Below are 57,210 nucleotides of genomic sequence, written 5' to 3'. Positions count from 1 at the left end.
ACTACCTTCGCGCTGATCATTCGCCGCCGGATCGTCGACATGCGGCGGACAGTGGATGCGATTTTCGATGGCGACATGTCCCAGCGAGTGCCGGTCGATGGATCGGGCACCGCCTTCGACCGGCAGGCCGAATCCTTCAACCGGATGCTGGATCGGATCGGCACGCTGATGGAGGAAATGGGGCATGTCACCAATGGCGTCGCGCATGAACTGCGCACGCCGCTTGCCCGGCTGCGCAACCGCCTCAGTCTGCTTGCTCAGGATCCGCGGGCGACCGATGTCCGCGACGGGATAGAGGCGGCGCAGGCGGAGGCGGATCGGCTGCTTGGCCTTTTTGCCGCATTATTGAGGATCGCGGAGGTGGAAAGTGGCGCTCGCCGCGCCAATTTCGCGACGGTCGATCTCACCGCATTGGTGAAGGAAGGCGTCGAGGCGCTGGAGCCGGCGATTGAAGAAACGGGTCACCCGATCACCGTTTCGGTGCTGGAGCGGGTGACTGTCGTCGGGGACGATCAGTTGCTGATGCAGATGGTCGTCAATCTGGTCGAGAATGTGTTGCAGCATACCCCGCCCGGAACCGGGATCAATATCGGGCTTCAGGGGAATGAGACCGGGGCGGTGCTCAGTGTCGCCGATAACGGCCCCGGCATCGCGGCGGAGGATAGGGCAACGGCGCTGGACCGCTTTGGCCGATTGTCGCGCGGCGGGAATGGGGGCGGGCATGGTTTTGGACTGCCACTGGTCGCTTCGATTGCGCGACTGCATGGCGGGACGCTGGAACTGGCGGACGCGAAGCCCGGCCTGCTGGTGCGCGTGTTGCTGCCGCGATGCGGCGCCTGAGTTCGAAGCAAAGGAAATACACAAAAAATATGGCGCGCTGCGTTGAACAGCGCGCCATTTCCATTTGCGATCAGGCCGGGATCAGAAGTTGACCGTGCCTTCGAGACCCCAGGTGCGCGGAGCATTGAAGTTCGCATAGTCGCCCAGCGTCGCGGCATTGGCTGCCGAGCGGCGGTAGATATGCGATTCGTTGAACAGGTTCCGGCTCCACGCCGACACGGTGAAGGTCTGGCCGTGATCGTTCATGCGGATGTCGGCCAGCGCGATGCGGCCGTTCACGATGAAGCTGGAGTCGGTCTTGGTCGCCTCGTTCTGGAAGCTGTACATGCTGTCCGCATAGTTGCCGTCGATGTGGAAGCGCAACTTGGTGTCGCCACCGATCACCGATACCGGTATCACATAGTCGAGATAGCCCGACGCTGCGTTGCGCGGCGTGAACACCACGAACACCTGGGTTAGGGGATTGCCGGCCAGCTGCGGGTTCGGCGTCGCCGGGATATTGGTGTAGGTATAGGCGTAGGATGCGCCGATCGTTAGGCCCTCGACCGGGTTAGCGGTGAAGTCAGCCTCGACGCCCCGGATCTTCGAGGTGCCCGGCGCATTGGCCGTATCTTCGGTGTGAAGGTTGAAGGTCGGGTTCGGCTGGCCGTTCGCCAGGGTCGGGCTGGTGTCGACATGGTCGAAGTCGATCTGCGTGCCCGTGCGGTCCATGATGTAGCCGGCTACGTTCAGGCGGACCTTGTTGTCCAGCATGTCCATCTTGGCGCCGACTTCATAGGACTTGACCTTTTCCGGGCCGAAGGCGCCGAAGTTGGACGAACGGTCGTTGGCGCCACCGGCGCGATAGCCGGTCGAATATTTGGCGTAGACGTGGACATCCTTGGACACGTCGAAGGCCAGCGTGGCCATTGGGTCGAAGCGATCATTGTCGAAGGAGAAGGTCCAGGGAGTCGCCACGCCCGATACCATGGTCAGCGCGCCGTTGCGCTTGTCCTTGGTGTAGCGGCCGCCCACCGTCAGGTGCAGCATGTCCATGCCGGCCGGGGTCCAGGTTGCCTGGGCAAAAGCGGCATAGCTGTGCGCTGTTGCATGGCTGTCACGCTGAATGAAGCGCGAGCCATAGGCCCAGCCCTGATTGCCCGATGAGATGGTGCCGAAAACGAGCGGGTTGTTGATGGTATAGCCAGTACCGTCGGCGTTCCACTTGTTGGAGGACGGCGTCGCCGCCGATTCCCGCGCATTTTCCTGGAAGTAATAGAGGCCGACGACATAGTCGAGATTGGGCAGGCTGCCCACGGCCTGGAACTCCTGGCTGAACTGATGCTGGGTCAAGTCGGACAGGCTGTAGCGGCTGAAGTTCGCGTTGGGAGCGAACACAGTGCGATGTGCGCCGCCCGAATTGTCCCACTGTGCGGTGGTTACGCCGCGCCATGCGGTGATCGAGCGCAGCTGAAGGTTGGACGTTACGTCATATTTGATGGTCGAAGAAACGCCATGAGTCTTGTCGACGCTCAATTGCTGCGGCACGCCGATGTCGGCAGTGCTCATGCGCTTATCGCCGCTGACGACGACGAGCGGCGAGAGCGGGTTAATGCACTTCGCAGCAGCGCAGCTAAGCACACCGTTCGACAGCGTGGCGACCGGCAGGTTGTTCGGGTTGTAGTTGACAAGCTGGCTGTAGAAGGGCGTATTTTCGTCCTTCGCCTGGTCATAGGCGACCTCGACCGACAGGCCATCGACCGGCTTCCAGAGGGCCGAGGTACGGCCGCCGTAGCGGTTGTAATAGTTCCAGCCATAATTGCCGGGCAGCGGGTTCTTGACCGTCGCGTCCTGGTGCTGGACGACGCCGTCGAACTTGAGCGCGATATTATAGAAGGCGGGCAGGTTCAGGTGAATTTCGCTGTTGTAGCTGCCGTAGTTGCCGACACCGCCAGTGAAGCGGCCGCCGAATTCGCCGGTGGGCGCCTTGGTGACGATGCTGAGTGCGCCGCCTTCGGTGTTACGGCCGAACAGCGTGCCCTGCGGGCCACGCAGCACTTCGATGCGCTCGACGTCGAACAGCGCCGCGTTCAGGCCCTGCGAACGGCCGAGATAGACGCCGTCGACATAGACGCCGACGCCCGTGTCGCGGGCAGTCTGGTTCTGGTCGAAGGGCACGATGCCGCGAATGCCGACGGTCAGCGCCGACTGACGGGCTTCGAACGTGGCAACGCGCAGCGAGGGCACGGCGCCGTCGGCAAAGTCCATCAGGCTCTGGATATGGCGATCCTTGAGGACCGCAGTATCGACCACGGAAATGGCGATCGGCGTTTCCTGAAGGCTGGTTTCGCGCTTCGTGGCGGTGACGACGATGGTGCCCAGGCCCGCATCTTCAGCAGCGGCGGTTGTGGCTTCGGCAGGCTGTTGATCGGTAGCGGCAAGGGCCAGGGCGGGCGCGGAAACCGACGCCAGCAGCAGGCCGCCGAGCGACATGCGCAGCAGGCTGGAGGAAGAGCGAATCATGACAGTACCCCTTTTTAAATCCATCGAGTGGATGCTTTGCGGGGCGGCCACTAGAACTGCATCGCAACATTTTTGTGACAATGATTGTCACAATTGCAATATAATTCCTGTCATTTTCGGTTCATTTTTCAAAAAATATAATGTAAATGGAAAATATTGAATATTTATACAAATAAATATAAATAAAAATAACAAAATAATATAATAATATTAGCGATATAAGACTAATATAAAATGATAATAACTGATATTATGTGATCGATCATGTAGATCGTCCTATATCGAATATTCCTGAATAGCCTATATGATCCGACAACATCACACCGCTTCTGTCATGCCCGAAGGGAACCGTGATCCCATGCAGCGTCATGCCCATGGTCCGGCCCGGCGCGAAAAATTCCCAGTCACGTCCGCGCTGGCGGGAGGAAAGCCCATCCGCCGTCAAAGCGATACCGCTGGCCTGCGCTGCATCATAGGCATTGTCGACCCTTGCCCCCGGCGCCCAGTTGCGCGTCGCCTGTTCGATCAGATCTGCCCGCCGCTGGGGCGTCTGCCCTGCATTGAAATCACCCGCCACGATGAGCGCATTGCGCGGATCGTGATTGTTTCGGATGAACGCACCCAGATCGACCAATTCCGCTGTAAAGGCATGGTTGGACCGTTCATCTGCCACACGGGAAGCACGCCGGCTGTTGAGATGGGTGGTCACGACATCCACCGGATCGGCCTGACCGGGCAGCCGGATGCGGGCAAGCAGCGCGCCCTTGTTCGCCAGACAATCGAACCCCGCGCAGGCAAAGGCGGGGAAAACCATCCGGCGCACATCGACGATTGGATAATCGGACAGTATCTGTAAGCCACTGCCGACATATTTCCCGACACCTTCGCCATGGAGCCATGAATCCTGCTCTGCGAAGCGCAGATCGGCGGAACTCGGGCGCAGTCCGCTGCTTGCATCCTGATCGGCGCCGTTGGCGATATAGCGATATCCTGCCGCACGGCCCATGGCCTGCGCTTCGCTGGTAAAGGCTTCCTGCAAGAGGACGACATGCGGGTTGCGCCCCTGCGTGCGCAGGGACCGAAGGGTTGCCGCCATGCGGTCGAAATCGGCGGGCCGTCCCCATGCGACCGGCCATGGCACGCCATGAATATTATAGGTCATCACGGAAAGCTGGCCGGAAAAGGGCGCGGGTGCGGCGGGCGGAGTCAGGCTGCGCGGATGGAGGGAGGGCGCGGCGGTGACCAGTGCAGCGAGTGCGGTCACCTGCAGGATTCGTCTGAAAAAACGCAATGTCCTTCTCCTACCGCAATGGGCGGAGGACGGCAGGGAAAGGGCGCCGCCGCAGTCATCGCAAAGATGAAAAAGAGTTCATGATCCTGTTCGACTGCGGTTGCCGTCCGGGATGTCGTCCTGAAGTCAGGAGCGAAATTCCACGCATGAACAAAACTGTCATCATCAAGTCATCGGCAGCACGCATAGGGGCGCTCGTAAATGGGTATGCTTCAGTCTGTGGGGGGCAGTCGTGAAGAAACTTCTTCTGTCGATTCATGATGTTGGTCCGCGCTTCGAAGCCGAAGTCGACCTGCTGCTGGACCGGCTGACCCGGCATGTTCCGGTCGATCGGCTGGCGATGCTGGTTGTACCGGACCATTGGGGTGCCCATCCGCTGCGGCCTGAAAGCGCCTTTGCGGGGCGGCTGCGGGGTTGGTCGGACGCGGGGGTCAGCATCTTCGCCCATGGCTGGTTCCACCGCGACATGACGACGCATCAGGGCGCGGCGGCGCGTTTCAAGGCGCGCCACATGACGGCGGGGGAGGGTGAGTTTCTTGGCCTCGACAGGGCCACGGCCGAGCGGCGTATGACCGACGCACGCGACCTGATCCAGTCCATCATCGGGCGTCCGGTGGCGGGGTTTGTCGCCCCCGCCTGGCTGTACGGTCCCCCGGCGCTGGAGGCTCTGGCCGAAACCGGCTTCGCGCTGGCGGAAGATCATATGAAGGTGTGGCAACCAGCGACGGGCCGGGTGCTGGCGCGTGGACCGGTGCTGACCTGGGCCAGCCGTAGCCGGGCGCGCATCGCTTCCTCGTTGCTGGCGGCCCGCCTGCTGCCGCCATTGCTGCGTCATACCGCAGTGGCGCGGGTCGCCGTCCATCCGGGCGACGCGCATGTACCCCGCCTGCTGGCGAGCATCGACCGGGCCCTGCACCGCCTGACGCGGACACATGAGGCCGGTCGCTATGGCGATCTGCTGACGGGCTGAATCATGCGCATCCTGACCTTCCTCCACAGCTTCGAACCCGGCGGGGTCGAGCGCGTTGCGTTGCGGCTGGTGCGTCACTGGCGCGAACAGGGTGTCGACGCGCCGCTGTTCATGGGACGCAGCGACGGCGCGATGCAGCGGGAACTGGGTGAGGGGCTCGACCCCTATATGCCGCTCCGCCCGCGCTTTTCGATCGCTTGGTGCGAAACGCTCTGGATGATCGCGACACTACCCGCTGCGATCCGGCGCCTGCGGCCAGATGTGCTGTTCTGTGCGGGCAACAGCTATGCTGTCGTTGCGGTGGCGATGAAACTGTTGCTCGGCCGCGCTTGCCCGCCCATCCTGGCGAAGATCAGCAATGATCTGGAACGGCGCGACATGCCCGGCCCAGGACGGATAGCCTATCGCCTCTGGCTGAGGATTCAGGGGCGTTTCATCGACCATTTCGTCGCCATGGCGCCGGGACTGGAGGCAGAGATCGCGACATTGATCCGCCCCCGCCACCCGGCGATCAGCATCATTCCCGATCCCGCGCTGTCGTTGGCGCAGATCGACCGGCTCCGTTCGCGGACCCTGCCCGAAACCACGGGAGAGGGCCGCCGCTTCGTTGCCATCGGCCGACTGGTACGGCAAAAGAATTTCGCCTTGATGCTGGAGGCCTTTGCTCTGGGCGCCGGCCCGCAGGATCGGCTGACCCTCTACGGGGATGGTCCTGATCGAGTGAGGCTGGAGAAACTGGCCGATGGGCTGGGTATTGCCGGGCGCATCCATTTCGCAGGTCATGTGCCCGATCCCGCATCCCTTATTGGCCGAAACGATATCTTCCTGCTTTCTTCCGACTATGAAGGCGTTCCTGCCGTCATTCTGGAGGTGCTGGCCACCGGGCGACCGATCATCGCGACGCGATGCAGCGCGGCAATGGGCGCCTTGTTGGGCGACGGTGCGCTGGGCCGACTGATCCCGCCCGGCGACGTCACGGCCTTTGCCCGCGCCATCGCCGTTGCCGACCGGATCGTTCAGGACGAAGCGGCCAGCCTCGCTCAGGCCCGGCGCTTCACGCTGGAGACTGCGGCTCCCTCCTATCTCACCAGTTTTGCCGTCTCGGCGTGCCTTGGCAGTTCCAGCGAAAAATCCCGCCGGGACCGACTGAGGCGCCCGGCCAGCGGCAACGTCACCTCTTCCAGACAATGAAAATGAGCATCCTATGACCGGCGAATCCTCAACCGGCCTTTTAAGCCCAACGGTCGCAAAGCTGGACGGCGCGCTTGATCCCAAGCCGTTGATCCAGTCGGGCCGCAACTGGACCCGATGGGCCGGGCCGCTTGTGTCCGTTCTGATTCTCGTGGTGGCCCTCCACCAGTTCCGCGATATCGATCCAAGCCGTCTTTGGGCGCTCATGCCGGTGTCCTTCGCCTTCTGGATCGCCTTTGCGCTCTATTATCTGGCTGGGCCGATTTCCGAATGGGTGATTTTCCGACGGCTCTGGGCAATTCCGGCGGAGGGCTTTGTTGCGCTGCTGCGCAAGCTGGTCAGCAACGAAATCCTGCTCGGCTATCTGGGCGAGGTCTATTTCTATGCCTGGGCACGGCGCAACGCCAGCATCACGACCGCTCCCTTCGGCGCGATCAAGGATGTGACCATCCTGTCGGCGCTGGTCGGCAATGGCGTGACGCTGTTGATGGTGGCGCTCGCTCTGCCGCTGCTGGGCGCGGTCGATGCGGGGTTGAACCGTTGGGAGGTCGGCGGATCGATCCTGTTCGTGCTGGCGTCGTCGCTGGTGGCGATGCTGCTACGGCGGCGGCTGTTCACCCTGCCGCGCGGGGATTTGTGGATGGTTTCGGGCATCCACCTCCTGCGCATTGTGGCAACGACCGTGCTGGCCGCGGTGATGTGGCATTTGCTGCTGCCGGACATCGCGATCAGCTGGTGGATATTGCTCGGCACGCTGCGCCAGCTCATCTCGCGCCTGCCGCTGCTGCCCAACAAGGATGTGGTGTTTGCCAGCATGGCCGCCTTCCTGATCGGACGCGACAGCGAGATCGTGTCGGCCATGGCGCTGATGGCGTCGCTGATCCTCGCTGCGCATCTGCTGGTCGGCATGGTGCTGGGCGTGACCGAACTGCTGCGCGAAAGCCGCGCCCAATGATCGCCGCGTTCCTTATCGCAGGGGCGGCAATCCCGTCCACGCCCGATCTCGGCAAGGCTGAAGGGCAATGCCGGGCCAATGAAAACGGTCCGGCCTTTCTGGTAGAGGTACTGGGCCTCAAGGATCGCGCCGGGCGGCTGAAGCTGGAGCTGTATCCGGCCAATGACGAGGATTTTCTGGCCGACGACAATATCCTGGTTGGGGCAGGCAAGACCTTCCGCCGGGTGGAGGAAGCAACGCCTGCCTCCGGCCCGGTACAGCTATGCATCCGCGCGCCGGGGCCCGGCACCTATGCGCTCAGCCTGATGCATGACCGGGACAGCAATCGCCGTTTCTCGCTGTCGATCGACGGCATCGGTTTTCCGGGCAATCCCAAGCTCGGCTGGTCCAAGCCCCATGCCGCTGCCGCCAAGGCGACGGTCGGATCGGGACCGACCCGGATCGCCATCAAAATGAACTATCGCCGGGGGCTCTTTTCCTTCGGCCCGCTGGAGAAATGACGCAATGCGCATCGTCGATGTCTGCGCCTTTTACGCGCCACGCGGCGGCGGGGTGAAAACCTATGTCGAACGTAAGCTCCAGGCCGGAGCGCAGGCGGGGCATGAGATCATCATCCTCGCCCCGTCGGACGATGACCGCGTGGTCGAGGCACAGGGGGGTGGGCGCATCGTCATGCTGCCCGCGCGCCGCTTTCCGCTGGACCGGCGCTATTCCTATTTTGACGACGAACAATCACTGCACGCCATGCTCGATCAGTTGCAGCCCGATCTGGTCGAGGCTTCCTCGCCCTGGGCCAGCGCCGGGATGGTGGCGCGCTGGCAGGGCCATGCGCCTCGCGCGCTCATCATGCATGCCGATCCGCTGTCGGCCTACGCCTATCGCTGGTTCGGATCGGTGCTGAGCCGCGCTACCATTGACCGGGGCTTCGACTGGTTCTGGCGCCATTTGCGGCGGCTGGACCAGAGCTTCGATCTGGTGGTGAGCGCCAGCGACAGCCTGTCGCAGCGCCTGTCCGCCGGACGGCTGGAGCGGGTCGCGACCCTGCCCATGGGGGTGGAACCGGGCTATTTCTCACCGCGCCATCGCAATGAGGCATTGCGCGCCCGCCTGCTGGAGCGCTGCGGCTTGGGTCCCGACGCGACGTTGCTGCTCGGCGTGGGGCGACATGCGCCCGAAAAGCGCTGGCCGCAGGTGATCGAGGCGGTGACATCGGCGGGTTATGCCAATCCGGTCGGCCTGGTGCTGGTGGGCGATGGCCGCGACCGGACGCGGGTGCGCCGCGCTGCCGCGAACAATCCGCATATCCAGCTGCTCGCGCCAATGCATGACCGGGCGATGCTGGCGGAGATGCTGGCGAGCGCCGATGCGCTGGTTCACGGTTGCGAGGCCGAAACCTTCTGCATGGTCGCGGCGGAAGCGCGGGCCAGCGGCATTCCGATCATCGTTCCCGATGAAGGCGGCGCATCGGATCAGGCGGCGCATGGCGTTGGCCTGCGCTACCGGGCGGCGCAGACGGACAGCATGGCAACGGTCATCACGGATTTCCTGAATGGCGATCCCCAGGCACAGCGCCGTCGCGCGCGGGCGATGGCGGAATCCGTCATGACCATGGACGATCATTTCGCCCAGCTCTTCGCCGTGTATCGGGAACTGGAAGGGAGGCGTCGCCATGTTGCTTAGACGGCGCCCATTCATTCGATCCGTACCCATATTGACGACACGCGAACGGGCAGTTTCCATTCACGCCGACAATGATCGAGACGCAGCGGAGGAGCATCATTGCGGCCTCCGTCATGTCCATAGCTGCGGTAATTGGTCGATCATGGCCGCCATCATGTGGTGGGCGTTGCGAACCCCGAAATAACGGCTTTCAGGCAGGCTGATCGCCGGATTTCATCAAGGCCTTGCGCGTGGCCGCCATGATTTCGTCCGATAGGATGGGGTCGGCTACCCCGCGAGCGAGGATCATGGCCCCGACCATCTGCGCCATGCGGGCAAGGGCATCCTCGCGTGATAAATCCGGCGACGATGTTTCAATGATATCGGTCAGATCATTGAAACCCTTGCGAAAAGCCGCCGCCAGCTCGCCGCCCTGCCGGGCCGCATCCGGCCCCAGCGCAAGCAGCGCGCAGCCCCTCTCCGGCGCATCGCGGTTGCGCGCGCTGAGATAATCGGCGGCTATGGCCGATGCGGCGTCATCCGGCCCGGACTTATCCGCCAGGGCGCGCCAGCGCGTCACGCCGTTCGCCAACGATCGGGCGCAGGCTTCCGCGGCGAGCGCCTGTTTCGAGGTGAACTGATTGTAGAATCCGCCGTGGGTCAGGCCGCATTCGCGCATCACCTCGTTGATGCCCACGCCTTCCACGCCGCGCGCGCGGAACAGGCGTGACGCGGCCTCGACCACCTTGTCCCGGTTGCGGGCTGCCTGTTCCCGGCTGACCTTCATGCCCACTTCGCTCCGATTGGCCTCTTGACCTTATATATGACGTCTATCATTTAACGCCAGTCTGATTTTTGCCGCGAAATGGGGACTCGCATGCTTTCCGCCGTCCTGGCCCGCTTTCTGGCGGCGCGCCATGTTCATTATGGATGGGTGGTATTGTTCGCCACCTTCCTGACCATGTTGGTGGTCGCGGGCGCCGTGGGCGCGCCGGGCGTGTTCATCGTGCCGCTGCAAAAGGAATTCGGCTGGAGTGCAGCGGATATTTCGGGCGCGCTTGCGATCCGTTTTCTGTTGTTCGGCGGCATGGGGCCCTTTGCCGCTGCCTTCATGAACCGCTTCGGCGTAAGGCGGATGATGCTGATTTCGCTATGCATCGTCATCTCCGGCCTGCTGCTTTCGCTGGGCATGAACCAGTTGTGGCAGCTTGTCTGGCTGTGGGGCGTGGTGATTGGCATCGGCACTGGCCTGACCGCCGTGGTACTTGGGGCGACGGTGGCGACGCGCTGGTTCACGGAACGGCGCGGGCTGGTCATGGGGCTGCTATCGGCCAGCACCGCGACCGGGCAACTGGCTTTCCTGCCGCTGCTCGCCAGCCTGACGGAGCATTTCGGCTGGCGCGCGGCGATGTTGCTGGTGTGCGGCGCGATCCTGCTGGCGGCGGCGGTCGCATTGTTGTTGATGCGCGACCGGCCCTCCGATCTCGACCTGCTGCCCTATGGCGAGAGTGAGGTCCATCCAGCCACGCCTCAGCCCGCCAGCCTGGGTGCGCTGCTGATGACGCCTTTGCGTATCCTGGCCGAAGCATCGCGCGTGCCAAGCTTCTGGATTCTCTTCTTCTCCTTCTACATCTGCGGAGCCAGCACCAACGGCCTTGTCCAGACCCATTTCATCTCGCTCTGCGGTGATTATGGGTTGGCGGCCGTGGGCGCGGCGTCGATGCTGGCGATGATGGGGCTGTTCGATTTTGCGGGTACGCTCGGATCGGGCTGGCTGTCGGATCGGTTCGACAATCGCTGGCTCCTGTTCTGGTATTATGCGCTCCGCGGGCTTTCGCTGCTCTATCTGCCGTTCAGCGATTTCTCGCTCTACAGCCTGTCGATCTTCGCCATATTCTACGGGCTCGACTGGGTGGCGACCGTGCCGCCGACCGTCAAGCTGACGGCGCGGCGCTTCGGGTCAGAGCGAGCAAATGTGGTCTTCGGCTGGATCTTCGCCGGACATCAGCTCGGCGCGGCGAGCGCCGCGCTGGCGGGCGGGCTTTCCCGCACGGTCTGGCAAAGCTATATGCCCGCTTTTGTTGCGGCGGGCCTGTTGTGCCTGATTGGCGCGGCATTGGTGTTGTTGATCGATCGCGGGCGAAGCCGGTCCTTCGCCCTCGCCTGACGGGTTGAGGAAGGGAAGCATGCTGCAAGGAAAAACCGCCCTCATCACCGGCGCGACGCGCGGTCTGGGTTATGAGATCGCGCGCGGTCTGGCGGGGGCGGGCGCGCATGTCCTGCTTCATGCCCGCAGCCCGGAACCGCTCGCTGCGATAGCCGCCGACATTGCTGCTTCGGGCGGAACGAGCAAACCGTTGATCTTCGACCTGGAGGACGAACAGGCCCTCAAAGCGGCGCTGGGCCAATGCGGCCCCATCGATATATTGGTCAATAATGCGGGCCATCGCGATCGCCGGCCGATCGAGCAACTGGATCGGCCCGCGGTGCGGCGGATGCTGGAGGTCAATCTGGTCGCTCCGTTCGACCTGGCCCGGGGAGTCTCTCCTGCCATGAAGGCAGGCGGGCGCATCATCAACATCACCTCCATCGCGGGTCAGATCGCGCGTTCCGGTGATGCCGCCTATACCATGTCGAAGGGCGGCCTCGATGCGCTTACCCGTGCACTGGCGGCGGAGCTGGGTGGGCGAGGCATCACCGTCAACGCCGTTGCGCCCGGTTTCTTTGCTACCGACGCCAATGCGGAAATGATCGCCGATCCTTCCATAGCGGAACATCTTGACCGGCGGACGTCGCTGGGCCGCTGGGGCCGGCCGGAGGAGATTGTTGGTCCGGTCCTGTTCCTGGCCTCGGACGCGGCTTCCTATGTCACCGGGCAGGTCCTTGCGGTGGATGGCGGCTACACCGCCCATTTCTAAAATTTTCCGCCGATTTCCGATGCCGTGCCCGAACGACAATCTCTTTGCTTATCCGAATACTTCCATTGATCCGATCAGCGCGCGGTTGTGCTTGTGCCTTGCCGACAACCGCCAGCGTCCATCGATGCGGAGCCAGACGTCATGATAATCGCCCAGCGAACGGAAATTGGGTTCTGACGCATCGCCCTGTCCCAAATGCATGTCGCTGACATAACAGCGACTCCTTGCCCGGTCGCCCTCAGCCTCGACGATCAGGTTGCCGAGCAGATGCTGAGATGTCCCGCAAGCGTCCAGATAACGGCGGATGGTGGCGATGATGGCATCGCTGCCTTCCAGTGTGCCTGTGCCCAATTCGGCTGTCGCATCCTCGGTGAGGATGGCTTCCAGCGTCGGCCAGTCGCGATCGTCCATGGCACGGGCAAAACGTGTCAGTTCCTGGCCGATCTCATAATGGGCCTGCATGGCCTCGATATTCATCCTGCTCCTCCCGGCTCTTTATTGTTTCCGTCATCCATGTTCGGCGCGTAACCGGTCAGGGCTCAAGCTCCTGTCATCAAGGCCGGTTCGCATTTTTGCATGATGTCCTAGTGTGGTGGATTTGAAATACGCCTCATGATAGCGGCCAGGTGGGGAGCGTATTTCAAATCCATAAACCACACTAGAAACATATATTTGCTAGTGACCCTGATGAATCTGAAGTTCGTTCAGCGCCTGCCCAATAGTGTGACGAACTTCAGATTCGGGTCACTAGGCACGGCGCCATTCGATGCTGACCAGATCCGTGCCGGTCTCCGCCTCCAGAAACAGCCGGTCATCCTCGAAGCGGAAATGGCGGGGTTGTTGCGATCCGATCCAGTCCGGATACCATGCGCCGTCGACATGATGCGTGACGATCCCCGCCGCTGCATCAATGGCGTAAGTGCCGAAATAGCCGCTATAGGCGCGTATAGCACGGCCAAGAACCGCATCGTCCACATCATAGATGTTGAGCGCGCCCAGCGGTGGGCGGTTCGCCATCATCAGGTGGCAGCTCATATGGCCGTCGGCGCTGTACATGATCTGCCCGATGGCGTCGCGGCCAAAGGGGAACTCGACGGTCCCATCGGCGCGATGCGTTGTCCAGAGCACCAGTTGCCAGGCGCCGACGAACCTGTCCCGATCGTCCATGCTCTTTCTCCTATCCCGACACCGTGTAGCCGCCATCGACCGGCAGCGTCTGGCCAGTGATCCAGGCAGCGGCGGAGCTGGTCAGAAACAGGATGGCGCCCGCAATATCCTCCGGCTCGCCCAGTCGCCCCAGCGGGGTGCGCGCCATGGTCGGCGCGGTCCATTGCTCCTGCTCGAAGGTGCCCGCCGTCATGTGGCTGCGGGTAAGGCCGGCTGCGACCGCATTGACGCGAACGTTGCGCGGTCCCCATTGCACAGCCAGCGTGCGCGTCAGGCCGACAAGGCCAGTCTTCGCCGCACCATAGCCCGGAACGAGCGAGATACCGAAGAAACTGCTCATCGAGGCGATACCGATGACCGATGCTCCACCCTCGATCCGGCTCTGCGAGAGCAGATCGACCGTCCGACGGGCCATGCGGAAGGCACCTATGAGCAGCATGTTGACCGAGCGCGCAAAGACATCCGGTTCATATTCGTCAAGGCCGATACTGGGCAGCGCCATCCCGGCATTGTTGACGAGGATATCGAGCCGGGGAAGGGCGGCGGCCACCGCGTCGATGCTGGCGCCGTCCTCCATATCCATGCGAAGATAGCGATAGCCGCCAAGATCCGCATCATAATCGGCGGCGCTGCCGCGCGTGCCGGTGATGGTGACCTCCGCGCCGGCATCGCGATAGGCTGCCGCCGTCGCGCCGCCGATACCGCCGGTTCCGCCCGTGACCAGTACATGGGCGCCGGCATAATCATGACGAATGTTGCTCATGGCTTTTCAACCTCCACCCAGCGTCCTTCAGCAGCGGAGCGGCGGGCCGCGTCGAGCACCGCCTGCCCGGCTGCGGCATCGCGGAAATCGCCTGCCGGATCTGGCAGTGGCGGCGCGCGCCCTTCCATCTTCGCCTTCATCTGGGCGAACAGCTTGGCATAGGGCGCGACATCGAAGCCCTGCGTGTGCCAGCGGTCCATCTCGGTCTGGATCAATGCCTCGACGCCGAAGGGTTCGGGCGCGGGGTTCACCAGTTCGGGCGGCATGGCGATCTGACGCTGGCCGTCCGCATTTTTGACCCACAGCTGTTCGGGGTCGCCAAAGGCCGCGCCCGACTGAATCCAGGCAGCGCCGCTGGTGCCCGCGACTTTGGTCACCATCACGAAGGGGCCGGGGAAATATTGCGCCGCCTCTATCACGCCGCGGCAGCCGGTTTCCGTGACGAACTGGACATTATAATAATCGTCGGAGGTCATGCCGGGGCGGCCCGACAAGGTGCGCAGGATCGCGCTGACCGCCACAATCTCTCCAACAGTGGATCGCACCTGATCAATCATATGCGTCCCGAATGCGCCCAGGAATCCGCCGCCCTGTTCCGCGTCGGTCCACCAGTCGGTCAGCGGCTCGTCACCGCTGCCGCCGGGCTGCTGATAGATGCGGCTGAACATCAGCGGATCGCCGATCATCCCCTCCTTCACCACCCGGCGGAGCAATGCCTGCGCGCTGTCGAAACGGAATTCCGCACCCAGCGCATGGACGATGCCAGCCTGCTCGGCGGCAACCAGCATTTCACGCGCCTGGGAAAGATCCCTGGCGAAGGGCTTTTCGCACATCACTGCACGTCCGGCGGCGATGGCTTGCATGACGGGGCGATAATGGGCGTGGGGTGGGGTTGCGACCGTCACCAGCCGGATTGCCGGATCATCCGCCAGTACCTGTTCCAGATCATCGGACGCCACCGGAATGTTCAGCGGCGCAGCGCGTTCGACCGTCCGCTGGCGATCACGGCCCACGATAGCGCGCACTTCGATACCGGCGTCGCGTAACGCGCGAACGTGGGTGAACAGGCCAAAGCCCGTCCCCACCACAACGGCGCCTATGGGTTGCCTTTCATTGCTCATACTTGATCCCTTGCCCTGTCGATGATGGCGCGCGTCGCTCCGGCCCAGTGCCGGATGGTCTCTGCCATGGGTTGCGATGACGTCTCTGCCGAGAAGATTTCAACGGAAACGGAAGCGGTGCAGCCGGTTGCATCCAGCGCACGGACAAAGCCGGTCAGGTCCAGATCGCCTTCGCCCGGCACCAGCCGCCTGGTCATGGTTTCATGCAGCAGGTCCTTGCCCGGTTGCGCGGGCGCGTCGTTGATCTGCACGCTCAGGATGCGCGTTCCCGGAATGGAGGCGAGCAGTTCCAGCGACGACCCGCTGCGAAAGAAATGCCAACTGTCGAGCAACAGGCCGCCATTGGACCTGCCTGCCGCCTGCACGATAGCCCAAGCCCGGTCGAGCGCTGGAATCCCGCCGAAAGGCAGGAATTCGATATGCGCTTTCAACCCTTGATCCGCCGCCATGTCGCATAGCTGGGCGAAGGCTTCAGCCGCTTCGTCCAGGGAAGGTATGACGCCCATCATCTCGACGACCGTGATCGACGGCGCGTCCATCCGCGCAGCCGTTTCGATCACCCGTTCAGGCGTCAGTGTCCGCAACAGCGCGGCCATAGGAACATCGTCGCCAACGCTCCTGTGCGAGGGTAGCCAGCAGGCGATGCAATCCATCTCCATGACGCGCAGCCCCTGATCCGCAAAACGGGTGCGGATTTCGGCGGCGTGCATACCCTCCGCCTCCAGTGCCCAGACATCGCGAGGCATCAGGGACAGGCCGCTGAATCCCGCATCCCGCGCCGGGGCAAGCCGGTCGAGCAATGGCACATGGCTGAAGGGTGGCGCGGCAAGGCCGAACTGGGTGGACAGCATCAGTGGGCCTCCATGTGGAAATTCAGTTCAAGGAGGATGCCGTTCTCCTCCATAACGAAGATCTGGGTCAGCTTGGCGGGCGGGTAATCCTTGCGGATGAAGGCCCGTCCCGTTGCGCCGATGCGCTCGATCATGTCGTCCAGATCATCGCATTCCAACGCGACATGGTGCACGGTGCCGCTGCCCCGCGCGGGGATGAAGGGGTGCATGTCGTCGCTCGGATAGCGGCCGTCCAGCGGGCCGATATGGATGATCGGGTGTCCATCCGGATCATGAATCCAGCAGCCCCTGTCGATATGGTCCGCGCCCGGTGCGATCCTTGCCTCCAGTCCCAATATGTCGCGGAAGAAGGCTGCGGTGCCCGGCACATCGGCGGTCCGGATGTTCACATGGTCAAGCGAGCGGACAGCCATGGCGTCAGTCCACAAACTGGCCGGTGTCGACCGCCTGCGCCGGATCGAGCGCTGTCGCCCCCTCCCGCTCCAGCCGTTCGAGCGGCAGCCGCCACAGCTTGACGGGTGGCGTTACCTGCGTCTGGACGAAGCGCAGACCCCATTGGCCCTTGTCATGACCGAAGCTGTTGACCCAATTGCCGCCCGCGCCGGGATCGCGTTCGGCGATGACGATGCGGACGCGGCCATCGGGCTCTGCAACGAAACGGCTGTTGTTCACCCAGCCATTGCCGTCCTCGAACGTGTCCAGATTTTCCTGCCAGATGTTGCAGATCTGGAAGTTCCAATATTCGCAGGGCGGCGGCGTGAATTCCAGCACCAGCGCCTCTTTCATGCCTTTCTGCCAGCCGCCGAAGGCGACGTGGCGGTCGGGCACGCCGCCATTGGAAAGATATTGCGCGCGGCTGTAATCGAGCCGATTGAGTTTGGCGGAAAAATTGCCCTGATTGCCCTGCCACCAGTTGCGCACCAGTTCAGCGTAACCGAGCACGCCCTGCGCCGCCCAAGCAAGATTGTTCGCCATCAGCGCGGGCGTGATCGGTTCCGGTGCGACGCCGTCCATCCGTTCGATGGTCATGGCGGGCGCAGTCTGGCTGGAACGGTCGCTCCAGACCAGACGGATGAGGATGCAGTTGGTGTCGGGGGCCAGTTTCAGCCAGTTCTTGCCCGGCCCCGGATCGTTCTGCGACAGGATGATCTCGAACGTGCCATCATCGGCGATGATGAGTTGCTGGCTGGCGAGGAAGCCGGTCGTCTTGAGGTTGGAAGGGTCGAACTGCGTCAGGCCCTCCACGCCTAGCGGTGCCCAGTCACGCGCGCCCGGATATTCGGGGGCCGGAGCGGTCAGCACCGCCATCACGAAATAGGGGATGGTGCCGCGGGTTCCGGTAATGCGGTAATCGCGCGCCTCATCGAACTGGCACATCAGATGGTCCTGATCGACCGTCTGGAAATTGATCGACTGCCGCCAGACCATGTCGCGCAGCCGGGGCCGGGTCGGCTCGGCATTTTCGATCAGCCGCTCGCAGCCCGAGCGGGTGAGGCGCGTCAGGAAGCGGTACCATTCGGCGCGGTCGAGATCGGACGGCTGGTCGCCGAACTGATCGATCATCCGGCCCGCGACCTTCAGCGTGTCGCAGAAATCGTCCCATGCCGCGCCGGAGAGCAGGCGTTCTGCTGCCTTACCATCAGCCTTCATGTCAGTTCTCCAGCTTGACAGGGAATCGGTTGTAATAAAAAGCGAAACGATCCCGAAGAGCGGCTACGTCCACGCCGAAAACCCCCTCCAGATCGTAGATTACGCGGCCCAGCGCATGGCGCGGATTTTCGTCGAGATAGCCCAGCAACGCGTGTTCGGCCTCAGGCGTCAACGGCAGGCCCGCCAGATCATAGACGCGTCGCATCATGCCTTCCTGATCGGTCATATATTCGTGGAACAATATGTCGATCGACTGCTCCGGCCCCCACGCTGAACGCTGCTCAATGCAGGCGCGCAGCAGCCGCTCGATCCGGTCGATCCAGTGCCGGGCCAGACCCGGCGGATCGGTCGGATCACGGCGGATACGGTCCGAATAGCCCAGCATGGTGGTCAACGAACGCAGCACCGCCACCGGGTCGCGGTGGGTGATGACCAGCGTTGCATCGGGAAAGGCCGCCTTCAGGGCCTCCAGATTTTCCATATGCTGTGGCGATTTCAGAATCCAGCGGTTCGGCCCCCGGAACCAGGTCAGAACCTGAAGCACCTTTTTTTCGTACAGATAGCTTGGGGTACGATCATGCGCGAAATAATGATCGATCCAGCGCGGGATGCGCGTCTGGAATTCCCAGCTATAGCAGTTGATATCCATGTAGAGCAGTTCATTGTCCTCATGGATCGATGCGGCATCCATGCCGTGCATCGCCGCCATGTGCGGCAGCATGGATTCAAAATGGCCCCAGAATTCGGCGCTGCGCAGCGCGCGTGGGTCGGGTTCTCCCGGCTCGGGCGGCGGCGCGCTGGGGACGGGTTCCTCCGATTCCCAGAGGGTGAGCGAACGCAGCCTTTCGTCGCGCGCCAGCCAGTTGACCAGATGGGTCGTGCCCGAACGCGGCAGCCCGGCGATGATGAGCGGTTTTTCGATTTCGATGTCGAGGATTTCCGGATGGCGTTTCACCAGATCTTCGATGCGTAGTCGGTTCGCCATCACACGGATGGCATGGTCGATGATCGTGATGCGTCCGCCGCGCGTCAGCCCCACATCCTCCGCCAGTGATTGCAGCACGACGGCCAGACGTTCGCGAAAACCCGTATCCTCGCCAAAGTCGCTAAGGCCTCCGGTCATGGCACGGGCGCGGGACAGGATTTCATCGACGCCCATATTCTCGTCGAAATCCGCTGGACCCTGTCGGGCGGCGATGATGGCGGGGGTGAGGCGCGGTTGCGCCAGATCGTCGATGATGATGTCTTGCGGCGCGCTCATGCGGGCTCCTCTGCAAATCTCAGCATGACCTTGGCCGATCGATCGGCATCGGATGCCATGGCCAAAGCCGTGTGGAAGTCGTTGAAATCGAATTGGTGGCTGATGAGCGGCGCCAGATCCTGCTCACCCGCCGCAATCATCGCCAGCGCCTCACCAAATTCGGCGGAGCGGTCGATGGCGATGGAACCGCTCATCAATATTTCGTTCGCCATCATACGCCACAGGTCAATGGCGACCGGCTTCTTATAGAGCGCGACGATGGCGATGCGGGCGCGATATTTGGCGATGCCGAACGCTTCGGTCAGCGCGGCTGGAGCGCCGGCTGCGTCGATGAACACATCTGTGCCGACATAGGGGGCGCCGAAGCGATCCCCGCTGCCATGAGTGCGGGCAAGCGCGTCCGTCATTCGCTCCGCCATAACGTTACAGGCCAGCGTCGCGCCCAGCGCGCGGGCGCGTTCTAGCCGGCTTTCCACCCGGTCGAATATCGCGATGTCGGTAACACCCAGATGGCGCAGCATGGCCACGGTGCAAAGGCCGATCGGCCCCGCACCCAATATCGCGACCTTATCCTGCGGCCGAACCTTCATCCGCTTCAGCGCGTGGAGGCCCACCGACAGCGGTTCCGCCAGCGCCGCCTGCGCGAAGTCGACATGATCGGGCAGGGGAAAAAGGGTTTCGCCGATGCGTGCGCCGCTTACCCGGATGAAGGGCGCCATCGCGCCGTCCGGTCCGCCACCGCCGATAAAGCCATGGTCGGGGTTGACCGCGACCCGCATTCCGACGTCGATATCCTCGACGCCGGGACCCAGGGCAACCACCGTCCCGGCAAATTCATGACCAATGGGTAATGGTTTGCTAAGTGGCTCGACACCGCCCAACCCGCCCTGAGCTATATAGCTGAGATCGCTGCCGCAAATTCCGCAGGCGGCAACCCTGACGACCACATCCCCTGCGCCAGCAAGCGGCATCTCCATCTCATCCAGCCGAACATCACCTGGACCGTGCACGCGCGCGAGTTGCATCGCCCTGCCATCCTCTCCGCTTATTTGTCCTGTTGCGTTGAAAATGCCATCTCGGGCTGCGCATCACCAGCCTTTCTTCTGTCGATATCGTGAGATTATCGTTTTCCTGTGACGCAAAATGAACCTTCATGCGCCGGGGAAGGGGGCCACATAAATGAAGAGGGCCTGAAGCTTGGTGAAGCTTCCGGCCCTCTTCATTGTCGTGATCAGGGGTTACAACATGTCTGTCAGCCGGCCGTTTGTCCTCCATCGACGGCGAAGGCGACGCCCGTAATGCGCTTGGCTTCGGCCGATGCCAGGAACAGCACGCTATCGGCAATTTCGTCGGTGGTGGCCATCGCACCGCTGTCGAGCCAGGAAGCCGAGCGCATGACCATCTGCCAGTCGATATTTTCGGGCGGCGCCTGTTTCGTCATTGGCGTGTCGACACCGCCAGGGCAGACTGCGTTCACCCGCACGCCTTCCTTGGAATATTCCAGCGCCAGGGCGCGTGTAAGCCCAATAACACCATGTTTGGATGCGCAATAGGCGGCATTGAAAGGCACGCCGACCAACCCGGCTGCCGATGCCATGTTGACGATATTACCGCGCCGTTCAATCAGATGCGGCATTGCCGCATGGCACATTTGATACACGCCGGACAGGTTCACCGATATCGTGCGGTCCCAGCGGCCACGATCGATTTCCTCAAAGCGCCCGAAATCGAGTATCCCGGCAATATTGCACAGAATATCGAGGCCGCCATGCAGGCTGACCGCCCGGTCGATAATGGCCTGGCAGGAGTTTCCATCGGCAATATCCAGCGTCGTGGCGGTCGCTGACTGCCCGATTGTCTGGGCGGCTTCCTCGACACCGGCAGCATTGCGATCGCCGATGACGATCTTCGCGCCTTCGGCTGCAAATTTTCGCGCTACTGCCAACCCGATCCCCGATGCCGCCCCGGTTATGACCGCAACCTTGCCTTCCAGACGCATCTTCGCTCTCCTTTGTTCACATTGAGCGTGGAATGCGCAAAATTTATACGCAATTCAAGGGTGAAATAATAGAATTTCCGTTAAACGCGGAACGCGTTCCGAACGTGCTGATCGGTTATGAATGCTACGGTAGAAGATGCAGACGGGGAAATGTATAATCGTTTCGGTTCGTTGACGGACTCGTCCGACCGAGTGCGCGCTACAGAGGATAGGGAAATGGTGCAATCATATGCGCAGATGGCGGTGCTCATTTCCGATGGCAGGACGGCATGACCCACATTGTTCCGGCCTTTTGTCTGGATCATCTTTCGCTCATCGACCTTGATGCCAGGACGGTGATCTATGCCGCGGCGAGCGCCGGTTTCGCTTCCGTCAGCCTCTTCGTCACGCCCATTCCGATCAGTCCGACGCCCGACCTCATAACGGATCAGTCGGCGCGAAGGGAGGTGGTCGCCGCTTTGCGCGACACGGGCCTGGATGTCGCGATCGTAGAGCCGTTCATGCTGGACGCCGCACCGGATTGGAAGCTGTTCGAACGGAGCGCGGCGCTGGCGGCCGAACTGGGCGGAACGGTCAGTCTGCTGGGCCTTGACCCAGATCATGCGCGGTTGATGGAATCGATCGGCCGCATGGTGGACATCTGCCGGAAGGCCGGAGCGCCCGCCATCATAGAGGCTTTCCCGCTCGCGGCGATCGCCTCGCCCGCGCAGGCATTGCAACTGGCGCGCGCCTTGGGGCCGGATGTGGGGCTTTGCATCGATAGCCTGCACGTCATTCGCGGCGGTGGCAGCTGGGACGATATTGCAGCTTTGCCGCCGGAACGCATCCGCCACGCCCAGCTAAGCGATGGCCCCCTGATCGCCCCCGCCGACCGGATCGATGAAGCGGTGTTCGATCGTCTGTTGCCGGGGCAGGGCGCCTTCAACCTGCGTGCCCTGCTTCCCTTGCTGCCCGATCACGCGACCGTGGCGGTGGAGGCACCCTCCCGCGCTTTGGCGCAGTTTACGCCGCATGAGCGTGCGGCGCGGTTGATGCAGGCAATGCGCGACCTTTACGCGGAAGCCTGATCGGGCGACCCGGACAAAGCCGGGTCGCCATCATAGATTAACGGCGCCAGGCCAGCGTGATGCTGTAGCGACGCGGCGGCGAATAATAGGCCTCCGTGAAGCCGAAGCTGGTCGAGGCATCATAGCCTGCGGTGATGATGCGGCGGTTCGTGATGTTGTCGACGCCCACGCGCGCCGACAGGCCGCTGTCTGCAAAGCGCAGTTCCGCGCTGGCATTGAGGATGGCGTGATCGGGCTGCCGCAACAACGGCGTGTTTTCCGCGTCGACGAAGACTTCGCTCTTATAGGCGACGTCGAGGCGGACGACACCCTCCACCTTGTCGCTGAGCGGCGCCTGATAGACCGCGCTGGCGTTGGCGGTGATGTCCGGCGCCTGCTTCAGCTTGCGATTGCTGACGTCTGTGGACACGCCATTGATGACCGAGACATAGTTCAGATATTTGGCGTCAAGCAGGCCAAGAGCGCTGGTCAGCGTGAAGCGCGGCGTCACACGGAAGTTGCCTTCCAGTTCAATGCCCTGAATACGCGAGCGCCCGGCATTTTCGTTCCGCACGACAATAAGGCCGCTGGACGGGCTGACGGTCGAGACAAGGATCTGCTGGTCCCGATATTCATTGCGGAAGACGGCGAGGTTAATCGTCGCGATCCGTCCGAAGCCGGCCTTGATGCCCGCTTCATAGGCAGTCAGATGTTCAGGATCATATGAACCGATTTCCTCCACCGATGTCGGGCGACCGTTGAACCCGCCCGACCGGAATCCCTTCGAGTAAGAGGCGTAGGTCATCAGGTTCGGCCGCACCTTGTAGGACAGCGATGCCCGGGGCGTGAAGGCGTCCCAGCTTTTTTCCAGTGTATAGCTGGGCGTCCCGGCCAGCAGCGGTTCGCCCGAATAGATGCGCGTGGCGGTCTGGGAAAACTTCTTCTTCTCCCAAGTGTAGCGTGCGCCCAGTTCCAGCGAAAGACCGTCGACCAGTTCATAATTGCCATTGGCGAACAGGGCCAGATTGTCGGTCCGCTGGCGATTGCCGAAGTCGATATTATAGTCGAGCGAAGAGGCGGGAATGGAGATGCCGGGACCAATGGGGAAGGGGTCCAGCCCAGCTGCGACCAGTGCCGGATAGAGACCGTCCGCAACGATGAGCCGGGTATTGTCGCGCGTGTTCTCGCGATAGGCGAAGGCGCCGAGCAGCAGCGTGCCCCGCCCGCCCAGATCAACCGACAGTTGCAGTTCCTGGCTGATCTGACGCGCCTTTTCGTCATGAATGTCGCCCGCATAGTTGACTGCGGCCGACGCGTCGCCGTCCCGGCCGAACAGCGCATCGACATAGCGATAGGCGGTGATCGATTTCAGCGTCGCTCCGCCCAGATCGGCGGTCAGCGTCAACGAGCTGTTGAAGGCGTCGGTCTGATCCTTGTTGAGGGCGGGCGTGCTGTCGGTGCGGTCGATGTTGCCGGGCACAGTGCAGCAAGGCGCGAGGAAGGCCGATTGCAGCGCCGAGAAGAAGGTCGGCGTAAAGGCAATCATGCTGTGCGGTGCGCTATGCTGCCGCCGGTGAAGTCCATCAGCCTGCAACACCGCGTCAATCACGTCGCCCTTGTAATGCAGCGCCATCTTGCCCGCGACGACATTGCGATTGCCCAGATTGTCGCCGGAGGGGATTTTCTGCCACCCCTCGCCAAATTCACCGAGCGCCGCGACGCCCAGCGACCAGCGGTCCGACAGCGGCGTTTCGACATAGACGCGGCCGCGCACCGTGTTGAACGATCCATAGCGCAGATCGGCTTCGATTTTCTGGTCCTGGCCGGGGATGGCCGATACGACGTTGATCGCGCCGCCCACAGTGTTCTTGCCGAACAAAGTGCCCTGCGGCCCGCGTAGCACTTCGATCCGGTCGATGCCCAGCAATTCGGTCGTGGCGCCGAAGGTGCGGGCAACATAGACGCCGTCAATATAGACGCCGACGGCCGGGTCGGAGGTGATGATGAAGTCATTCTCGCCCACGCCGCGAATGAAGGGGGCGATGCCGCCGCTATTGCCGCCCTGGCCGGGCGTGAACTGGATGTTTGGGGCGATCTGGCTGACCTGCGTCACATTGTCGAGGCCCCGGCTGTTGAGTGAGGAGGCATCGACTGCGCTGACCGCAATGGGCACGTCCTGCAAGCGCTCCTCCCGGCGGCGAGCGGTGACGACGATGTCGCTGCCGTCGGACATTGTGGCTGGCGCAGGCTCTGCTGCTGCCTGGGCCTGCGCGGGATTGGTTGACGCCAGAATGGCGAGTGACGTGATGGCAAATGGCAAACGGGACATGAATTTCCCCCCTTATTGATTTTTCAGTTCTTCGAACCGGCCGTCCGTCATCCCCACGGCGGCCGGACGAATGTCTCTAAAATTTCCAAGCTTGAACTGTGGATCGTCGGATTGCGGCGACACAAAGCCTGTCAAAATTCCATAATGATGACGCAATATAATGCTTTAAGATGACTATATTGTCAATATGCGTAGCAATTTATGGGTTTTTGCTCTATCATCTTCGGATAATATATGGCGGTGATGGGATATGGGCGAAACGCATCCGGCAATGCGAATGTGAAGCCATTTTCTCTGCCGCCGATTGGGAACTTGAAAAATTTGCCAAAGGAGAAGCTGATGCCGTCTGAAAGTGTGACCGTGGAGCGCCACGATCCGTTTGCAGTCTATGATCCTGAGACGCTGGTCGCGTCCGATCCGATAGAGATCGACGCGCCGGCCATGCTGGTATGGGAAATCCTGACGGACCTGCCGCGCTATGGCGAATGGAATCCGTTCTGCGTGTGGGCGCAATCGACGCTGGAAATGGGCGCGGCGGTCGAAATGCGTCTGGTCGACTATGCCAATCCCGGCGCGCTGGCGCCCAATTGCGAATATGTCTGCGCGTTCGAGCCGGGGCGATTATTGTCTTGGGAACTTCTCGACAATGAAGTCTGGCCCTATCCCGCACGGCGGGACCAGATGATCGAAGAATTGGGGCCCGAGAAATGTCGATACCAGTCCACCGATGCCTTTTTCGGTCCCAATGGCATTCATGTCATGCGCTTTTGCGGCCCATGGGTGACGCGCGCCTTCAACGATACGGCCAAGGCGCTGAAGGCACGAGCGGAGGCGATGCACAAGGGCGCCTGATCGAGCGAGAATAAGAAGGTGGAAATGCGTCGCAATCGGATTGCGGCGCATTTTCTTTTCTGCCCTTTGGATCGGGGACCAAAGCGGTGCAATTACGCAAAGCATCAATATAACCGCCATGAATATATCTTAATGCGTCAGTTTTATTGATGTCAGGTATCGGAAATTCGAAATGGTAGCATGACTGTCCAGCGTCTAATCAGGCGTTGCAAGCCCCTTTGGCGCGGTAGAGGAGAGTGATGTGAAGGCCATGATATGCGGCACGTTCGCGCCGGTGGAAGCGCTTGCATATGGCGATTTCCCTGCCCCCCAAGCTGGCCCGGGTGAACTGCTGATCGATGTCGCGGCAGCGGGCGTCAATTATCCTGATGTTTTGATCGTTCAGGGCAAATATCAGACGAAACCGCCGCTTCCCTTCGTGCCCGGTAGCGAGGCGGCCGGCCATATTGCCGCCATTGGGGAAGGCGTGGAGGGTTTCGCAGTCGGGGATCGGGTCATCGCCTTTACCGGCAGCGGCGCCTTTGCCGAGCAGGTGCGGGTGCCCGCGTCTCAGGTCTGGCCGGTGCCCGAAGGTGTTGATCTGGAGGTCGCGGCGGGAATCGCGATCACCTATGGCACCTCCTATCATGCGCTGAAGGACCGCGCTGCGTTGCAGGTGGGCGAAACGCTGCTTGTGCTGGGTGCCGGCGGTGGCGTGGGCCTGACCGCCGTCGAACTGGGCAAGCATATGGGCGCGCGCGTGATCGCAGCGGCATCCAGCACGGAAAAGCTGGCGCTCGCCAAGGCACAGGGGGCCGACGAACTGATCGACTATGCGCGGGAGGACCTGCGTGAACGGATCAAGGAACTGACCGGCGGCAAAGGCGTGGATGTCGTCTATGACCCGGTCGGCGGCGCGAGCAGCATCGTCGGCGTCCGTTCGCTCGCCTGGGGCGGGCGGCATCTGGTCATCGGCTTTGCAGGGGGTGAAATCCCTGCCATTCCCGCCAATCTTCTGCTGCTCAAGAGCGCGGCGGCGGTCGGCGTACTCTGGGGCAATTCGGTGCGCGCCGATCCGGTGAGGCAGGGCGCCAATATGCGCCAGATCCTCGACTGGCTGGCGCAGGGCGCGCTCCGGCCCGTGATTGACGCCCGCTTCGCCCTGTCCGACGCGGTGGCGGCGCTCCAGCATCTCGAAAAACGCCAGGTGAAGGGCAAGGTGCTCCTGACCCGTGGCCCCGCATCCTGAACAGGAAAGACAAGCATGTCCCATATAGTCAGCTATCATGTCCACGGCGCCATCGCCGAAGCGGTCGTCGACAATCCGCCGGTCAACGCAACCTCCGCGAGTGTGCGGCAGGGTTTGGCCGAAGCGATCCGCAAGGCGGAGGCCGATCCTGAAGTTCGGGCGCTGGTCATCCGCTGCGCGGGCAAGACCTTTATCGCGGGAGCCGACATCAAGGAATTCGGCAAGCCGATGGCGGAGCCGCAACTGCCTGCGCTCCTCGCCATGATGGACCGCGCCACCAAGCCGATCGTCGCGGCGCTCCACGGCACTGTGCTGGGTGGCGGGTTCGAGGTGGCGCTGGCGGCCCATTATCGCGTCGCTCTACCGGAAACCCGTTTCGGTTTTCCGGAGGTCAAGCTGGGCATCGTGCCCGGCGCCGGTGGGACGCAGCGCACGCCCCGGCTCGCGGGGCTGGAAACGACCATCAAACTGACCACCGAAGGCGGGCAGATCGATGTAGCCAAGGCGTTGGCCAGTGGTCTGATCGACGCCATAGCGGAGGATGGCGACCTTGGCCTCGCCGCGCTCGCCTATGCTGAAAAGCTGGTAGTGGAGGGGCAGGGACCGCGTAGCGCCGGAACGTTGCCGATGCCCGCTGATGACCCCGCGCTGTTCGAGGAGGCGCGCAAGGCGTTGTCGCGCAAGATGCGCGGCCAGAGCGCGCCGCTGAAGATTTTGGACGCGATCCGGCTCGGCTATGAGATGGATTTCGACGCCGCGCTGCTCCAGGAATTTGCCCTGTGCCGCGAGAGCATCGCAGGACCGCAGTCGAAAGCGCTGCGCCATATGTTCGCCGCCGAACGGGAAGTCGCGCGCATCCCGGGCCTTCCGGCCGACACACCGACACGCCTGATCGAGCGGGTGGGCGTCATCGGTCTGGGCGCTATGGGACGTGGCATCGTCATGGCCATCGTCAGCGCGGGCTTGCCCGTAATCGCGGTTGGACTCGATCAGGAGCATGTCGACGCGGCGATGAAGGCGATCGGCAAGATGTGGTCCTCCTCCGTCGCCAAGGGCAGCATGACGCAGGAGGCGATGGACAAGCGGCTGGCCCTGATCACCACCAGTGACGACATGCACGATCTGGCCGCGACCCAACTCGTCGTTGAGGCGGTGACCGAGGATATGGCGGTCAAGAAGGCCGTGTTCGCGACGCTGGGGCAGGTGACGCAGCCAGATACGATATTGGCGTCGAACACCAGCTTCCTCAACATCGATATGCTGGCGGAGGCGTCGGGACGGCCGGAAGATGTGTGCGGCATGCACTTCTTCAATCCCGCCCATGTCATGCGCCTGCTGGAAAATGTCCGCGCCGCGAAGACCGACCGTGACGTGGTGGCGACGATCATGGCGCTGGGCAAGCGCATCGGCAAGCTGCCGGTGCTGTCGGGCGTTTGCGATGGCTTCATCGTCAACCGGATGCTGTCCAAGCGGTCGCGCGAGGCCTTCTTCCTGGTGGAGGAGGGGGCCAGTCCCGCCGCGGTGGACAGGGTCCTGCTGTCCTATGGTTTCCCGATGGGACCGTTCGCGCTGGGCGATCTGGCGGGCCTCGACGTGCAGGCGGCCGCGCGCAAGGCCCGGGCCGCCACCGCGACGGAGCGGGAATTGCGCGCCGATTTCGTGGAGCAGATGGTCGCCGAGGGGCGGTTGGGGCAGAAGAGCGGATCGGGCTGGTACAGCTATGATGAAAACCGCAAGTCCGGTCCCAATCCGCAGACCGACGCAATGATCGCCGCCCACGCCGAGCGGCATGGACTGAAGCTGCGCGAGATCGGTGAGGAGGAAATCCTGCAGCGATTGCTCTACGCCATGGTCAATGAGGGGGCGAAGCTGCTGAGTGAAGGCATCGCGGCGCGCGCGGATGAAATCGATGTGGCCATGGTGAACGGGCTGGGCTGGCCGAGCCATAGCGGCGGGCCGATGTTCTGGGCCGACCAGATCGGGCTGGACAAGGTGCTGGCCGCCATCGAGCGGTTCCGTGCCGAACAGGGCGATGCCTATTGGACGCCCGCGCCGCTGCTGGTCCAATATGCAGGCGAGGGCAGGGGGTTCACCGCATGAGCTATGAACCCAATGCGAAGACCGCCGACCTGCTGGCGCGGCTGCGCGCCTTCATGGATGCGCATATCTATCCCAATGAGAAGCGCTATTATGAGGAGGTCGCGACCGGCGACCGCTGGGCGCATGTCACTTTGATCGATGAACTCAAGCCGCTGGCGAAGGAAGCGGGCCTCTGGAACCTGTTCCTGCCCGACAGCACTCATGGCGCGGGGCTCAGCAACCTTGAATATGCGCCGCTCTGCGAGGAGATGGGGCGGGTTCACTGGTGTCCCGCCGTGTTCAACTGCGCCGCGCCGGACACCGGCAATATGGAGACGCTGGAACGCTTCGGCACGCAGGAGCACAAGGACCGCTGGCTAAGGCCCCTGCTGGCAGGCGAGATGCGGTCGGCCTTCGCCATGACCGAACCGGCGGTCGCCTCTTCGGATGCAACGAACATCGAAAGCTCGATCGTCCGGGATGGTGACGATTATGTCATTAATGGCCGGAAATGGTGGATTTCCGGCATGGGTGAGGCGGATTGCATGCTCATGATCTTCATGGGCAAGACCGATCCAGCCGCGCCCAAGCACAAGCAGCAGTCGATGATCCTGGTGCCGCGCGACACGCCGGGCATCACCGTGCTGCGGCCGATGACCGTCCTTGGCTATGACGACGCACCGCATGGCCATATGGAAATAGTGTTCGAAAATGTGCGGGTGCCGGCGAGCAACATGTTGCTGGGCGAAGGGCGCGGGTTCGAGATCGCGCAGGCCCGGCTGGGACCGGGGCGCATCCATCACTGCATGCGCATGATCGGCATGGCCGAACGCGCGCTGGAGGCAATGTGCCGCCGGGTCAAGTCGCGCGTCGCTTTCGGCAAGCCGCTGGCCGAACAGGGCGTCATCATCGAACGGATCGCCAACAGCCGCATCATGATCGATCAGGCGCGGCTGTTGACGCTGCATGCCGCGCATCGCATGGATACGGTTGGCAACAAGGTAGCCAAGGCGGAAATCGCGATGATCAAGGTCGCCGCACCCAACATGGCCTGTCAGGTCATCGACTGGGCAATGCAGGCCCATGGTGCGGCGGGCATCAGCCAGGATTTCTTCCTCGCGAACTATTATGCCCATGCCCGCAAGATCCGCTTCGCCGATGGACCCGACGAGGTGCATCGGCACCAGCTCGGCCGTCTGGAACTGGCGAAATATGACTGAGGCGCGGGATGTTCACGCGCTCGACATGACGCGCCTGACGCCTTGGTTGCGGGACCATGTGCCGGGCGCGGATGGTGCTATCACGGCGGAAAAATTCGCGGGCGGGCAGTCCAACCCGACCTATCTGCTGTCGGTCGACGGCGATCCGCGCTTCGTGCTGCGCCGCAAGCCCGATGGTATGCTCCTCCCGTCCGCCCATGCGGTCGAGCGGGAATATCGCGTGACCGACGCGCTCAAGGATATGGCGGTCCCCGTCGCCCGCCCGCTGGCGCTGTGCGAGGATAGCGGCATCGTCGGCACGCCCTTCTTCGTGATGGACTATGCGCGGGGACGCAATTTCTGGTACGCCCGCCTGCCCGAACAGACGGCGGCTGAACGCGGCGCGGTCTATGATGAGATGAACCGGGTGCTGGCGGTGCTCCACGCCATTGATCCGGCCGATGTGGGCCTGTCCGACTATGGCCGGCCGGGCAATTATTTCGCCCGCCAGGTGGCGCGCTGGACGAAGCAGTATCGCGCCACGGAAACCCGGACGATCGATGCGATGGAGCGCTTGATCGAGTGGCTTCCTGCCCATGATCCGGGGCTGGACGCATGCCGGATCGTCCATGGCGATTATCGCAACGACAATCTGATTTTCGCAATGGATGAACCGCGCATTGTCGCCGTGCTGGACTGGGAATTGTCGACATTGGGCCATCCGCTGGCTGACCTGGCCCAGCATGTCATGGCCTGGCGCGTGCCTGGCGAGGGCTATCGGGGGCTTTCCGATGCCGATCTCCCCGCGCTCGGCATTCCGGCGGAGGCTGATTATGTGCGCCGCTATGGCGAACGCAGCGGTGTGGGCGAGATTGATCCTGCCCATTGGCGCTATGCACTGATCTTCGCGATGTTCCGCAATGCGGGCATTCGACAGGGCGTTTATCGCCGCGCGCTCGACGGCAATGCGTCGAGCGAAGCGGCGGCGATCCATGGCGCGCGGGCAGGCGAGATTGCCGGCCTGGCCTGGAGGATCGCATGTGGAGAGGAGGATGCGCGGCTGTGAAAGAGCAAATCATTGATGTGGGCGGCTATCGGCTGCGCGCGGTCGAACAGGGGGACGGGCCTGTCGTTCTGATGATACACGGCTTCCCCGGCCTTGCCTGGTCCTGGCGGCATCAGATGGCGCCGCTGGCTGCGGCGGGCTACCGCGCCGTAGCCATCGACAGTCTGGGCTATGGCGGCAGCGATCGTCCATCCGACCCGGCGTCCTATACCGCCGAACGGATACAGGACTATTTACTGGCGGTGCTCGACCATTATGGCGCCGACCGGGCGGTGGTCGTCGGACAGGATTTCGGGGCGCAATATGCCTGGAACATGGCGGTACGCGCACCCGAACGGGTAGCCGCGCTGATCGCCACCATCCCTTATGACTATGACATGGCTGGACGCGCGATGCTGGGCAGCGCGCCGCTCCTGCCCGAAAATGCACCCGCGCGGCCGGACGCTTCTTCGCCGGATCACCTGCCAAGCGAGCGTTTCGCGGCGATGGCGCGCGACCATTTCGTTCACTTCCATTATTTTCAGCATGTGGGACCCGCTGAGCGCGAATTGGCGGACCGTGCGCCGGAATTCCTGGCCCGGCTGTTCCACGAACTGTCGGCGGAGGGCGATCTCTGGCGTTGGAAAACCGTGCCTTCGGAGGGGAGCGGCTATCTTGATGTGCTGCCGCCCGCACCGCCCTTGCCCTGGCCGTGGCTCAGTGAGGCGGAGTTCGACCATTTCGTGGCGGGCTACGACCATGCGGACCCGATGCTACGCTTCATCGGCGGGCTCAACAGCTATCGCACGGCCGACGCCAATTGGCGCATCGGCAAGGATTGGGCCGATTGCGATGTTGAGACGCCCACCCTGTTCCTTTATGGCGAAAACGACCCGTCCTTTGGTTTCTTCCCTGATTGGGAAGAGCGTTTGAAGGTGCGCGTGCCGGGCCTCAGGAAGATTGTCGCCGTTCCTGGCGCTGGCCATTTCTTGCAGCAGGAAAAGCCCGACGCCTTCAACGCGGCGCTGCTCGATTTTCTGGCGGGGATGCGGGAGTGATGGACAGGCTGCGCTTCGCCGGGCATCTGGGTCTGAGCGCGCCGGACCGGCCATTGCTCGCGCATATCGGTCGCTCGGTCGATCCGCTCGACCAGATCGATGCGCTGGCGGACCATGGTTTCGTAGGCGTACAGGACCTGTTCCTGAAGCTGCGGCCACCATCGCAACAGGCGGCGATGGCGGAGCGCATGGCGCGACGCGAGTTGGTTCTGTCAAGTTTCGGCGGCGATCCAATGCATTGGAACAGCCCGCTCTGGAGTGCGGAGGACGACGCCGGGCGCTCCGCGGTGGATGCGAGCGTCAGGGCCAGCTGCGACCTTGCGATGCTGTTCAGTGGAACGGGTGCCGTCTGCGTTGCAGGCGAGGACAGTGAGCGACCTCGGCGGCAACAATTTGCGGCGATGACCGAGAATCTGAAGCGCCATGCCGAAGCAGCCGCGCGCGCCGGGCTGGTGCTGCTGGTCGAACCGATTGCCCGGAGCCGGATCGAGGGACTGCTTCTCGATCGACTGGAGGATGGGCTGGACATGGTGCGCGCCATCGCCATGCCATCGGTGCGGCTGCTGTTCGACATCGGCCATGTCGCCATGATGGGCCATGACGTTCTGTCCGCGCTGGCCCTGTGCGAAGACGCGACCGGGCTCATCCAGTTGGCGGATGTTCCCGGCCGGGTCGATCCGGGTCTGGGGCAACTGGATTTGCCTGCGATCCTGCGCCAGATCATGACGCAGGGCTATGGCGGGCCTGTCGAGCTGGAATTTGAACCAGTGGACCAGACGGCAGAGGGGGAGGCGCGAATGCTTTCACGCCTTGCCCGGATGATCGGGTCCTGACCCCCCGCCCTCGCTGTCAGATCTTCGCGATCACTTCGTCCGCGAAGCGTGCCAGATCGTCGAGCTTCTGCTGGAGAGGCTGACTGTCCTCCTCAACGGCATAGAGGTTGCGGAACGCGACGGGCATGTCGGTAACGCCCAGATCCTCGTGCCGCTTCACCACATCGGCGTCGATGCGGCCCATGGCGGTTGCGAAGATACGGAACGGCTTGTCTAATGTGCCCGCCTCCGCGCGATATTGCGCAATCTTCGCAACGACATTAGCCAGGTCGTCGGTGCCGCCGTCTCCGCCCGCATACATGAAGCCATCATTATGCGCCGCTCGCTTGAAGGCCGCGTCGGAATATCCGCCGATCAGGATCGGTAGGGGCTTGTCGGGAACGGGGTTCAGCTTGACCGGTGGCAGGTCGTAAAATTCGCCGTGAAATTCGAAATAGCCGCCCGCGCACAGTCCACGCACGATAGCGATGCATTCGTCGAACCGCTTGCCGCGCTTGGCAAAGGAAACGCCCATGGCTTCATAATCTTCGGGCCAGACGCTGAGGCCGACGCCCAGGTTGAAGCGGTTTCCGGTCAACGCCGCTATCGAAGCAGCCAGCTTGGCGGCATAGAGCGGCGGCCGTACCGGCAGCTTGACGACATTGGTCGTCATCTCAAGCGTCTTGGTCGCCGTGCCGATCGCCGTGGCAAGAATGAAGCTTTCGATGAAGGGCTTGTTTTCCAGAAATTCCCGCCCGCCATCTTCGGTGTAACTGTAGCTGGTGTCGGACGCTTTGGGATAGATCAGGCTGTCGGGAATGGTGAAACCGGCATAGCCGTGTGCCTCCGCCGCCTGGGCCAGCGGAATATAGTTGGCAATGGCCGTCATGCTCTCCGCATAGTGAAACCGCATTTGCTACTCCTTGTCTGTCAGGGGAACGGGGGGAGGCGACTGCGCCATCCCCCCCGTTTCGGCTTCAGCGTCCCATGGCTGCGACCGCTTCTGCGGCCCCACGGATCGCACCCTCAATATAGGTGACACCGGTGCCGTCGCCGATCTCCGCCACATCATGTCCCGCCGCCCGCAAGGCATTGGCCAGCGTCGAATCACCGTGCGCGCCCATGGCGACGACGACATGATCGGCCGCGATATCCTGCGTTTCGCCCGTCTCGCTGGTGAAGCTGACCGCCTTTTTGCCGATGCGGATGTCGCTGGCGCCCGGGAACATCGCGACACCATGTTCACGCAGTTCGGCCAGCAAGCGCATCCGCCGCACCAGCAGCAGGCCGCCGCCGAACTTTGGCGCTTCGCCGACGATGGTGACTTCGCGGCCGCGCTCCATCAGAAACTCAGCCAGTTCGCAGCCGACCAGTTCGCCGCCGATGATGACGACCCGCTTGCCCAGCGGCATCCAACTGTGCGTCGCCTTGCGCACAAGTTCCAGATTGGCGGTGGCGCCGGTCGCCGCGCCGACCTTGGTCGCGATGCGCGTCGCCCAGCTCGTCTTGCGGCGGATCGAGGCGCTGTCCTCGCCCAGCATCATGCCGCGCAGATCGTCGCCCGACAGCACGAAGTCCTGATCATTGCCGGGAATGGGCGGCATGTCGCGCACGGCGCCGACCGCGACAATCACCTTGTCGGGTTTCAGGCTGGCGATGAGTTCAGGCGTCGCTTCGGTCTTCAGCCGTACGTCGACGGAAGATTTGTCGATCTCCCGCCGCAGCCAGTTCAGCAGCCGCTCATTGGGCTCATAGGCGAGGGCAGCAAAGCGCAGCGTGCCACCCAGCCGGTCCGATTTCTCGATCAGAGTGACCCGCGCACCGGCCTGGTTCAGCCGCCGCGCCGCTTCCATGCCGCCGGGGCCACCACCGACGATGACGACATGGCCGGGGACGGCCGTGGGCGACCAGTCCAGATCCTCATAGCCCGTTTCCGACCGGACGGCGCAACGCACCTGCTCGCGCAGATAGGCGGTCGACACGCAGGTATAGCAATAGATGCAGGGACGGATGTCGTCTGTCCGCCCTTCCGCCAGCTTGACCGGCAGATCCGGGTCGGCCAGCAGCTTGCGGCCCATCGCCAGGAAGTCGAACTCCCCGTCGGCCAGGCCCTTGTTACCCCGATCGATCTCGACCCGGCCGGACGCGATCACCGGAATGTTCACGGTGTTGCGGATGGCGGCGGCATATTCCAGATGGATGCCCGGCTCATGCGGGATGTTGGAGGCTGAATGCAGTTTTCCCTGGCCGACATCATGATAGGCGGTGACGGTGATACCGTCGGCCCCGGCCGCTTCCACCATCGGAGCCAGTTCCTTGGCATGGTCAATGGTGATGCCGTTCTTCTTGCCCATTTCCCGCGAGTCCATCTTGACCCACATCGGGAAATCCGGGCCGACGACATCGCGCACCGCACGTACCACCTCCAGCAGCAGCCGCGCACGGCCTTTCAGGTCGCCGCCATATTCGTCGGTGCGGGTATTGGTGGCGGGCGACATGAAGGAGGAGAGGAGATAGCCATGGCCGCCATGGATTTCGATGCCGTCAAAGCCCGCAGCCTTAGAGCGCGCCGCGGCCGCCCCGAACTGCTGCACCACAAGAGCGATGTCTTCCTTCGTCAGCACCTTGATTTCCGGAAGGGCGGCGCCAGCAAAGGCGGCCAGTTCTTCCGGCAGGAAATAGGTCGGGAAATCGCCTGAGAAGGCGGGGGGGATGGCCGGGGCCCAGAGGGGGTGCCTCTCCTGGGCTGAATGAGTCGCCACCAGGCCGCCATGATGAAGCTGCGTTGCGATCAGGCCGCCAGCGGCATGCACCGCGTCGACCAGGCGCTTCAGACCGGGCAGGAAGCGGTCGTCGGAAATCGCGGTCTGGTTGGGTTGCACCGCGCCGACCGGCCAGGCAACGCCCGTCACCCCCATGACGATCATGCCCGCACCACCCTTGGCCTGAGCGACATGATAGTTCAGAAGTCGATCACCTACCGTCCCGTCTTCCTCGGCCAGGCTGACGCCCATGGCGGTGACGAAAATTCGGTTGGGGACGGTCAGCGTGCCGATCCGCCCGGGGCTTGACAAGGTAACGGCCCCCGAGGTCGTCCGGGGAGCAGAGGCCACAGACATTTCGTCTCTCCTATATAGCGATGCGTACCATTTTCCTTTATCTATCACGCCAACGGACGCTAGTCCTGTCAAATAATTTTGCATCGCGTAGTTTTTACGTGGAAGGAGAGGTATGTCACAGCCATGGCTTGACCGGATGGCGCTGCACGATCTGGTGATGCGCTATTGCCGGGGATGCGACCGACGCGACTTCGCGCTCGTTCGCTCGCTTTATCATGATGATGCGGTGGACGATCATGGCGCGATGTTCAGCGGAGGGCCCGATGCGTTCGTCGCCTGGTTGCCCGAGGCGACCGCGCATTGGGACCTGACGCGCCACAGCATCAGCAACAGCCTGTTCGTGATCGACGGCGATCGGGCGGAAGGCGAACATTATGTGGAGGCATGGCACCGCACGCGCGGACCGGACGCCAGGCTGTATATCGTCCTGGGCCGTTACCTTGACCGCTATGAACGGCGCGAGGGGGTGTGGAAATTCATTTATCGCAGTCTGGTGTTCGACCATGGATCGATCGTGCCTGTTGATGAAGGCGCCATGGAAGTCATGAGCAAGGATGCCCCCAACGGCCGCATGGATCGCGCCGATCCGTCCTTTTCCTATCCCTTGCTGGCAGGACTGGGCGCGTGAGGGGCGCGGTCTGGGACGGGACGTCGCTGTTCGTCAGCGATCGCCTGACACTTCGCCCGATAGCGGCGGGGGAAGTGCGCGTTCGTGTGCTCCGTTCAGGTATTTGTCATAGCGATATTGCGATGATGACGCCGCATCTTCCTGTCCTGCCGGTGGTGCTGGGGCATGAGGCAGCAGGCGAGATCGCGGAACTGGGCGCGGGTGTCGAAGGCTGGGCGGTGGGTGACCGGGTGACCGTCGGCACGCAGACGCCCTGTGGCGAATGCCGCGAATGCCGGCGGGGCGAACCGCATAATTGCGATATAAATTGGGGCTTCGTCCCCAGCCACCCCTTCACGCTGGATGGCAAGCCTGTGGCGTCCTTCGCCAATGTCTCCTCCTTCGCCGGGGAGATCGTGGTGAAGGCATCGCAGCTTTTCGCCATTGACGACTTGCCGCCTGAACAGGCTGCGCTGATCGGCTGCGCTGTGTCCACTGGCGTGTGCGCGTCACGGGTTCTCGGGCGGGTGCGTGCCGGCGACAATGTGGCGGTGTTCGGTGTCGGCGGGATCGGCGTCAACGCCATACAGGGCGCGGCGCGAAACGGTGCGCATGTGATCGCGGTCGATGCCAATCCGGCCAAGGAAGCCGTGGCGCGGCAATTCGGCGCAGCGGCATTCGTGCTGGCCAATCCGTCGCTGGACAGCGCTACCGCCGCCGCGATGTTGGCGGAGGGACATGGCCCGATAGACGTCGTCGTGGAATGCAGCGGTGCTGTCGGTGCGATAGAAACCGCGCTGCGTTGCACGAAACGGGGCGGCCGGGTGGTCCTAATCGGCATGTCCCGACCGGGGTCACAGGCCTCGCTGCCACTCGACAGCTTCGTCACGGGCGGAGAGGTGATCGCCACGATGAACGGTGGCGCATTGCCGGGCCGGGACTATCCGGAACTCATCGCGCAGGCGCAGGACGGGCGGTTGAACCTGGCGGATCAGGTCAGTGGCGTCTGGTCGTTGGACCAGATTGGAGAAGCGATCGCCGCGCTCAAAAGCGGCGAAGTCACCCGCGCGCTGGTCGACCACGAACGCTGAAGATCAAAAAGGCTGAGTGTGGGGCGCTGACTTTGCAGGGACGATCCCTGCAAAGCCAGCGCCGTTCATCTGTCCTTGAACTCCGGCGCGCGTTTGCCGAGGAAGGACGCGATCGCCTCATGATGATCGTCGGTATAGTGGGCCAATGCCTGATAAGCTGCAGCGAGTTCCAGCAGGGACGGCAACTTCATATGCGCGCCCTCCCGCATCAGGCGTTTGGCCATGCGCGTCGCGTGGCCTGGATTGGCCGCGATCCTGCCCGCCAGTTCCCGCGCGCGATCGAGCAATCCGTCGGCGGGCAGGACCTCCGCCACCAGGCCATAATCCAGTGCGGTCGCGGCATCGATGGAATCGCCGGTCAGCGTCATCAGGCTGGCGCGCTGTGGCCCGATCAGGCGCGGTAACAGCCAGCCGCCCCCCCCGCCCGGAATGATGCCCAGTTTCACATAGCTTTCCGCGACGATGGCCGTGTCGGCCATGATGCGAATATCGCACATGCAGGCGATATCGAGGCCAAGGCCGATGGCCGGCCCGTTGATCGCGGCGATGATCGGCACTTCCAGTTCGCTGATCGCGGGTCCGATCATCTGCACGTTGGTGCGATAATTGTTGCGGATCTCATAGGGAGAGCCGCTGAACATGGCGGCCCGCTCCTGCATATCCTTGACGTTGCCGCCCGCGCAGAAAGCCTTGCCAGCGCCGGTCAGAATGATGGCCCGGACAGATGTGTCGCGGACCATGCGCGCGCAGAAATCAACAATCTCCTCACTATCGGAGACTTTGGAAATGGCGTTGCGTTCTTCGGGACGGTTGAAACGGGCGATGACCACCGGGCCATCGCGTTCGACCTGTAGGAAAGGGTCCAAGTCAGGCTCTCCTTAAGCTGCCAGTCCCCGCATTCGCAACAGGGCGTCGACCTCCGGCGTGCGTCCGGCAAAGGCCTGGAAATTCTCCGACGCCGGACGGCTTGCGCCCGCGGCGAGGATTTCCCGGCGGAAGGCGGTCGCGCCGCCGCCGGGAATGTTGCCATGGGCGAAGATTTCGAAGGCATCGGCGGACAACAGTTCCGCCCAGAGATAGGAATAATAGCCCGCCGCATAGCCGCCCGCGAAAATATGGCTGAAGGCATGGGCAAAGCGGTTCCAGGCCGGTGGATGGACCACGGCGACGGCCGCGCGCACCTGATCCAGCATGGCATTGACCTGCGCGCCCTTGGCCGGGTCATAATCGCGATGGAGCAGCAGGTCGAAGGTCGCAAACTCGATCTGGCGCAGGATCGCCAGTCCCGCCTGAAACTGGCGCGCGGCCAACAATCGGTCAAACATGGCGTCGGGCAGGGGTTCACCCGTATCGACATGGCCGGACAGACCGATCAGCGTGTCCTTGTCCCAGGCAAAATTCTCCATAAACTGGCTGGGCAGTTCGACCGCATCCCATTCCACGCCGTTGATGCCGCCGATGGACGGCAGGTCCACCTCCGTCAGCAGATGATGCAACACGTGGCCGAACTCATGGAACAGCGTCACCACATCATTATGCGTGACCAATGAGGGTCTGTCGCCGGCGGGCGGCGCGAAATTGGTGGTCAGATAGGCGATGGGCCGGTGGAAACGGTCGGCGTCGCGGAAGCGGGAACGGCATACGTCCATCCACGCGCCGCCGCGCTTGCCCGCGCGAGCGAAGAGGTCGAGATAGACCCCCGCCACCACCGCGCCGCCGGCGTCCTGCACATCGTAGAACAGCACATCGGGATGCCAGGTCGAGACACCCTCCCGTTTGACAAGGCGGATGCCGAAGAGCCGCTCGATCAGCGCCTCCGTCCCCGCCAGCACACGTGGCAGAGGGAAATAGGGCTTGAGCACTTCCTGATCGACCCCATGCAGGGTACGGCGCATGGCTTCGGCCACATAGGACAGGTCCCAGGGCTGAAGGTCGGTCAGGCCCAGATGCTCGGCGGCAAAGGCCTGGGCTTCCTCCAGTTCCCGCTCACCCACCGGCCTGGCACGGTGGGCGAGGTCGGCAAGGAAGGCCAGCGCCTCGTCAGCGTCGGCCGCCATCTTGGTTTCCAGCGAATGTGCGGCGGAATCGGCGAAGCCCAATATCTGCGCCGCCTCATGCCGCAGCGCCATGATCGCGTCGATCCGCTCGCTATTGTCGTGGCTCTTGTCATCGGCCTGATCGGAGGCGCGGGTATTGTGGGCGCGGTAGACCCGTTCCCGCAGAGCGCGGTCCTTTGCGTGTAGCAGGACCGCCAGGACGCTTGGCTGGCGCAGGGTGATGAGCCAGCCGGTCAGTCCCTTTTCCTGTGCATAGGCGGCCAGTATCGCCTTGTCGCTGTCAGGCACGCCGGCGAGCGCGGCTTCCTCGGTGACATGCTCGCTCCACGCTTCGGTCGCGTCGAGTACCGCATTGCCGAATTTGGTGCTGAGATCGCTCAAGCTGACCCCAATGTCGAGGAAACGCTGCCGCGCCTCGCCTTCCAACGCCACGCCGGCCAGGCGGAAGCCGCGCAGGGCAAGATCGACCGCTCGCTTGTTTGCAGCGGGCAGGCTGACGAAATCGGGTCGGGCTGCGACCCGCGCGACGGCGTCGTGATGGGCGCGGTTCTGGCCCGCTTCCATGAGATAGGCGGTCATCAGCGCCTGCGCGGCGGCATGGGCTTCGCGCAATTCAGGGGTGTCGGCCACTGATGAGAGATGACCCACGGGTGACCAAGTGCGCGACAGCAGGAAATCGGCGCGCTCCGCCGTCAGGACTACCGTATCGAAATCACCCTTGCCGCCGGCCGTGATCCCTTCGATGGCTGCTCGGTGCGCGGCAATGGCCTCCTCCATGGCAGGGACGATATGGGGTGGCTGGATCGCCGCGAAATCGGGCAGGTCGAGATCGGCAAGAAGGGGATTGCTGGTCATGGTTACTCGCGGTCTGGATAGACCTTCTAATTGGGTCATCCAGGGCGGCTCTTCAAGCTTCGATAGTGGCCCTAGGCAAGGGTCAGGTAGATTTCCGCCTCGATCACCCAATACGCACCCGTCTGCCGCCATTTGGCGGTGTAGCTGCCGGAGGCGAGGAACTGCCCGGAACCGGCGGCGACACCCTCCCAGCGGCCATGCTCCAAGGCGATCGGTTCAACCGGCGACGCCACGACCGTCTCTGGTGTACGGGTATAGATGGTCCGTTCCGGCGCGTTGAATTCGCGCTTCCAGGCCAGCAACTGCGCCTTTCGTCCGGCGATTACGGCACTGTCCGTTCCGGTGACAAGGACGGCATCGGGAGCAAGGATCGGCCCGATGGCGTTCAGGTCCGCCTCCGCCAGCGCGCGGTTGAAATCAGCGCGGCGTAGGCGGATGGAGAGGTCGACGGAAGAGGTCATGCAGAAGCTTTCGGGTGGGATCGGTGCATCGGCCCTAGCCTGGCCGAACCACGATAGCCACCGGCGATAGCGGAACGATCAATCAAAGTCTGACCTCGATCAATTGCGGTCCCGGTTCCTTGACCGAAGCGATCATGGCCCGCGTGAAATCCTCCGCCGTTTCGACTGCAACGGCCGGTACGCCCATGCTCTTCGCCATCGCCTGCCAGTCGATCCGGGGACGGTCGATGTCAATCATCGACAGCGCCCGCTCGCCGGGCGTGCCCGCGCCCATATTGGCATATTCGGCCTTCAGTATCGCATAGCTGTTGTTGGCGAAGATGATCGTCGTGATGTCCAGACCTTCGCGGGCCTGGGTCCAGAGCGACTGGATCGTGTACATGGCACTGCCGTCGCCGACCATGCAGAAGACACGCCGATCCGGGCAGGCGAGTGCGGCACCCGTCGCCACCGGCGTCGAATAACCGATCGACCCGCCCATATTGTTGATCAGGTCATGAGGCAGGGCGCCAAGGGTCAGTGCCATGGATTCACGCCCTGTCGTCAGCGATTCATCGACCAATATGCAATGTTCGGGCATCGCCGCCGCCAGCGCATGGGCAATGCTCGCAGGGTTGAGCGCGCCAGTCGGGACCGGCGTTTCCACCCGCGGCTGGATGATCGGCGCGATCCCTTTCGCCCCCAGCGCGTCGATCAGCATCTCCAGCGCCAGCGCACTGTCCTCGTCCGCCTCGACCAGCGGATGGACCAGTGTGCCTTCCTGCTTCATCAGGCTGGGCTTGTCGGGATAGCTGAAGAAGGCCACCGGTTCGCTGGTCTCCACCGTGATGAGATGCCGGAAGCCCTCCAGAAATTTCGTCGCCAGCGCCACGGCATAGGGGATGCGCTCAAGCGCTACCCGGCCTGCACCGCGCGCTATCCGCGCCGTGAAAAATTGGGAGCCGAGCCGTGCCCCCGTTGCCGCTGCGACAGTGCCCGCCAGTTCAAGCGCTCGCCCGCGCGTCGCCTTGTTCGCCAGGATGATGAGCGTCGGTTCGCCGGAGCGAAGAACCTGCGCCACATGGTCAATCCTGGTCTGCGAAGGCACTTTGCGCGCGGCCTTTTGCAACGGTGGCAGCGGCACCGGCTCCCCGGCGTCCTGCCAGGAGTTGTCGCCCGGCAGGATCAACGTGGCGATCCTGCCGGGATGTTCGAACCCCTTGGCAATCGCCGCCGCCGCATCCCAGGCGATGGAGCGGGCCGAATCCGCGCGCCGAACCCAATGGCTGAGCGGTCGGGCCAGTCCTTCAATGTCGGACTTGAGCGGCGGATCATATTGCAGGTGCGCTCCCGAATGCTCGCCGACGATGTTGACCATGCCGGACGAAGCGCGCCGGGCGTTGTGAATGTTCGCCAGTCCATTGGCCAGCCCCGGTCCCAGATGAAGCAGGGTGGAAGCGGGGCTGTCCTTCATCCGGTACCAGCCGTCCGCTGCGCCCGTCGCCACGCCTTCGAACAGGCACAGCACCGGCCGCATGCGTGGATTTTCGAGTGCCGCCAGAAAATGCATTTCCGACGTGCCCGGATTGGCGAAGCAAATATCGACGCCCTGATCGACAAGCGTGGAAACGAGTGTCTCAGCTCCGTTCATGGTTACTACCCCGCCAGTTCGCGACGTGAACATGGGGAAGTTGTAACCTTCGGCAATGAGTCGTTCGACCTTCTTTCTGCTTTCTGCGGGCGAAATTGGTCGACCTGCCTTCGAGAAACTATTTACGTCTTTGCGCACTGATGGTGGCCAGCAGCGTTTCAAGCTGGCCTTCGTTGAACCCCGCCTTGAGAAAGGCTCTCAGCGAGGATGGGCGGACGGTGTAGCCGCGATGCCAGGCATCGACCGAAAGGTGGCGCAGACTTTCCATCCGTTTGTCGGTGAGACGCGGATTGATGCCTTCGCCGAAAATCCTGGTCTTCAGCCGATCCCAGCGGCTGGGTGGACGCAGGGACGACAGCCCGTCCTTGCGCGCAAGCCGGATGATCTGCCATTCGCTGGGCGCGAAACCGGAAGTGGCCGCCTTTGCAGCGCCGATCGTTCCACCATCTTCGGCACGCGTGGCAAGTTGCAAAAATGCCATGGTAAATTCCCTGTTACGGACGCAGGGCCGTGGAGGCGGGCCGGCGGGTCACCGTCCGCTGCAAGCCATCCCGGCCGAACGTGAAAAAACTCTGCACCGCGCAGCCTGATGAGCGGAAGCATGAATAGTCGGGTCGCAGCGCCCCGTTGGGGAAGCCGCTTCATATCGTCAGCGACGACAGGAATTGAGAAATGTCGGCATCTTGAACCCCTTCATGGAGCAGGGTCTATTCAATACTGATTGGTATATAATATGAGGCAATGAATGGGTCAACGATATTTTTGTACCGATTGGTACTTTTCTGTATTTAATCCGAAAAAACGAGCTTTTCCGTCATTTTCCGGGCCAGACGGCCAAGGTCGTCTCTATCAGTTGCTCCAGCTTGTCGCGCGCCGTGCCCGCGCCAGCCTGTACGGCCATGCCCTGCATGATGGTGGAGAGATAGGTGACGAGCGCCTGCGGATCGATGGCCTCGGGAAAGTCACCCTCGGCGCGGGCACGTTCGAACCGTTGGGCCAGCGCTGCGTCGGAAGAGGCGCGGCGGGCGATGACATCGTCGCGGATCGATTCTGCCTGGGCGGTGCAGGCAACCGTGCTGATGACGCCCAGGCAGCCATGAGGGTCGGTCGTGCCGGTCTGGATCGCGAGCGATCCGCGCAGCAGCCGTTCGGCAACCCCCTTGGCAGTGGGTGCGTCCAGCGCGGATTTCATGTAGCAGAGCTTGTCGCGCTCATAGAGGTCGAGCGCCTTGCGAAACAAGGATTCCTTGTTGCCGAAACAGGCATAGAGGCTGGGCTTGGTGATCCCCATGGCCTCCGTCAGTTCGGCCATGGAGGCGCCTTCGTAGCCACGGCGCCAGAAAACGGTCAGCGCAGCGCTCAGCGCTTCTTCAGGATCGAACTCCCGCGGGCGGCCCCTTATTGTCTGCGTCTGTGATTTCATACCGAACGGTATATAGTAGGCCTATGCCCGGACGTCCAGAGCCGGGTTCCATGGCGCGCTGCTTTGCCTTATCAGCGCCGGAAGAAAGAACAAAGCCTGTGCAGACCCGCCTTCTTCAATATTTCCTCGCGCTGGAGCGCGAAGGACATTTCGCGCGAGCGGCAGCGGCGTGCCATGTGTCGCAGCCGACCCTGTCGGCGGGCATTTCCGCGCTGGAGGCGCAACTGGGCAAGCGGCTGATTCAGCGCAACCGGCGTTATGGCGGGCTGACGGAGGAGGGGCGCGCGATCCTGCCCTGGGCGCGGCAACTGGTCGCAGCGGCGGACAATCTGATGCAGGCAGCGGCGGTCGCCAAGGGACCGTTGCAGGGCGAATTGCGGCTGGGTGCGATCCCGGCGGCGATGCCCGCCATCGGCTTTCTGGTTGAGGCGCTGCTGGAGCGGCATCCGGGGCTGAACATCTCGGTCAGGGCGTTGACCTCACGCCAGATCGAGCGGGAACTGGCGGCCTTCGAACTGGACGCGGGGCTCACCTATCTGGATTTCGAGCCGCCTTCCCATGTGTTGGCCGTACCGCTCTATGTTGAGCGCTACATGCTGGTAGCAGCACGCGGCGTGCTGGATGAAGAGCGGGCGCTGGATTGGGAGGATGTGGCGCGGCTGCCCCTTTGTCTTTTGCATCAGGGGATGCAGAACCGGCGAATATTGGACGCGCGGCTGGGCGGGCGCGAACTGGCTTTGCGGCCGGTGGTAACGGCGGACAGCTATGTCGCGCTGTTTGCACTGGTTCGGCAAGGGCGCCTCTGTTCGATCGTGCCGGACCGTCATGCGATGCTGCTGGACGGGTTGGATTGGGTGCGGACCTTTGCTCTGCCCGATACGGATGAGGGCAGCCGGATCGGCGTGATCGTGTCGGATCGGGCGCCGCTGGGGCCATTGGCTCAGGCGGTGGCGGCCGTCGCGCGCGATATTGCCGGGCGAATGAGTGGCTGAGACCCTTAGCCGTCACGCTCTTCCCCCAGCACAATCGCGTCGATCCGGCGCAACATGGACAGGAAGGCATCGACCTCCGCCTCGCTGAAATGCGAAAAAACGCGGCTTTCCAGTTCCAGCGCCTTGGGCGCGATGGCGGCATGGAGTAGCTGCCCCTTCGCCGTGAGCGCCAGGAGGTGGGAGCGGCGATCCTCCGGATTGGGCAGGCGCTGGAGCAGGCCCCGTTCCGTCAGCGCGATGGCGGCGCGGCTGACCGTCACCTTGTCCATGCGGGTCTGGGCGCAGATATGGTGCTGGGTGATGCTGCCTTGTTCCGCGACCCACGCGATGACCCGCCATTCGGGAATGTTGATGCCAAACAGCGCCTCATAGCTTTGCGCGATGCTGTCGCTGAGCAGCCCCGTGGTGAAGGACAGCCGATAGGGCAGAAAATGATCGAGGCGAAGGGTTTTTGCGGCCATGCTAGATAGTAACATTTGATACCTCATTCGCAAACTGCTATAGAGGTAACAATTGATACCATCTGGAGCCGCCGGGAATATGGAAAATCGAAAAGATCGTGCGATGATGGCGGGGTTCGGCAATCATTTCGCGACGGAGGCGGTGGCGGGCGCGCTGCCGGCCGGTCGCAATTCGCCGCAGCATGTGCCCTTCGGGCTCTATGCCGAGCAGCTTTCCGGCACGGCCTTTACCGCGCCGCGCGTAGAAAATCGGCGGAGTTGGCTCTATCGGTTGCGTCCAGCGGCCAACCATCCTGCCTATCGGCCTTATTCGTCCGCGACCCTGCTGAGGAGCGGGCCGTTCAACGAAGTACCGCCGACGCCAAACCGGCTGCGCTGGGACCCGATGCCGATGCCGGAACAGCCGACGGATTTCGTCGACGGACTGGTCAGCTATTGTGGGGCGGGCGATCCGGCAGCAGGGGAAGGACTGGCCGTCCATCTCTATGCCGCGAACAGGTCCATGGAACGGCGGGCCTTCACCAATGCCGATGGCGAGTTGCTGATCGTGCCGCAGCAGGGTGCCTTGCGGATCGTCACGGAAATGGGCCTGCTGGAGGTTGAGCCGGAGCAGATCGCGCTGATTCCGCGCGGTGTGCGGTTCAAGGTGGAACTGCCCGACGGGACGGCACGGGGCTATATCTGTGAAAATTACGGAGCCTTGTTTCGATTACCCGATCTGGGGCCGATTGGCTCCAACGGCCTCGCCAATCCGCGCGATTTCGAAACGCCGGCCGCGTGGTTCGAGGATGATGACGCGCCGCATGAGATCGTCCAGAAGTTCAGCGGGCAGCTATGGGTGACAGCACAGGACCATTCGCCCTTCGACGTGGTCGCATGGCATGGCAATCTGGCGCCCTGCCGCTATGATCTGCGACGGTTCAACACGATGAACACGGTCAGCTACGATCATCCTGATCCGTCGATCTTCACGGTGTTGACCTCCCCCAGCGAACGGGCGGGGACGGCCAATTGCGATTTTGTGATTTTCCCGCCGCGCTGGATGGTGGCGGAGGATACATTCCGGCCGCCATGGTTTCACCGCAATGTGATGAGCGAGTTTATGGGCCTGATCCATGGTGTCTATGATGCCAAGGCGGGCGGCTTCGCGCCGGGCGGCGCCTCCCTGCACAATTGCATGGCAGGGCATGGGCCGGACAAGGCCAGTTATGAAGGCGCTGTAGAGGCAGAGCTGAAGCCGCATCGAATCGCGGATACCATGGCTTTCATGTTCGAGAGCCGCTTTACCTTCCATCCGACGCGCTTCGCGGTGGAAACGCCGCTTTGCCAGCTTGATTATGACGATTGCTGGTCCGGTTTTCAAAAAGCGCAATTGCCGAAGGGGAATGAGGCGTGACTTTTCCGCAGATTGACGAAACCCATGATCCGGTGCGGTCGAGCTGGGTCGAGGGAGCCGATGGGCATCCCGACTTTCCGGTGCAGAACCTGCCTTACGGGATTTTCTCACCCGCAGAGGGGGAGGCGCGCGTCGGGGTGGCGATCGGCGACTGGATATTGGACCTGAAGGGTGCGGCGGAAGCCGGGCTCCTGCCGGAAGCGGCGTCAGCGGTTCTGGGCGGGCGCATACTCAATGCGCTGATGGCTCTGCCGGCGCAGGATCGGGTCGCGCTGCGGCGGCGTTTGAGCGGTTTGCTGAGTGATAAGGCGCAGCGGACGATGGTGGAACCGCTGCTCCATCGAGCAGCGGATTGCGCCCTGCACCTGCCTGCCGCGATCGGCGATTATACCGACTTCTATGTCGGCATTCATCACGCCACCAATATCGGCAAGCTGTTCCGGCCCGATAATCCGCTGCTGCCCAATTATAAATATGTGCCGATCGGCTATCATGGGCGGGCGTCGTCCATCCGGCCTTCGGGCGTGTCAGTGGTGCGACCGAAGGGACAGCGCAAGGCGCCCGACGCGGACATGCCCACGGTCGGGCCGAGCCAGCGGCTGGATTATGAACTGGAGTTGGGCATCTGGATCGGCGCGGGCAACGCCTTGGGCGAGGCAGTGCCGATTGCCGAGGCCGCCGATCATATTGCGGGCTTCTGTCTGCTGAACGACTGGTCGGCGCGTGACTTTCAGGCCTGGGAATATGTGCCGTTGGGACCGTTTCTCGCCAAGAATTTCCACTCGACCATTTCGCCCTGGGTGGTGACCGCGGAAGCTATGGCCCCCTTCCGCATCGCCCAGCCCGCACGGCCGGAAGGCGATCCGCAGCCTTTGCCCTATCTGTGGGACGAGCAGGATCAGGCACGGGGCGCGCTGTCCATCGATCTGGAGGTCACGCTGTCCAGTGCGGCAATGCGGGAGCAGGGGATGACACCGCTGCGCCTGTCGCAGGGACCAGCTTCCAGCATGTACTGGACCGCGCAGCAGATCGTGACGCACCATGCCTCCAATGGCTGCAACCTCAATCCCGGCGATCTGCTGGGGACGGGGACTTTGTCGGCGCCGACGCGGGACGGCTATGGCAGCCTGATGGAACTGACCGAGGGCGGCAAGGCGAAGGTCGGCCTGCCGACTGGAGAGGAACGTGCCTTCCTGGAGGATGGTGACGAGTTGGCGCTGAAGGCGGTGGCGCGAGCGGATGGCTATGTCTCCATCGGCTTTGGCGAGTGCCGTGCAGTGATCGAGCCGGCGCGATGAGCGACGAGGCGCGGCTGAGCGCCACGCCGGCGGGGGTGCGTCTCGCGCCGCTTAACAGCATTGCGGATGGCAAGGCGCGCAACTTCGTGATCCAGATGCGGGCGGGGCGCTTCCATGGCTTCGTTGTGCGTCACGGGGAAAAGGTGCGAGGCTATGTGGATCGTTGCCCGCATATGGGGTTGCCCCTGGCCCAGCGGCTGGACGACTATCTGACGCCCGGAGGCGATCTGATCACCTGCAGTTGGCATGGCGCGCTGTTCGCCATCGGCGATGGCGCCTGCGTTGGTGGACCTTGCGCCGGGGCGGGGTTGACGCCCTGGCCGGTGGCGGTGCGGGAAGGGATGATCGTCACGGTCGAGAGCTGATCCGTACAATCATGTTTGATAGACTGTTTCTATCAAACATGATTGGCTTCGATTTGACGCAGGGCCTTCCGGCGCGCAGCATGGCGCACGGGAAAAAGCGTCGGAAGAACGAAAGCGGATGAAACAGGATAAGGCCGTCGACGAAGCGACACGGTTGATCGAGGATTGGACGCGCGTGCATGGACGGACGCGCGACAGGCTGTTGCCGCTGCTGCACTGGTTGCAGGAAGAGATAGGCTATGTCGATGACCCGGCGGTGCCTGCGATTGCCCGGGCGCTGAACCTGAGCCGCGCCGATGTGCATGGGGTCGTGACGTTCTACCATGATTTCCGGCGGGCGCCTGCGGGGCGGCATGTCGTGAAGCTGTGCCGGGCGGAAAGCTGTCAGGCCCGGGGGGGAGCTGCGATGGAGGCAGAGGCCACCGCACGATTGGGCGTCGCCATGGGTGAGACCCGGCGCGACGGACAGGTGACGCTGGAGCCGGTTTATTGTCTGGGGTTGTGCGCGATCGGGCCGAACGCTCTGGTCGACGGGCGGCCGATCGCGCGGATCGATGCAGCCGCGCTGGAACGGATCGTGCAGGAGGTTTCGGCATGACGCGGGTCTTTGTGAGCCGGGACATGGCTTCGGTCGCTCTGGGCGCAGATGAGGTGGCGCAGGCCTTCGAAGCAGCGGGGTGTGAGGTGATCCGGACCGGGAGCCGGGGCCTGTTTTCCATCGAACCGCTGGTGGAGGTCGAGCAGAATGGCGCGAGGGTCGGGTTCGGACCGGTAGAGCCGGGCGATGTTGCGGCGGTGCTGGATGGAAGCCATGCGGCGCGGTTGGGCGATGTGTCGGCACTGCCTTTCTTCGCGGGACAGCAGCGGTTCACCTTTGCGCGCTGCGGGGTGATCGATCCGCTCTGTCCGGAGGATTATGCCGCGCATGGCGGCTGGCGCGGGCTGGACGCGGCGCGGGCGATCCCACCTCAGGCGGTGGTCGATGCGGTCAAGGCTTCGGGATTACGCGGACGTGGCGGGGCAGGTTTCCCAACCGGGATCAAATGGCAGACCGTGCTGGATGCGGTTTCGGACGCGAAATTCATCGTCTGCAATGCCGATGAAGGGGACAGCGGGACTTTTGCCGACCGGATGCTGATGGAGGGCGATCCCTTCTGCCTGATCGAAGGGATGGCGATTGCCGGGCATGCCGTGGGGGCCGATCACGGCTATGTCTATATTCGCAGCGAATATCCCTTCGCGATCGCCACGATGCGCGAAGCGATCACGATGTCTGCCGAGCGGATCGCGCCCTTTGCGCTGGAGGTGCGGGTGGGCGCTGGCGCCTATGTCTGCGGTGAGGAGACGGCGCTGCTCGACAGCATCGAGGGCAAGCGGGGGCAGGTGCGGGCCAAACCGCCTCTGCCGGCTCTGGCCGGGCTGTTCGGGCAACCGACGGTCATCAACAATGTGCTGAGCCTGGCGGCGGTTCCTTTTATATTGTCTGAGGGGGCAGAGGCTTATGCGGCGGTCGGTTTCGGGCGGTCGCGTGGTACCATGCCGGTGCAGCTTGCGGGTAATGTGAAGCATGGCGGGTTGTATGAGATCGGCTTCGGGATCACGCTCGGCGAACTGGTGAACGGTATCGGCGGCGGCACCGCCAGCGGGCGGCCGGTGCGTGCGGTGCAGGTGGGAGGGCCTTTGGGGGCCTATTTCCCGCCCTCCATGTTCAATCTGCCCTTCGACTATGAGGCTTTTGCGCAGGCGGGCGGGCTGATCGGCCATGCCGGGATCACCGTTTTCGATGATAGCGTCGACATGGCGCACATGGCGCGCTTTGCGATGGAGTTCTGCTCGGTCGAAAGCTGCGGCAAATGCACGCCCTGCCGGATCGGATCGACGCGAGGGGTGGAGGTGATGGACCGGATCATTGCGGCGCGGGATGCTCAGCCCGTGGCGACCGAGCGCGTCGGCGGCGGATTGGCGAAGGCGCTGTACTCGTGCGCGCCCGACCGGAACGATAGCGGACTGGAGCCTCAGACGGCACTGCTGCGCGATCTGTGTGACACGATGAAATATGGATCGCTCTGTGCCCTGGGCGGTTTTACGCCCTATCCGGTATTAAGTGCGCTCGATCATTTTCCCGAGGATTTTGGGGCTCCGGCTCCAGTGAAGGAAGCTGCGGCATGACTTTTACGCGCGAAACCGATCATGGGACGCCGCCCGCCCTTGCGACCGGCAAGAGCGTGACGCTCACCATCGATGGCGAGACGGTGACGATGCCAGAAGGGACGTCGATCATGCGGGCGGCTTCACTGACCGGCTGCTCCATCCCCAAACTGTGTGCGACCGATAATGTCGAGAGTTTCGGTTCCTGCCGCCTGTGTCTGGTCGAGGTGGAGGGCCGCAACGGCTATCCCGCCAGCTGCACCACGCCGATTGTAGAGGGCATGGTGGTGCGCACGCAGAGCGAGCGACTGAAGCAGCTGCGGCGCGGGGTGATGGAACTGTATATTTCCGACCATCCGCTCGATTGCCTCACTTGCCCGGCCAATGGCGATTGCGAGTTGCAGGAGCAGGCAGGCGCGGTGGGCTTGCGGGACGTGCGTTATGGCTATGACGGCGCGACCAATATGGGGCAGGCGAAGGACCAGTCGAACCCCTATTTCGACTTTGATCCCAGCAAGTGCATCGTCTGTTCGCGGTGCGTTCGGGCTTGCGACGAGGTGCAGGGGACGTTCGCGCTGACCATTGAGGGACGCGGCTTTGATTCCAAGGTTTCGCCGTCTCAGGGGCAGGATTTCCTCTCGTCCGAATGCGTGTCTTGTGGCGCCTGTGTGCAGGCCTGCCCGACGGCGACGCTGACCGAGAAGAAGGTCGTGGAAATCGGCACGCCGGACCGGGCGGTCGTCACCACCTGCGCCTATTGCGGCGTCGGCTGCACTTTCCGGGCTGAGATGCGCGGTGCGGAACTGGTGCGCATGGTGCCCTGGAAGGAGGGCAAGGCCAATCGCGGGCATAGCTGCGTCAAGGGCCGCTTCGCCTGGGGCTATGCCCAGCATCGCGACCGCATCCTCAAACCCATGATCCGCGCTTCGGTGGAGGAGCCGTGGCGGGAGGTGTCGTGGGAGGAGGCGATTGCCCATACAGCGAGCGAGTTCAAGCGCATCCAGTCCCAATATGGCACGCGGAGCATCGGCGGGATTACGTCCAGCCGATGCACCAATGAGGAAACCTTCCTCGTCCAGAAGCTGATCCGGCAGGGTTTCGGCAATAATAATGTCGATACCTGCGCGCGCGTCTGCCATTCGCCGACCGGCTATGGGTTGAAGACGACCTTCGGCACTTCGGCTGGCACGCAGGATTTCGACAGCGTGATGCAATCGGACGTCATTCTCGTCATCGGCGCCAATCCGACTGATGGGCATCCGGTTTTCGCCAGCCGGATGAAGAAGCGGCTGCGGCAGGGCGCCAAGCTCATCGTGATCGATCCGCGCCGGACCGATCTGGTGAAGTCGCCCCATGTCGAGGCAGCGCATCATCTGCCGCTGCGGCCCGGCACCAATGTCGCCATGTTGACGGCGCTGGCGCATGTGATCGTCACGGAAAATCTCTTCGACGAAGCCTTCATCCGGGAGCGGTGCGACTGGGATGAGTTCATGGACTGGGCAGCCTTTGTGGCGGAACCCAGCCGCTCGCCCGAGGCGGTCGAGCCGCTGACCGGGGTGAAGGCGGAGGATGTGCGCGCGGCGGCGCGGCTCTATGCGACGGGCGGTAATGGGGCCATTTATTACGGCCTGGGCGTCACCGAACATAGTCAGGGCAGCTCGACCGTCATGGCGATTGCCAATCTGGCCATGGCGACCGGCAATATCGGGCGTGAGGGCGTAGGCGTGAACCCGCTCAGGGGCCAGAATAATGTTCAGGGCGCCTGTGACATGGGCAGCTTCCCACATGAATTTTCCGGCTACCGCCATGTGTCGGACGATGCCGTGCGTGAGCAGTTCGAACAGGCCTGGGGCGTGGCTCTGGATGCCGAACCGGGTCTGCGCATTCCCAATATGCTGGATGCCGCGACGGACGGGACCTTCAAGGGCATCTTCATTCAGGGCGAGGACATTCTCCAGTCCGACCCCAATACCCATCATGTCGCGGCCGGGCTGGCGGCGATGGAATGCGTCGTCGTGCAGGACCTGTTTCTGAACGAAACCGCCAATTATGCCCATGTCTTCCTGCCGGGATCGACCTTCCTGGAGAAGGACGGGACCTTCACCAATGCCGAGCGGCGCATCCAGCGCGTGCGCAAGGTGATGGCGCCGCTGAACGGCTATGGTGACTGGGAGATTGTGCAGCTTGTGGCGCAGGCCATGGGGCTGAACTGGTCCTACAGCCATCCGTCCGAGATCATGGATGAGATCGCCGCGCTGACACCGACCTTCGCGGGCGTGCATTATGATCGGCTGGATGCGGAAGGATCGCTCCAGTGGCCCGCCAATGATGCGGCGCCCGATGGCACGCCGACCATGCACATCGACGGTTTCGTGCGAGGCAGGGGCAAGTTCGTCGTCACCGACTATGTGCCGACCGATGAGAAGACCGGGCCGCGCTTCCCGCTACTGCTGACCACGGGACGTATCCTCAGCCAGTATAATGTCGGCGCGCAGACCCGTCGCACGGCGAATGAGGCATGGCATCCTGAGGACCGGCTGGAAATGCACCCTTCCGATGCGGAGAACCGGGGGATCAAGGACGGCGACTGGGTATCGCTGAAAAGTCGGGCCGGCGAAACCAGCCTGCGCGCGCTGATTACCGAGCGGGTGGCGCCGGGCGTGGTCTATACGACCTTCCACCATCCCGATACGCAGGCCAATGTCATTACCACCGACTATTCGGACTGGGCCACCAACTGCCCTGAATATAAGGTTACGGCAGTACAGGTCATGCCATCCAATGGGCCGAGCGACTGGCAGCGCGACTATGCAAGCCAGGCGCGGCACAGCAGGCGGATTGCGCCGCTGGAAGCGGCCGAATAGGATCGGGCGCATGAGCGATGAAAATCACGTCATGTCGACCGAGGACCGCCTGATCTACATGGCGAACCAGATTGCGCGCAACATGGCCGCTTTGGGCGAAAAGGAGGCCGTTGCGATGGTGGCTGACCATATTCGCGACTTTTGGGACCCGGCGATGAAGCAGCGCATCGGCGCGTTGGCGGCGGCCCGGCCCGAGGCGCTGTCGCCTGTCGCCGCTGCGGCTGTCGAGCGGGTCATGGCCCTTTGAGCAAGGCGCTGACGCAAACGGAAACCACCTTTCCTTTCACGCAGGTCAAGCCGGAGGGCAGCGCGTCGCCCGTGACGCGCGAACTGGCGGAGGAAGTGCCGGTTGCGGTCGAATTTAACGGCATTGGCTATGCGGTGCTGATGGCGACGCCCGCGGATGTGGAAGAGCTGGTGCAGGGCTTTGCGCTGGCGGACCGATTGATCGGGCGGGAGGATCCGCCTCTTGATGTTGATGTCCATGTAACTGACCAAGGTATCGTTGCCAGGGCGACCTTGCCGGAGGAACGCACGGAAACGCTGCTCAGCCGGGTGCGGCATCGAGCGTCGGAATCCTCTTGCGGGATTTGCGGGGTGGAAAATCTGGAGCAGGCGATCCGGCCCTTGCCGCTTGTGACGCAGCAGTCGCAGGCCGACAGGGGAGCGATTTTCCGGGCGCTCGACCATCTCAAGGATTTTCAGCCGCTCAATAATCGGACGGGGGCGGCGCATGTCGCGGCGCTGGTGGCGGCGGATGGAACAATCCGGCTGGCGCGGGAGGATGTCGGGCGGCACAATGCTTTCGACAAGCTGATCGGGGCGATGAGGCGGCAAGCGCTGGATTGGGATGGGGGCTTTGCGCTGTTATCGTCACGCTGTTCCTATGAACTGGTGGAAAAGGCCGTGCTGGCGGATTGTCCGCTGCTGGTGACGATTTCCGCGCCAACGCGGCTGGCGGCCGAACGAGCGTCCGTCGCTGGCCTGGCGTTGGTGGTGCTGGCACGGGCGGATGCGGTTCTGGCGAGCGAGCCGGGGATGCTGGAAGGCGAAACGCGTTAGAGCGATTTCCAGTCAGATGGCATCATCTGACGGTTAAGAAATCGCGGTGAAACAAAGCAATAGAGCGGTCGATCTGATTCGATCAGATCGCAAACCGCTCTAGTATTTGGACGATGATCTCCTTCGCGTAGCCCTCCTTAAAGGGCTCGGGCGATGACCAGCCGCTGGATGTCCGAGGTACCTTCATAAATCTGGCAGACGCGCACGTCGCGGTAGATCTTGGCGAGGCCGAATTCCTCCAGATAGCCGTAGCCGCCCAATGTCTGGATCGCACCTGACACCACCGCCTCGGCGGTTTCGGACGCGAAGAGCTTGGCCATCGATGCCTGCGTCAATGCCGGTTCCCCCGCATCCTTGAGCGCAGCGGCGGAAAGGACGAGTTGCCGCGCGGCTTCGAGACGGGTGGCAAGGTCGGCCAGGCGGAAGCCGACGGCCTGATGCTGGATGATCGGCTGGCCGAAGCTGTTGCGATCCTTGGCATAAGCGATGGCGATCTCCAGCGCGGCCTGCGCCATGCCGACGCTCTGCGCGGCAATGCCGATCCGCCCGGCTTCGAGGTTGGAGAGGGCGATGCCATAACCCGCCCCTTCCGCGCCAAGGCGCAAATCGTCCTCCAGAAACAGATCGTTGAAACGGATGGCGCAGGTATCGGACGCACCCTGGCCCAACTTATGCTCGACCTTGTCAACGCTGTAGCCGGGGCGATCCGTGGGGACCAGAAAAGCGCTGATGCCCCGTTTGCCCGCTACCGGATCGGTAACGGCGTAAACGATGGCGAGGCGGGCGATTTTTCCCGAGGTGATGAACTGCTTGGCGCCGTTGAGATTATAGCCGCCGGCTACCTTTTCCGCACGGGTGCGGATGGCGGAGGCGTCAGACCCTGCATCGGCTTCGGTCAGGGCGAAGGCGCCGATGGCGCGGCCGGACAACAGGTCGGGCAGGAAACGGGCCTGTTGCTCTGCCGTACCGTCCTTCAACAGGCCTGAGACGATCAGGCTGTTCTGGATCGAGAGGATGGTGGAGAGCGCCCCATCGGCCGCCGCGATTTCCATCAGGGCGAGCGCGTAGGAAACATAATCGGCACCCGCGCCGCCGACCGCTTCCGGCGCCGTCATGCCCATCAGCCCGAGCCCGGCGATCTGCTCGAACAGATCCGCAGGATAGCCGCCCTCCGCCTCGAAGGCTCCGCTGCGAGGGCGGATTTCGCTTTGGGCGAAGTCGCGTACCATGTCGCGAATGGCGATCTGGGTTTCTGTGAGCATTGGGCGGCCTCTCTTTTATGTACGCTACGCGTGCGGCGGTTAGCAGAAAGGGAGTTAGGACAGATTGTCAACGTCGCTCATCTGGAAAGGCGAGACATCCATTTCCTTGTAATATCGGGTCGCGAGGGGCCGATCAGTGGGAGCGAACCGGCCGACTCAATCCATGGGGCGGTGCGGAACCGAGCATGAGGCCCGGCACCGTCACCAGGCAGAGGTCGAGAAGGATATTTTCGGGATCATTGGCCAACATGGCCACCTTATCCGCGCAGGGGTGTCACTGTTTCTGGGGAACGCGCCGATTCGGCCGACGTTTCAATCCATGTCCGACGGAATATGCATGATCAAGCGATTGACGCGCAGATCATTTTCCGCCGTGCAGGCGAAAAGCTCACAGAGCCAGTCCATACAACGAGCCAATAAAGTCATGGCTCCTCTCCCCATATCGTTAAGCGGATATTAGCAGATGGCGGGGGTCAGAGGAAGAGGGATGGATGGCCTGACAGCCCCTTGCGGCGAGGGGCATGGGCCTCTATCAGCGGCGCTGCGACAGGTTCCCCGCGAGGGGATGAAAAGGGAAGTCGGGTGAAAGCCCGCGCTGCCCCTGCAACTGTAAGCGGCGAGCCATCCGGCCATTATGCCATTGGGGCGGCAAAGCCCCGAGAAGGCGGCTGGAAAGCATCGACCCGCGAGCCAGGAGACCTGCCTGACGCAGTCGTTCTTCGACCGGACAGGGTGCGCCGGCCGAACGGGGTTTGCCCTCGCTGAGCGACAGCCATCGCCTTGCCGGTTCGGCCGTGCGGGGGAGCGCCTGTCTATGCGCCTTCCCGTTCCGGCCTTTTCGGCGGGCTGTTTGCCGTCCGGTCGGAGGAGCGGAGATGACTGATTTCAAGGGACGGCGCTGATGTTGCGCGCCGTGGAAAAAGGCGCGTCGGTGGTCGTCTGTTCGACCTGCCGCCTGTCGACGGACAGTCGCGAAGATGGTGAGGGGCGACGCGGCGGCGCGCTGCTGGCCGAAGCCATGCGCGCCGTCCGGGCGAGCAATCCTGCCTATGAGCCCGTTGCGATACAGGACATGCCGTGCCTTTTTGCCTGTCAACGGCATTGCACCGTGCATGTCCGGGGGACGGGCAAGGTCGGCTATGTGCTGGGCGACTTCACGCCCGGCGAGGAAGCGGCGCGGGCGATATTGGACTATGCCGTGCGTCATGCATCCAGTGAGGAGGGCGTGGTGCGCTACGCCGACTGGCCGCAGGGGGTGAAGGGGCATTTCATCGTCCGTACCCCGCCTGAAGGCTTTGTCTGCTCATGATCCGCTTTGACGACAGGGCGGCCT

53 protein-coding genes and 1 riboswitch (2 of these 54 only partly in view) are annotated in these 57,210 nt (G+C 63.0%); of the genes, 29 read left to right on the top strand and 24 right to left on the bottom strand.

Going from position 1 to position 57,210, the window contains the following annotated elements; genetic code table 11:
- Positions 1–840: the 3' portion of a HAMP domain-containing sensor histidine kinase gene (locus HUK73_RS25935; protein WP_176594595.1), read on the top strand. It extends 501 nt beyond the left edge of the window; 840 of the gene's 1,341 nt are visible here — the last part of the coding sequence; the start codon falls outside the window, past its left edge; the stop codon is at positions 838–840.
- 81 nt (positions 841–921) lie between these two features.
- Here HUK73_RS25935 and HUK73_RS25930 read toward each other — a convergent pair whose 3' ends face one another.
- Together HUK73_RS25930 and HUK73_RS25925 are read right to left on the bottom strand one after the other, a co-directional pair.
- On the bottom strand, positions 922–3,342 hold the full coding sequence (locus HUK73_RS25930; RefSeq protein ID WP_255326554.1) for a TonB-dependent receptor: 2,421 nt from the start codon (positions 3,340–3,342) through the stop codon (positions 922–924).
- A 262-nt stretch (positions 3,343–3,604) separates the two neighbouring features.
- The gene (locus HUK73_RS25925; protein WP_176594594.1) at positions 3,605–4,633 is read right to left on the bottom strand and encodes an endonuclease/exonuclease/phosphatase family protein; all 1,029 of its coding nucleotides are present in this window, start codon (positions 4,631–4,633) and stop codon (positions 3,605–3,607) included.
- A 232-nt stretch (positions 4,634–4,865) separates the two neighbouring features.
- Here HUK73_RS25925 and HUK73_RS25920 point away from each other — a divergent pair, with 232 nt between their 5' ends.
- The 5 genes from HUK73_RS25920 to HUK73_RS25900 are packed head-to-tail and all read left to right on the top strand — an operon-like array spanning position 4,866 to position 9,429.
- Positions 4,866–5,603 carry a polysaccharide deacetylase family protein gene (locus HUK73_RS25920; protein WP_176594593.1) on the top strand — a complete coding sequence of 246 codons (738 nt, stop codon included), beginning with the start codon at positions 4,866–4,868 and terminating at the stop codon, positions 5,601–5,603.
- 3 nt (positions 5,604–5,606) lie between these two features.
- Positions 5,607–6,794 (top strand): glycosyltransferase, encoded by a 1,188-nt coding sequence (locus HUK73_RS25915; protein WP_255326553.1) that lies wholly within the window; start codon positions 5,607–5,609, stop codon positions 6,792–6,794.
- 13 nt (positions 6,795–6,807) lie between these two features.
- A complete protein-coding gene (locus HUK73_RS25910; RefSeq protein ID WP_176594592.1) occupies positions 6,808–7,749 on the top strand; it encodes a hypothetical protein in 942 nt (313 codons plus the stop codon).
- Entirely contained in the window at positions 7,746–8,249 is a 504-nt protein-coding gene (locus HUK73_RS25905) for a DUF2141 domain-containing protein (protein WP_176594591.1), read from the top strand. The genes HUK73_RS25910 and HUK73_RS25905 overlap by 4 nt, the downstream gene beginning before the upstream one ends.
- Positions 8,250–8,253: 4 nt before the next feature.
- Positions 8,254–9,429: a glycosyltransferase gene (locus HUK73_RS25900; protein ID WP_176594590.1), complete on the top strand. Its 1,176-nt coding sequence runs from the start codon at positions 8,254–8,256 to the stop codon at positions 9,427–9,429.
- A 190-nt stretch (positions 9,430–9,619) separates the two neighbouring features.
- On the opposite strand, the gene HUK73_RS25895 is transcribed toward HUK73_RS25900, so the two are convergent.
- On the bottom strand, positions 9,620–10,195 hold the full coding sequence (locus HUK73_RS25895; protein ID WP_176594589.1) for a TetR/AcrR family transcriptional regulator: 576 nt from the start codon (positions 10,193–10,195) through the stop codon (positions 9,620–9,622).
- A 90-nt stretch (positions 10,196–10,285) separates the two neighbouring features.
- Here HUK73_RS25895 and HUK73_RS25890 point away from each other — a divergent pair, with 90 nt between their 5' ends.
- Positions 10,286–11,575: an MFS transporter gene (locus HUK73_RS25890; RefSeq protein WP_176594588.1), complete on the top strand. Its 1,290-nt coding sequence runs from the start codon at positions 10,286–10,288 to the stop codon at positions 11,573–11,575.
- Positions 11,576–11,594: 19 nt separating this feature from the next.
- The gene (locus tag HUK73_RS25885) at positions 11,595–12,326 is read left to right on the top strand and encodes an SDR family oxidoreductase (RefSeq protein ID WP_176594587.1); all 732 of its coding nucleotides are present in this window, start codon (positions 11,595–11,597) and stop codon (positions 12,324–12,326) included.
- A 48-nt stretch (positions 12,327–12,374) separates the two neighbouring features.
- Here HUK73_RS25885 and HUK73_RS25880 read toward each other — a convergent pair whose 3' ends face one another.
- The 10 genes from HUK73_RS25880 to HUK73_RS25835 all read right to left on the bottom strand — a co-directional run bounded on the left by HUK73_RS25880 (position 12,375) and on the right by HUK73_RS25835 (position 21,138).
- Positions 12,375–12,803, bottom strand: a complete 429-nt coding sequence (locus HUK73_RS25880; RefSeq protein ID WP_176594586.1) for a nuclear transport factor 2 family protein — start codon at positions 12,801–12,803, stop codon at positions 12,375–12,377.
- Between the two features lie 270 nt (positions 12,804–13,073).
- Positions 13,074–13,493 carry a lipocalin-like domain-containing protein gene (locus HUK73_RS25875; RefSeq protein WP_176594585.1) on the bottom strand — a complete coding sequence of 140 codons (420 nt, stop codon included), beginning with the start codon at positions 13,491–13,493 and terminating at the stop codon, positions 13,074–13,076.
- A gap of 10 nt (positions 13,494–13,503) precedes the next feature.
- A complete protein-coding gene (locus HUK73_RS25870) occupies positions 13,504–14,256 on the bottom strand; it encodes an SDR family NAD(P)-dependent oxidoreductase (protein ID WP_176594584.1) in 753 nt (250 codons plus the stop codon).
- A complete protein-coding gene (locus tag HUK73_RS25865) occupies positions 14,253–15,377 on the bottom strand; it encodes a Gfo/Idh/MocA family protein (RefSeq protein WP_176594583.1) in 1,125 nt (374 codons plus the stop codon). The genes HUK73_RS25870 and HUK73_RS25865 overlap by 4 nt, the downstream gene beginning before the upstream one ends.
- Complete coding sequence (locus HUK73_RS25860; protein ID WP_176594582.1) at positions 15,374–16,228, bottom strand: sugar phosphate isomerase/epimerase; 855 nt, start codon at positions 16,226–16,228, stop codon at positions 15,374–15,376. The genes HUK73_RS25865 and HUK73_RS25860 overlap by 4 nt, the downstream gene beginning before the upstream one ends.
- Positions 16,228–16,641 carry a VOC family protein gene (locus HUK73_RS25855; RefSeq protein ID WP_176594581.1) on the bottom strand — a complete coding sequence of 138 codons (414 nt, stop codon included), beginning with the start codon at positions 16,639–16,641 and terminating at the stop codon, positions 16,228–16,230. Before HUK73_RS25855 ends, HUK73_RS25860 begins: the two co-directional genes overlap by 1 nt.
- Before the next feature lie 4 nt (positions 16,642–16,645).
- A complete protein-coding gene (locus tag HUK73_RS25850) occupies positions 16,646–17,878 on the bottom strand; it encodes a DUF1214 domain-containing protein (protein ID WP_176594580.1) in 1,233 nt (410 codons plus the stop codon).
- Position 17,879: 1 nt separating this feature from the next.
- Positions 17,880–19,139: a sulfotransferase gene (locus HUK73_RS25845; protein ID WP_176594579.1), complete on the bottom strand. Its 1,260-nt coding sequence runs from the start codon at positions 19,137–19,139 to the stop codon at positions 17,880–17,882.
- Positions 19,136–20,164 carry a zinc-binding dehydrogenase gene (locus tag HUK73_RS25840; RefSeq protein WP_176594578.1) on the bottom strand — a complete coding sequence of 343 codons (1,029 nt, stop codon included), beginning with the start codon at positions 20,162–20,164 and terminating at the stop codon, positions 19,136–19,138. Before HUK73_RS25840 ends, HUK73_RS25845 begins: the two co-directional genes overlap by 4 nt.
- A gap of 227 nt (positions 20,165–20,391) precedes the next feature.
- Entirely contained in the window at positions 20,392–21,138 is a 747-nt protein-coding gene (locus HUK73_RS25835; protein ID WP_176594577.1) for an SDR family NAD(P)-dependent oxidoreductase, read from the bottom strand.
- A gap of 269 nt (positions 21,139–21,407) precedes the next feature.
- Between HUK73_RS25835 and HUK73_RS25830 the strand changes: the two genes are divergently transcribed.
- The gene (locus HUK73_RS25830) at positions 21,408–22,205 is read left to right on the top strand and encodes a sugar phosphate isomerase/epimerase (RefSeq protein ID WP_176594576.1); all 798 of its coding nucleotides are present in this window, start codon (positions 21,408–21,410) and stop codon (positions 22,203–22,205) included.
- 37 nt (positions 22,206–22,242) lie between these two features.
- Here the strand turns inward: HUK73_RS25830 and HUK73_RS25825 are convergent, their stop codons facing one another.
- Entirely contained in the window at positions 22,243–24,513 is a 2,271-nt protein-coding gene (locus HUK73_RS25825) for a TonB-dependent receptor (protein ID WP_176594575.1), read from the bottom strand.
- A 339-nt stretch (positions 24,514–24,852) separates the two neighbouring features.
- Here HUK73_RS25825 and HUK73_RS25820 point away from each other — a divergent pair, with 339 nt between their 5' ends.
- From HUK73_RS25820 to HUK73_RS25790, 7 genes are all read left to right on the top strand, one after another.
- Positions 24,853–25,365, top strand: coding sequence for an SRPBCC domain-containing protein (locus HUK73_RS25820; RefSeq protein WP_176594574.1), 513 nt, complete (start codon positions 24,853–24,855; stop codon positions 25,363–25,365).
- 241 nt (positions 25,366–25,606) lie between these two features.
- Positions 25,607–26,593: an NADPH:quinone oxidoreductase family protein gene (locus HUK73_RS25815; protein WP_176594573.1), complete on the top strand. Its 987-nt coding sequence runs from the start codon at positions 25,607–25,609 to the stop codon at positions 26,591–26,593.
- A 15-nt stretch (positions 26,594–26,608) separates the two neighbouring features.
- On the top strand, positions 26,609–28,693 hold the full coding sequence (locus HUK73_RS25810; protein ID WP_176594572.1) for a 3-hydroxyacyl-CoA dehydrogenase NAD-binding domain-containing protein: 2,085 nt from the start codon (positions 26,609–26,611) through the stop codon (positions 28,691–28,693).
- Positions 28,690–29,892, top strand: a complete 1,203-nt coding sequence (locus tag HUK73_RS25805) for an acyl-CoA dehydrogenase family protein (RefSeq protein WP_176594571.1) — start codon at positions 28,690–28,692, stop codon at positions 29,890–29,892. The genes HUK73_RS25810 and HUK73_RS25805 overlap by 4 nt, the downstream gene beginning before the upstream one ends.
- Positions 29,885–30,937, top strand: a complete 1,053-nt coding sequence (locus HUK73_RS25800; RefSeq protein ID WP_176594570.1) for a phosphotransferase family protein — start codon at positions 29,885–29,887, stop codon at positions 30,935–30,937. The genes HUK73_RS25805 and HUK73_RS25800 overlap by 8 nt, the downstream gene beginning before the upstream one ends.
- Positions 30,934–31,974 carry an alpha/beta fold hydrolase gene (locus tag HUK73_RS25795; protein WP_369805619.1) on the top strand — a complete coding sequence of 347 codons (1,041 nt, stop codon included), beginning with the start codon at positions 30,934–30,936 and terminating at the stop codon, positions 31,972–31,974. Before HUK73_RS25800 ends, HUK73_RS25795 begins: the two co-directional genes overlap by 4 nt.
- Positions 31,974–32,807 carry a TIM barrel protein gene (locus HUK73_RS25790; protein WP_176594568.1) on the top strand — a complete coding sequence of 278 codons (834 nt, stop codon included), beginning with the start codon at positions 31,974–31,976 and terminating at the stop codon, positions 32,805–32,807. Before HUK73_RS25795 ends, HUK73_RS25790 begins: the two co-directional genes overlap by 1 nt.
- 16 nt (positions 32,808–32,823) lie before the next feature.
- Here the strand turns inward: HUK73_RS25790 and HUK73_RS25785 are convergent, their stop codons facing one another.
- Together HUK73_RS25785 and HUK73_RS25780 are read right to left on the bottom strand one after the other, a co-directional pair.
- Positions 32,824–33,699, bottom strand: coding sequence for an LLM class flavin-dependent oxidoreductase (locus HUK73_RS25785; protein ID WP_176594567.1), 876 nt, complete (start codon positions 33,697–33,699; stop codon positions 32,824–32,826).
- Between the two features lie 64 nt (positions 33,700–33,763).
- Positions 33,764–35,905 carry an FAD-dependent oxidoreductase gene (locus tag HUK73_RS25780; protein ID WP_176594566.1) on the bottom strand — a complete coding sequence of 714 codons (2,142 nt, stop codon included), beginning with the start codon at positions 35,903–35,905 and terminating at the stop codon, positions 33,764–33,766.
- Between the two features lie 112 nt (positions 35,906–36,017).
- Between HUK73_RS25780 and HUK73_RS25775 the strand changes: the two genes are divergently transcribed.
- Together HUK73_RS25775 and HUK73_RS25770 are read left to right on the top strand one after the other, a co-directional pair.
- On the top strand, positions 36,018–36,533 hold the full coding sequence (locus HUK73_RS25775) for a nuclear transport factor 2 family protein (protein WP_176594565.1): 516 nt from the start codon (positions 36,018–36,020) through the stop codon (positions 36,531–36,533).
- Positions 36,530–37,603 carry an alcohol dehydrogenase catalytic domain-containing protein gene (locus HUK73_RS25770; protein WP_176594564.1) on the top strand — a complete coding sequence of 358 codons (1,074 nt, stop codon included), beginning with the start codon at positions 36,530–36,532 and terminating at the stop codon, positions 37,601–37,603. Before HUK73_RS25775 ends, HUK73_RS25770 begins: the two co-directional genes overlap by 4 nt.
- 65 nt (positions 37,604–37,668) lie before the next feature.
- Here the strand turns inward: HUK73_RS25770 and HUK73_RS25765 are convergent, their stop codons facing one another.
- From HUK73_RS25765 to HUK73_RS25740, 6 genes are all read right to left on the bottom strand, one after another.
- Positions 37,669–38,469 carry a crotonase/enoyl-CoA hydratase family protein gene (locus HUK73_RS25765; RefSeq protein ID WP_176594563.1) on the bottom strand — a complete coding sequence of 267 codons (801 nt, stop codon included), beginning with the start codon at positions 38,467–38,469 and terminating at the stop codon, positions 37,669–37,671.
- A gap of 12 nt (positions 38,470–38,481) precedes the next feature.
- Positions 38,482–40,515, bottom strand: coding sequence for a M3 family metallopeptidase (locus HUK73_RS25760; RefSeq protein WP_176594562.1), 2,034 nt, complete (start codon positions 40,513–40,515; stop codon positions 38,482–38,484).
- Between the two features lie 71 nt (positions 40,516–40,586).
- Positions 40,587–40,976 carry a nuclear transport factor 2 family protein gene (locus HUK73_RS25755; protein ID WP_176594561.1) on the bottom strand — a complete coding sequence of 130 codons (390 nt, stop codon included), beginning with the start codon at positions 40,974–40,976 and terminating at the stop codon, positions 40,587–40,589.
- Positions 40,977–41,058: 82 nt separating this feature from the next.
- The gene (locus HUK73_RS25750) at positions 41,059–42,606 is read right to left on the bottom strand and encodes an acetolactate synthase large subunit (protein WP_176594560.1); all 1,548 of its coding nucleotides are present in this window, start codon (positions 42,604–42,606) and stop codon (positions 41,059–41,061) included.
- A 118-nt stretch (positions 42,607–42,724) separates the two neighbouring features.
- Positions 42,725–43,087, bottom strand: a complete 363-nt coding sequence (locus HUK73_RS25745; protein ID WP_176594559.1) for a hypothetical protein — start codon at positions 43,085–43,087, stop codon at positions 42,725–42,727.
- 333 nt (positions 43,088–43,420) lie between these two features.
- Entirely contained in the window at positions 43,421–44,029 is a 609-nt protein-coding gene (locus tag HUK73_RS25740) for a TetR/AcrR family transcriptional regulator (protein WP_176594558.1), read from the bottom strand.
- A 98-nt stretch (positions 44,030–44,127) separates the two neighbouring features.
- Between HUK73_RS25740 and HUK73_RS25735 the strand changes: the two genes are divergently transcribed.
- The gene (locus HUK73_RS25735) at positions 44,128–45,021 is read left to right on the top strand and encodes a LysR family transcriptional regulator (RefSeq protein ID WP_176594557.1); all 894 of its coding nucleotides are present in this window, start codon (positions 44,128–44,130) and stop codon (positions 45,019–45,021) included.
- Positions 45,022–45,026: 5 nt separating this feature from the next.
- Here the strand turns inward: HUK73_RS25735 and HUK73_RS25730 are convergent, their stop codons facing one another.
- On the bottom strand, positions 45,027–45,482 hold the full coding sequence (locus HUK73_RS25730; protein ID WP_176594839.1) for a MarR family winged helix-turn-helix transcriptional regulator: 456 nt from the start codon (positions 45,480–45,482) through the stop codon (positions 45,027–45,029).
- A gap of 106 nt (positions 45,483–45,588) precedes the next feature.
- On the opposite strand from HUK73_RS25730, the gene hmgA reads away from it, so the two are divergent.
- The 8 genes from hmgA (at position 45,589) to fdhD (ending at position 54,615) form a co-directional block, all read left to right on the top strand.
- A complete protein-coding gene (gene hmgA / locus HUK73_RS25725) occupies positions 45,589–46,878 on the top strand; it encodes a homogentisate 1,2-dioxygenase (RefSeq protein WP_176594838.1) in 1,290 nt (429 codons plus the stop codon).
- A complete protein-coding gene (gene fahA / locus HUK73_RS25720; protein WP_176594556.1) occupies positions 46,875–48,176 on the top strand; it encodes a fumarylacetoacetase in 1,302 nt (433 codons plus the stop codon). Before hmgA ends, fahA begins: the two co-directional genes overlap by 4 nt.
- The gene (locus HUK73_RS25715; protein WP_176594555.1) at positions 48,173–48,541 is read left to right on the top strand and encodes a Rieske (2Fe-2S) protein; all 369 of its coding nucleotides are present in this window, start codon (positions 48,173–48,175) and stop codon (positions 48,539–48,541) included. Before fahA ends, HUK73_RS25715 begins: the two co-directional genes overlap by 4 nt.
- Positions 48,542–48,659: 118 nt before the next feature.
- A complete protein-coding gene (locus HUK73_RS25710; protein WP_176594554.1) occupies positions 48,660–49,139 on the top strand; it encodes a formate dehydrogenase subunit gamma in 480 nt (159 codons plus the stop codon).
- Positions 49,136–50,710, top strand: a complete 1,575-nt coding sequence (locus HUK73_RS25705; protein ID WP_176594553.1) for an NADH-quinone oxidoreductase subunit NuoF — start codon at positions 49,136–49,138, stop codon at positions 50,708–50,710. The genes HUK73_RS25710 and HUK73_RS25705 overlap by 4 nt, the downstream gene beginning before the upstream one ends.
- Complete coding sequence (gene fdhF / locus HUK73_RS25700; RefSeq protein ID WP_176594552.1) at positions 50,707–53,553, top strand: formate dehydrogenase subunit alpha; 2,847 nt, start codon at positions 50,707–50,709, stop codon at positions 53,551–53,553. The genes HUK73_RS25705 and fdhF overlap by 4 nt, the downstream gene beginning before the upstream one ends.
- A 10-nt stretch (positions 53,554–53,563) precedes the next feature.
- Positions 53,564–53,800 (top strand): formate dehydrogenase subunit delta, encoded by a 237-nt coding sequence (locus tag HUK73_RS25695; RefSeq protein ID WP_176594551.1) that lies wholly within the window; start codon positions 53,564–53,566, stop codon positions 53,798–53,800.
- An 8-nt stretch (positions 53,801–53,808) separates the two neighbouring features.
- On the top strand, positions 53,809–54,615 hold the full coding sequence (gene fdhD, locus HUK73_RS25690; RefSeq protein WP_176594837.1) for a formate dehydrogenase accessory sulfurtransferase FdhD: 807 nt from the start codon (positions 53,809–53,811) through the stop codon (positions 54,613–54,615).
- A 137-nt stretch (positions 54,616–54,752) separates the two neighbouring features.
- Here the strand turns inward: fdhD and HUK73_RS25685 are convergent, their stop codons facing one another.
- Entirely contained in the window at positions 54,753–55,877 is a 1,125-nt protein-coding gene (locus HUK73_RS25685; RefSeq protein WP_176594550.1) for an acyl-CoA dehydrogenase family protein, read from the bottom strand.
- A gap of 531 nt (positions 55,878–56,408) precedes the next feature.
- A riboswitch (cobalamin riboswitch) is annotated at positions 56,409–56,599 on the top strand.
- Between the two features lie 179 nt (positions 56,600–56,778).
- Between HUK73_RS25685 and HUK73_RS25680 the strand changes: the two genes are divergently transcribed.
- A complete protein-coding gene (locus tag HUK73_RS25680; protein ID WP_176594549.1) occupies positions 56,779–57,186 on the top strand; it encodes a DUF1636 domain-containing protein in 408 nt (135 codons plus the stop codon).
- On the top strand, positions 57,183–57,210 hold the start of the coding sequence (gene cobT / locus HUK73_RS25675) for a nicotinate-nucleotide--dimethylbenzimidazole phosphoribosyltransferase (RefSeq protein ID WP_176594548.1). Its footprint extends 989 nt past the window's final position; 28 of the gene's 1,017 nt are visible here — the first part of the coding sequence; it begins with the start codon at positions 57,183–57,185; its stop codon lies beyond the right edge, outside the window. The genes HUK73_RS25680 and cobT overlap by 4 nt, the downstream gene beginning before the upstream one ends.

Source organism: Sphingobium sp. EM0848, assembly GCF_013375555.1.
Classification (GTDB): Bacteria; Pseudomonadota; Alphaproteobacteria; order Sphingomonadales; family Sphingomonadaceae; genus Sphingobium.
The sequence above is the reverse complement of the archived record's forward strand: the minus strand, read 5'-3'. Positions and strand labels throughout refer to the sequence as shown.

Coding starts and splice junctions, on each gene's coding strand:
- HUK73_RS25930 (WP_255326554.1), bottom strand. CDS start 3,342: ATGATTCGCTCTTCCTCCAGCCTGCTGCGCATGTCGCTCGGCGGCCTG.
- HUK73_RS25915 (WP_255326553.1), top strand. CDS start 5,607: ATGCGCATCCTGACCTTCCTCCACAGCTTCGAACCCGGCGGGGTCGAG.
- HUK73_RS25910 (WP_176594592.1), top strand. CDS start 6,808: ATGACCGGCGAATCCTCAACCGGCCTTTTAAGCCCAACGGTCGCAAAG.
- HUK73_RS25905 (WP_176594591.1), top strand. CDS start 7,746: ATGATCGCCGCGTTCCTTATCGCAGGGGCGGCAATCCCGTCCACGCCC.
- HUK73_RS25900 (WP_176594590.1), top strand. CDS start 8,254: ATGCGCATCGTCGATGTCTGCGCCTTTTACGCGCCACGCGGCGGCGGG.
- HUK73_RS25895 (WP_176594589.1), bottom strand. CDS start 10,195: ATGAAGGTCAGCCGGGAACAGGCAGCCCGCAACCGGGACAAGGTGGTC.
- HUK73_RS25890 (WP_176594588.1), top strand. CDS start 10,286: ATGCTTTCCGCCGTCCTGGCCCGCTTTCTGGCGGCGCGCCATGTTCAT.
- HUK73_RS25885 (WP_176594587.1), top strand. CDS start 11,595: ATGCTGCAAGGAAAAACCGCCCTCATCACCGGCGCGACGCGCGGTCTG.
- HUK73_RS25880 (WP_176594586.1), bottom strand. CDS start 12,803: ATGAATATCGAGGCCATGCAGGCCCATTATGAGATCGGCCAGGAACTG.
- HUK73_RS25875 (WP_176594585.1), bottom strand. CDS start 13,493: ATGGACGATCGGGACAGGTTCGTCGGCGCCTGGCAACTGGTGCTCTGG.
- HUK73_RS25870 (WP_176594584.1), bottom strand. CDS start 14,256: ATGAGCAACATTCGTCATGATTATGCCGGCGCCCATGTACTGGTCACG.
- HUK73_RS25865 (WP_176594583.1), bottom strand. CDS start 15,377: ATGAGCAATGAAAGGCAACCCATAGGCGCCGTTGTGGTGGGGACGGGC.
- HUK73_RS25860 (WP_176594582.1), bottom strand. CDS start 16,228: ATGCTGTCCACCCAGTTCGGCCTTGCCGCGCCACCCTTCAGCCATGTG.
- HUK73_RS25855 (WP_176594581.1), bottom strand. CDS start 16,641: ATGGCTGTCCGCTCGCTTGACCATGTGAACATCCGGACCGCCGATGTG.
- HUK73_RS25850 (WP_176594580.1), bottom strand. CDS start 17,878: ATGAAGGCTGATGGTAAGGCAGCAGAACGCCTGCTCTCCGGCGCGGCA.
- HUK73_RS25845 (WP_176594579.1), bottom strand. CDS start 19,139: ATGAGCGCGCCGCAAGACATCATCATCGACGATCTGGCGCAACCGCGC.
- HUK73_RS25840 (WP_176594578.1), bottom strand. CDS start 20,164: ATGCAACTCGCGCGCGTGCACGGTCCAGGTGATGTTCGGCTGGATGAG.
- HUK73_RS25835 (WP_176594577.1), bottom strand. CDS start 21,138: ATGCGTCTGGAAGGCAAGGTTGCGGTCATAACCGGGGCGGCATCGGGG.
- HUK73_RS25830 (WP_176594576.1), top strand. CDS start 21,408: ATGACCCACATTGTTCCGGCCTTTTGTCTGGATCATCTTTCGCTCATC.
- HUK73_RS25825 (WP_176594575.1), bottom strand. CDS start 24,513: ATGTCCCGTTTGCCATTTGCCATCACGTCACTCGCCATTCTGGCGTCA.
- HUK73_RS25820 (WP_176594574.1), top strand. CDS start 24,853: ATGCCGTCTGAAAGTGTGACCGTGGAGCGCCACGATCCGTTTGCAGTC.
- HUK73_RS25810 (WP_176594572.1), top strand. CDS start 26,609: ATGTCCCATATAGTCAGCTATCATGTCCACGGCGCCATCGCCGAAGCG.
- HUK73_RS25805 (WP_176594571.1), top strand. CDS start 28,690: ATGAGCTATGAACCCAATGCGAAGACCGCCGACCTGCTGGCGCGGCTG.
- HUK73_RS25800 (WP_176594570.1), top strand. CDS start 29,885: ATGACTGAGGCGCGGGATGTTCACGCGCTCGACATGACGCGCCTGACG.
- HUK73_RS25790 (WP_176594568.1), top strand. CDS start 31,974: ATGGACAGGCTGCGCTTCGCCGGGCATCTGGGTCTGAGCGCGCCGGAC.
- HUK73_RS25785 (WP_176594567.1), bottom strand. CDS start 33,699: ATGCGGTTTCACTATGCGGAGAGCATGACGGCCATTGCCAACTATATT.
- HUK73_RS25780 (WP_176594566.1), bottom strand. CDS start 35,905: ATGTCTGTGGCCTCTGCTCCCCGGACGACCTCGGGGGCCGTTACCTTG.
- HUK73_RS25775 (WP_176594565.1), top strand. CDS start 36,018: ATGTCACAGCCATGGCTTGACCGGATGGCGCTGCACGATCTGGTGATG.
- HUK73_RS25760 (WP_176594562.1), bottom strand. CDS start 40,515: ATGACCAGCAATCCCCTTCTTGCCGATCTCGACCTGCCCGATTTCGCG.
- HUK73_RS25755 (WP_176594561.1), bottom strand. CDS start 40,976: ATGACCTCTTCCGTCGACCTCTCCATCCGCCTACGCCGCGCTGATTTC.
- HUK73_RS25750 (WP_176594560.1), bottom strand. CDS start 42,606: ATGAACGGAGCTGAGACACTCGTTTCCACGCTTGTCGATCAGGGCGTC.
- HUK73_RS25745 (WP_176594559.1), bottom strand. CDS start 43,087: ATGGCATTTTTGCAACTTGCCACGCGTGCCGAAGATGGTGGAACGATC.
- HUK73_RS25740 (WP_176594558.1), bottom strand. CDS start 44,029: ATGAAATCACAGACGCAGACAATAAGGGGCCGCCCGCGGGAGTTCGAT.
- HUK73_RS25730 (WP_176594839.1), bottom strand. CDS start 45,482: ATGGCCGCAAAAACCCTTCGCCTCGATCATTTTCTGCCCTATCGGCTG.
- hmgA (WP_176594838.1), top strand. CDS start 45,589: ATGGCGGGGTTCGGCAATCATTTCGCGACGGAGGCGGTGGCGGGCGCG.
- HUK73_RS25715 (WP_176594555.1), top strand. CDS start 48,173: ATGAGCGACGAGGCGCGGCTGAGCGCCACGCCGGCGGGGGTGCGTCTC.
- HUK73_RS25710 (WP_176594554.1), top strand. CDS start 48,660: ATGAAACAGGATAAGGCCGTCGACGAAGCGACACGGTTGATCGAGGAT.
- HUK73_RS25705 (WP_176594553.1), top strand. CDS start 49,136: ATGACGCGGGTCTTTGTGAGCCGGGACATGGCTTCGGTCGCTCTGGGC.
- fdhF (WP_176594552.1), top strand. CDS start 50,707: ATGACTTTTACGCGCGAAACCGATCATGGGACGCCGCCCGCCCTTGCG.
- HUK73_RS25695 (WP_176594551.1), top strand. CDS start 53,564: ATGAGCGATGAAAATCACGTCATGTCGACCGAGGACCGCCTGATCTAC.
- HUK73_RS25685 (WP_176594550.1), bottom strand. CDS start 55,877: ATGCTCACAGAAACCCAGATCGCCATTCGCGACATGGTACGCGACTTC.
- HUK73_RS25680 (WP_176594549.1), top strand. CDS start 56,779: ATGTTGCGCGCCGTGGAAAAAGGCGCGTCGGTGGTCGTCTGTTCGACC.